The sequence below is a fragment of the Streptomyces sp. NPDC057702 genome, from assembly GCF_042799315.1.
Lineage (GTDB): Bacteria > Actinomycetota > Actinomycetes > Streptomycetales > Streptomycetaceae > Streptomyces.
This window is the reverse complement of record NZ_JBHVJC010000001.1, coordinates 184,804-242,474: the sequence shown is the minus strand read 5'-3', so window position 1 is coordinate 242,474 and position 57,671 is coordinate 184,804. Positions and strand designations below refer to the sequence as shown.

Sequence of the window (57,671 nt, the reverse complement as noted above, 5' to 3'; positions counted from 1 at the left end):
CCGGCGGTTCTGGGGGCGGTGCGGCCGAGGCCGCCGCCGGTCGGACCACCGTGCTCCGCCACGGGAGTGCCGGCACCGACGACATCCTGACCACTTCGGCCGGCCCGAGGCCCGGACCCGCGCGCCGTCGCCTTCGGCCCCCCTTCGTCCCCCGTCGCGAGGCGACCGCCCACCGCGCGGACGCGTAACCGCCCGCGTAAGGCGCCTCCCTCTACGCCCTCGTGCGGCGGTCCGGACGCCCCGCTGTCCGACGGGGGCGCACGCACCGCCCGGCGCGTCACGAGAACCGGCGGGCGACGTGGGCCGGCAGGCGCGGAAACCGACGGAACCGGCGCGTGGGGCAGTCCGCTGGTGCTGGGCCATGAGGGGCGGACGGAGTACGGGGACCGGAGAGATCCAGGGGGTCGAGTCGAGCGAGGGGTCGCGGGAGGACGGGGCCTTCGGGGAACAACGGGCCAAGGCCGGATGGCTGTTCGGCGGGCGAGCGGGTGAACGTCTCGGTGCGGGGCGATCCTTGCACGCTGCACAGGGGGCAGCGCAACCCCTGAGGCGGGGCGTTACCGATGTGACTCCCCATCTGGTATGGGGAGTTGACGTCGCTCGATGGCCGCCGCCATCACCTCGGGAAAGAGGTCGGGCGTACAGGCGAAGGCCGGCGCGCCGAGCGCCGCGAGCGCCCCCGCGTGCTCCCGGTCATACGAGGGCGCGCCCTCGTCGGACAGCGCGAGCAGGGCGACGAACTGCACGCCGGAGGCCTTCATCGCCGCGACCCGGCCGAGCATCTCGTCCCGGATGCCGCCCTCGTACAGATCGCTGATCAACACGACCACCGTGTCGGCGGGGCGGGTGATCTGTGACTGGCAGTACGCCAGCGCGCGGTTGATGTCCGTGCCGCCGCCCAGTTGCGTACCGAACAGCACGTCCACCGGGTCGTCGAGCTGGTCCGTCAGGTCCACCACGGAGGTGTCGAAGACGACCAGCCGGGTGGCGAGGGAACGCATCGAGGCCAGCACGGCGCCGAACACCGAGGCGTAGACGACGGAGGCCGCCATCGAACCCGACTGGTCGATGCAGAGGATGACGTCCTTCTTGGTCCCGCGCGCGGACCGGCCGTACCCGATCAGCCGCTCGGGGATCACCGTGCGGTACTCCGGCAGGTAGTTCTTGAGGTTGGCGCGGATGGTGCGGTTCCAGTCGATGTCCTGGTGGCGCGGGCGGCTGATCCGCGCCGAGCGGTCGAGCGCGCCGTTGAGCGTGGTGCGGGTGCGGGTGGCCAGTCGTCGTTCCAGGTCCTCCACCACCTTGCGCACCACGGCACGGGCGGTGTCCTTCGTGGTCTCGGGCATCGCCTTGTTGAGCGAGAGCAACGTCCCCACCAGATGGACGTCGGCCTCCACCGCCTCCAGCATCTCCGGCTCCAGCAGGAGCGCGGACAGGCCGAGCCGGTCGATCGCGTCGCGCTGCATGACCTGGACGACGGAGGTGGGGAAGTACGTACGGATGTCGCCGAGCCAGCGGGCCACGCGCGGCGCCGAGTCGCCGAGGCCGGCGGAGCGCTGCCCCGACGCGCCCGCCGTGCCGCGCCCGGCCGGCCCGTCGCCCCCGCTCCCCCCGCGCCGCCCGTACAGCGCCTCCAGGGTGCGGTCCATCGCGGCGTCGTGACCGTCGAGCGGGTGGCCCGTGCCGTCGACCCCCTCGCCCCCACCGAGCACCAGGCGCCAACGGCGCAGCCGTTCGGCGTCCGGCACACGCGGCGCCCTCGCCTCGGTGCCCGCGCCGGCCGGGCCTCCCACGGCGACCACAGCGGCCGGGCCGGCCGCGCCGGTCGTACGCGCCTCGTCGGGCGTGGCCGACGGCGCGTCGGCCGGGGACGCGACGGGCTGGTCGGCCTCGGCGGCCCGCTCCGGCTCGGCGGCCCGCTCCGGCTCGGTGGGCGCCGGGGTCGACGCGTCGAGGCCGAGCAGGGCCCACAGTGTCGGCAGGACGGCCCGCGCCCGCTCGTCGTCGCGCGTCGGACCGAAGCCCAGCGCCGACGCCCCGGTGGTCACGCTCGCGCGGGCGTGGCCGGGGCCACGGCGTACGAGCTCGCCGAGCGTGCGGCGTACCCCGTCCTCGTACGCGGCGAACGTGCGGCGCAGCAGCGGGAGGACGTCCGTGAACGCCTCGGGCGCCACGCCGCACAGCCACGTGTCGACGAGGGTGAGCAGCCGCTCGTCGTGGACGAGGAGCATGCCGCCGCCCGCGCCGCCGCCAACGAACCCCTCGATCCAGGCGGCTGCCGCCACCGGCGGCGTACCGGGCGACAGGGCGAGCCCCATCAGGCGGGCGGCCTCCCCGTCGGCCAGCCGGCCGTCGTCCAGGAGCAGTCGGGCGGCCCGGCCACGGATGAGTCCCGGGGTGCCGTCCCGCTCCGCGAGCAGCCGCAGCACGGCGGCCCACCGCCCGCGCAGCCCCGGCCCCGCCTGCGCGCGCGGGTCGGCCGCGCTCCCCGCCCCCGACCCGCCGGCCCCCGACCCGCTCTCGCTCTCGGCCAGGAGGCCGATGGCCCGGTGGGCCGCGTCCAGATGGCCGCGCATCTCCTCGGCGCCGTCCGCGTCCAGGCCCACGCAGGCGGGCGGCAGACCCACGCAGACCCGCTCGGCGAGGCCGACGGCGACCTCGCCGAGCGCCGCCGCGTCGGTGCCGCGCACGTCGCCGTAGCGGACGGAGCGCACCAGGGCGGGCAGGGCCTGGGCGAGGTGGCCGACGTCGGAGGCGAGCGCGGCACGGTCGGCGAGCACCCGCATGACCACCGGAAGCGCGTCGGGCAGGCCGGCGAGCAGGCAGCGCTCGGCCAGTTCCGTGACGTCCGGCAGGCCCGGGGCGTCGACGGCGCGGGCTTCGGCGCGCGCGGTGGCCGCCGAGAGGACGGTGGTGCCCCAGACACCGGCCTCGGCGACGCGCACCGCGAGTTCGGGCTCCCAACGCAGCCGCCAGGTCTCACGGAACGTGCCGGTGCCCGCGCGGGCGTGGCGGGACGGCTCGCCCCACGGGATGTCGAGCAGCCCCAGTCGGTACAGCAGCACGCTGCGCTCGACGTCCGTCTCCTTGCGCAGGTCGAGTTCCACCTCGCGGTCGGTCGCGGTGGGCTTCAGGCGCAGGGTGCGCTGGGCCCGGGCCAGGTCGCGTTGGAGCGGGGTGGCCGGGGCCGTGTCGGGGACCTCGCCGATGTCGTCGCCGACCACCAGCCGCTCGCGGACCAGGGCGAGCGGTACGTCCGACCCCTCGCAGAGCACCGAGCGGACGGCGTCGGTGGTCTCGGTGAGCCCGGCCAGCGGGCGGCCCCGCAGCACCGCCAGGGTGTCCGCGAGCCGCACCGCCTCGATGACGTGCGCGGTCGATACCGGGTAGTCCTCGTCGCGCAACAGGCCGGCGACCTTGGTCAACCACCGCTCCACGGGACGGTCCGGCGCGCCGAAGAGGTGTCCGTACCAGCCGGGCGAGGTGATGCCCGCGCCGTATCCGCTGCCACGGGCCAGCCGGCGGTGGGTCCAGGGCACCCAGCTCAGTTCCACCTTGGCCTTCGGCAGGCCGCGCAGCAGCCCACGGTCGGCGGCCACCGTCGTCTTCGCGGTCAGCGCGGGCACGTGCCAGGCGCCGCAGACGACGGCGACGTCGTCGCCGAACTCGCGCCGGGCCTCGCGCAGGCGCAGGCGCATGTGCGCCTCGCGCACCACGTCCCGTTCGTGGTCGGCCGGCCCGCCGGGCTCGTCCCGGTCGGTTCCCGGGGAGGGCTCGGCCAGGCCCTCCGGTCCGTACGCCGCGCGCAGGGCCGCCATGGCCTCGCCGATGGCCGCGAACGGGGCCAACACCCGGGCGCGGGCGGTCGCGTGGCCGTCGGGCCCGTCGTCGTGGCACATCGCCCGCGACGGGCCGTTGAGCCGGTCGGCGCCGCCCGCGGGGGCGGTGGCCGCACCACGGTGCTCCACGACGTCCTCCCACCACCGCTCGGGGTCGTCGTAGCCCGCCGCCTGGGCGAGCACCGCCAGCGGGTCGACGCGCACCGCCGTGGCCCGTGGGGGCCGGCCGTCCTCGTCGGGGGCGTCACCCTCGCCGCGCGGGGCCTCGGGCGACGGGTCGCCCGGCTCGTCGCCGCCGGCCCGGCCGGGCTCGTCGGCGAGGGCGAGCGTGTGGGTCGCGGGCAGGTCGATGAACCGCACCGGTACGTCGTGCTCCAGGGCCCAGCGGATCGCCACCCACTCCGGCGAGAACTCCGCGAGCGGCCAGAACGCGGCCCGGCCCGGCTCGTTCGCCACGTGCGCGAGCAGCGCGACCGGTGGCCGCATGCCCGGGTCGGCGGCCAGCGGGAGCAGTGCGTCGCCCTCCGGCGGGCCCTCGACCAACACGGCCTTGGGGGCGCACGCGTCGAGCGCCGCCCGCACGGCGCGGGCCGAGCCGGGCCCGTGGTGGCGTACGCCGAGCAGCAGTGGCCCCGAGGCGCCCCCGGCCGTCGCCGTCGGCCCGGCCGGGTCCGCGACCCGCGCGCCGATCGCCCGCGCGGCCCGCGCGAGGGCCCGCGCCCCGCCGGCGGCAAGCGCCCCGTCCGCGTCGCCCGGCCCCGTGGCCCCCGTGACCGCGCTCTCCCGTGCCGCGTCCACCGCGCTCTCCTCGTACGTCGTCGATCCCTGCCGGATCATCGCCACCCCCGCGGCCGTGAACGGCGCGCCGGGTGCGGTGGCGGCTCTCGCCGCGTCCGCGCCCGCTCGCGCACTCGATCGTGTGTCCGTGCCCGTCCGTACGCCTGCCCGCCCGCTCGCCACCGGGTCGGCGCCCGGCCCGGCGTCCGGGCTCTTACGCGCGCGCCCGCGCGCGAAGGCGGCCCCGGGGGGCGTTCGCGCCGCGTCGGGCGCGGACGCCTCCCGTTCGCGCGTCCGCGTCACGCGCCGACCTCGCGGCAGGCCCGGTAGAAGTCCTTCCAACCGTCGCGCTCGCGCACGACCGTCTCGACGTACTCCTGCCAGATCACCCGGTCGGCGGCCGGGTCGCGGACCACGGCGCCGAGGATGCCGGCGGCCACGTCGTCCGCCCGCAGGACGCCGTCGCCGAAGTGCGCCGCCAGCGCGAGGCCGCCGGTCACCACGGAGATCGCCTCGGCCGTGGACAGGGTGCCCGAGGGCGACTTGAGCTTGGTGCGGCCGTCGCTGGTCACCCCCTCGCGCAGTTCGCGGAAGACGGTGACCACCCGGCGGATCTCCGCTATCGCCTCGGGCGTGGCCGGCAGGTCGAGCGAGGTGCCGAGCTGGTCGACGCGGCGGGCGACGATGTCCACCTCGGCCTCGGGCGTGGCGGGCAGCGGCAGCACCACGGTATTGAACCGGCGGCGCAGGGCGCTGGAGAGCTCGTTGACGCCCCGGTCCCGGTCGTTGGCGGTGGCGATCAGGTTGAAGCCGCGCACCGCCTGCACCTCCGCGCCCAGCTCCGGGATGGGCAGCGTCTTCTCCGACAGCACGGTGATCAGCGTGTCCTGTACGTCGGCCGGGATGCGGGTCAGCTCCTCGACCCGCGCGGTCATGCCCTCGGCCATGGCCCGCATGACGGGGCTGGGCACCAGCGCGTCCCGGCTCGGGCCGTGCGCCAGGAGCTCGGCGTAGTTCCAGCCGTACCTGATGGCCTCCTCCGACGTCCCCGCCGTGCCCTGCACCAGCAGGGTCGAGTCACCGCTGACGGCCGCCGCCAGGTGCTCGGAGACCCACGTCTTGGCGGTGCCGGGCACGCCGAGCAGCAGCAGCGCGCGGTCGGTGGCCAGCGTCGTCACGGCGACCTCGACGATGCGGCGCGGCCCGACGTACTTCGGGGTGATCACGGTGCCGTCCGGCAACGTGCCGCCCAGCAGATAGGTGGCCACGGCCCAGGGCGAGAGCCGCCAGCGGGCCGGCCGCGGCCGGTCGTCGGCCGCGGCGAGCGCGGCCAGCTCCTCGGCGAACGCGTCCTCGGCGTGCGGTCGCAGCGCCTCGGACCGCTCGTCGGCACGCGCCTCGTCCTGTGGTGCGGTGTCGCTGGCCCCGGCGCTCCCCGGCGCGCTCGACACGGACTCCGACGTGGCCTTCTTGCTTCCAGACACGGTCACAAATCCCCCTCTTCACCTGCCCGTCCGACCGTCTCGGCCGGGGACGTTCACCACCATGCACCACCCCTCTGACAATGCCGGTCGGGCTGTGGAATCCGCAGGTCAGAGCGATTGTCAGAGGGGTGGCTTAGCGTCGTTGACATGAATTGGCAGGGGGAACGATGGACGGCGGAACAGGTGCTCGCGCTAGCTCCTGACGCCGCGTCACAAAAGGCGGGCGGCAAGCTGTCGACTCCCGCACCGTGGTCGGGCGGCGGCACCCGCGACGGCGCGCTGTGGGGGCTGTGCGCGGGCAGCGGCGGCAAGCCGTACCAGACCGTGGTCGACCTCTCGGGCCCGGCGTACCGGTGCAGTTGCCCGAGCCGCAAGTTTCCGTGCAAGCACGCGCTGGGCCTGCTGCTGCTCTGGGCCACGGGGGAGCCGGTGCCCGAGGCGGAGCCGCCGGCCTGGGCCGAGGAGTGGCTGAGCGGCCGGCGGCAGCGCGCGGCGGCCGGCGGTGGGCGGGGGGCCGCGGCCGCCGGCGGGGAGCGGGACGCGGCGGACGTCGAGGCGGCGGCGCGGCGGCGCGCGGACCGCGTGGAGCAGCGCGAGCGGCGCATCGCCGCGGGCACCACGGAGTTGGAGCGCCGACTGGCCGACCTCGTGCGGGACGGCCTGGCCGGGGCCGACCGGTCGGGGTACGCCCAGTGGGACGAGACGGCCGCCCGCATGGTCGACGCGCAGGCACCCGGACTCGCCGCACGGGTGCGGGAGTTGGGGGCGATCACCGCGTCCGGGGCGGACTGGCCGTCCCGGCTGCTGGAGGAGTGCGCCCTGGCGCACCTGCTCGGCGAGGGCTTCCGGCGCGTCGCCGACCTGCCCGCCCCGCTGGCCGCCACGACGCGCACCCGCGTCGGGCTGACCACGGACACGGCCGAACTGCTCGCGAGCGCCGAGCCGGTGCGCGACCACTGGCTGGTGCTCGCCCGGCAGGACACCGACGACGGCAAGCTGACGACCCGCCGTCTGTGGCTGCGCGGCTCGCGCACCGGCAGGCTGGCCCTGCTGCTCTCCTTCGGCGCCGCGGGCCGCGCACCCGAACTGGCCCTGCCCGTGGGCCTCACACTGGACGCGGACCTGGCGTTCTACCCGGCCGCCCGCCCGCTGCGCGCCGTGCTCGGCACGCGGTACGGCACCACGAACGACGACATGACCGGCGCGGCCGGTGCGCCACCGGCCGGGGCGGTCGGTGCCCCGCCCGGGGACGCGACCGGCGGGCCTCCCGGCGTGGGTGTGTCCGCCGCCCTGGCCGCGTACGGCACCGCGCTGCGAGACGACCCCTGGCTGGAGGCCTGGCCGGTGGTCCTCTCCCAGGTCGTGCCCGTCCCGGACGCGGCGGCGCTGGAGGCGCTCGCCACCTCCAGCGGCGCCCAGCATGGCGGGCGGCGGGACGGCGCGGCGGGAGCTGACGGCGGTGCGCGGCCACGCTCCGGCGCGGACGGTTGGCAGCTCGCCGACGCGGACGGCGTTCTCGCCCTGCCCGTCGACCCGCGCTGTGCGACCGACCTGTGGCAACTCGCCGCGATATCGGGCGGCGAGCCGCTGACCGTCTTCGGTGAGTGCGGACATCGCGGCTTCACCCCCCTCACGGCCTGGAACGGCACCCCGGTGGCCCTCGCCGCCCGCCGCCACCGCGCCACACCGTGACGGCGGCGGCCGGCCCCGCACCGGCCGTCCGGCCACCCCGCGCGGCCGCGACACCGCCCGCCCCACTCCGGCCCGACACACCCCGCCCGGCGAGCCCCGCCCCGACGGAGCCAGGCCCGGCCCCGCCCGACGGGACCGACCTGGCAGAGCCCCATCCGGACTCTGTCCCGGCGGAAACCGCTCGCATGGCGAGGCTCACCAGACCACGCCCCGCCACACACCACCTCGGCCGACACGGCACCCGCCCCGGCGGGGCCGACCCGGAGTTCCCTCGACAGAAGCCGCCCACACAGCGCGGCTCACCCGCGCACCCCCGTCACTCACCACCCCACCTGCCACGGAACCCACCCGACGGGGCCAGCCTGACGGAGCCTCACCCGGGCCCGCACCCGACACGGCCTCACCCGGCACGGCGCCCACCCGGCGAGGTCCGCCCCCACAGTGGGGCCCGCCCGGCACACACCGCCCCGCCCGGCACGGCACCCACCTGGCGGCGGGAGGACCCGGCGGGGCCCCACCCGGTAGGGCCCCGCGACGAGCCCACCGCGCCCGAGCCACCACCCGACCCCCACCCCCAACTCCCGTGCCCGTCTCCGACGCCAACCCCGAGCTCCGCCGCGTGCCCTCCCCGCCCCCGACCCCGAACTCCGGCGCGAACCCCGCGACACCCGGCCCCGCGACACCCATCGCCCCGGCGCGCGGGGGACGCGCGGCAGGCGGGGCGGACACAGCACAGCGTGGGCGCCGCCCCGCCGGCCCCGCCCGCCCGACGCACCGCCCCGCACCTCACACCCCGCACCCACGACCCGCCGCCCGACCAGCCATGGAGGCACCCCGTGACGTTGACCGACACCTCGGACACCGGGCCGGCCCACGCCGCCGCCCGCCCCGCGGCCAGCTGGGACGACCTGCTGGCCGCCGCGCTCCTCGGCACCGACCGGCGCACCCCCCCGGTGGACGTACGCCCCGGGCAGGACGCCGCGACGGCGCTTCTGGAGGCCGCCGCGATCAGCACCGTGCGGCGCCGCGCGGGGCTCCGGCCCGCCGCCGCCAGGCCCGGCCCCGACCCCGCGCCCAACGATCCGAGGCCGGGGTTGCCGCCGGCGGCCCGCGTCCGGCTCGCCCTGCTGCTCACCGAGCGCGCCGGCACCGGGGGCGGCGGCTCACGCACCACCCCCGACCTGGCCGAACTGCTGCCGCAGTGGTTGGCCACCGCCAACCGGTACGGCTATCGGGCGCCTTCGGCGCTGCTGCCCGCCCTGCTGGACGCCGCCCGCGCCCGGACGGACCTGCGCCCGGCCGCGCTCGCCCTCGCCGGCCCGCGCGCGCTGTGGCTGGCGCGGCTCAACCCGGACTGGAAGTTCGCCCTGCGTGGCGGGCCGACGAGCGGCGAGGCCGACCCCGCGACACCGGGCGCGACGCTCGACGAGGACGCGACGCGACGCGTCTGGGAGGAGGGCCTGTTCGCCGAGCGGGTGGCCGTGCTCGCCTCGCTGCGCCGCCGGGACCCGGCCGCCGCGCGGGCCCTCATCACGCGCACGTGGACCACCGAGCGTGCCGAGGACCGGTTGATGTTCCTCGACTCGCTGCGCGAGGGGCTCGCGCCCGCCGACGAGCCGTTCGTCGAGCAGGCGCTGTCCGACCGCAGCCGCAACGTGCGCTCCACCGCGGCCGAGCTGCTGTCGACCCTGCCCGGTTCGGCCCTGGCCGCGCGGATGGCGGCGCGTTCGACGGCCTGCGTCACCCTGGACGAGACGGGGGGCGCGGGCGGGCCGGACAGCCCGGCCGGGGTGGCCGTGACACCGCCCGTCGACTGCGACGGCGAGATGCAGCGCGATGGGATCGTGCCCAAACCGCCGTCGGGGCGCGGGGAACGCGCCTGGTGGCTGGCCCAGTTGGTGGAGGCGACACCGCTCGACGCCTGGGTCGAGCGGTTCGGTGGGCGGACACCCGCGCGGATACTGGCGCTGCCGGTCGCCGACGGCTGGCAGGCGGAGTTGCACGCGGCGTGGAGTCGGGCCGCGGTCCGGCAGCGGAACGCCGACTGGGCGCGCGCCCTGCTCAGCACCCCGGACGCGGAGGCGGCTCCCGCCGGCCCGGCCCGCCCGGCCACGACACCCCCGGGCGCGGCGCCTTCGACCACGGGGCTCCCGGGCCAGGCGCCCGCCGGCGGTGGCCCCGCGAACCGGGGTGGCGCGTCGGCGGCGCAGGCGGCACTCGGTGGGCACCTGACCCCGGCCGCCGCCGGCCCGTCCTGGCGCGACCCGGCCAAGCTGCTGACGGTACTGCCGGCGGAGGAGCGAGCCGCGTGGGTGGCGGAGTTCGTCTCCGCGCACGGCCTCTCGGACGCGTTCCGGCTGCTCGGGGTGTGCACGGTGCCGTGGGCCGAGCCACTGGGCCGGGCCGTGGTGGACGCGCTCGACATCGCCCGTGACGCGGGCAGTTACCCGTGGAGCTTCAGCGGGGTGATGGGCCTGGCCGAGCGGTGTCTCGACCCGGCGGTGGCCGACCGTCTCGAGGTGCTGACGGCGCTGGCCGAGGAACCCCGCGACAGCGCGCCGGGCGCGGTCGGGTACTGGTCGGAGGCGTTCCAACGGCTGGTCGGCACGCTGCGCCTACGCGCCACCATGCAGGCGGAGCTGGCTAACGCGGGGGCACCGGTCGGGGAGCGCTAGACCCACCGGGCGCCAGGCCACGCGAGAAGCGCCAGCCCGACGCGCCACGGGCCGCGCGCGTGAGCGGCCCGGCCAGGACGCGGGCACGGGCCGAGGCGCACCAGCGAGGTGACCGAGAGAGAAGAAGAAGGGGAAGGCGTACGCACGAGAGAGGGGCCCTGGCCCCGTGGCGGCTCCCGCCCGACTCGCGTGGCCGCCCACGCTCCCCGCGCGCAGCGCGCGGGGCACCGGCACCACCCACGGCCTCCGGCCGCGTCGCCGTGGGACATCCGCCGGCCGGGCGCGCGCCGCGCGCTGGCCCGGGCGCCGGCGGCGGGCCGTCGCCACCGGCCGCCGCGAGGCGCGGAGGCCGGTGGGCGGGAGGGGTTACGCCTCGGCGTGGTGGCGTACGTTGGCACGCACCCAGGCCACGACGTCGGTGGTCGGGGCGCCGGGGGTGAAGATCGCGGCCACGCCCTGTTCCTTCAGGGGGGCGATGTCCGCTTCGGGGATGATGCCGCCGCCGAACACCTTGATGTCCTCGGCCTCACGCTCGCGCAGCAGCTCGAGAACCTTGGCGAAGAGCGTCATGTGCGCGCCGGAGAGAATGGACAGGCCGATCGCGTCGGCGTCCTCCTGGATCGCGGTGTCCACGACCTGCTCCGGAGTCTGGTGCAGCCCGGTGTAGATGACCTCCATACCGGCGTCCCGCAGCGCACGCGCGATGACCTTCGCCCCGCGATCGTGGCCGTCGAGACCCGGCTTGGCCACCACCACGCGGATCGGACCGGTCACTCCCATCACTGCCTCCATGCCTTTACGGATTCTGACCGCCTGCACCGCAGGCGGTCGGCACGTGCCCCGCATGACTGCCGGCACCGGCCACAGGTGTGAACGAACGTTATCGCCAGCATCCCGTAAGCGGTCGTTTCCCGGTGAAGAGGGAGGGGGAAATCACACGTGGACACCACGAACGCTACGCGCCGCCCGCGCGGCGGGCGCGCGGAGCAGGACCGGTGTCCGAGACAGCCAGGGCGAAGTCCCCGTACTCTGCGCCGTCAGCCGCCCGGCGCAGAGTACGGCCCGCACCGCTCGCCCGAGCCGCGCGCGTGCCCCGCACCCCGACCCCGCACCCCGGCCCCCCACATCCGGCCCGCCCCCTCCAGGCGCCCACTCAGCGGCGCCATATCGGCACGAACACGGGCAACACGCCCCCTTCCTTTCGCGGCTCGGCACCGTGAGGGCCCACCGTGACGCGGCATCGTCGACGGCGGAGGGCGACGGCGACCGGAGCGCGGAGTGGAAACAAGGGGTCGCGTAGCGGGCCCCAGACGCTTGGAGGGCGGATTCGGTTGCGCTCCTGCCGGGGTTTTCATCGAACGAGAGTCGAACAAACAGCCAAGTAATGCCGATCGACGCGCCGAAAGGCAACCAAATGCCCGTTCTCGGCAGGCGAGAAACCTGTGGAAGATTGTCGGCGTCACGTACTGCCGGGTACAGTCGCCGCTAATTCTCCTGCTGTCGAGGCGAAAGAGAAGTTGGTGGTGAACAACCGTCACCCGTCGGGTAACCCAGACCCGGCGGCCCCCGCTCCCGATGCCTCATCAGCGCATTACGGGTCGTATGACCAGCAGAGCGCACAGCACGGCCATGCCGGGTACGACGGTTACGCCACCGGTACCTTCGACCAGCTCGCCACCGGATTCGACGAAGCCGACGGAAGCGGCGCCCCGTTGTACGGCGCGTACTCCGACGGTCAGGACGGCGGCCAGCAGCACCTCGCGCACGACCAGGGCTTCGCCTACGACGGCGGGTACGACGGACAGTCGACCGGTCAGTACGACGCCGGCCAGTGGAACTCCGCGTACGACGACCAGTCGACCGGCTACGACACCGGCAGCTACGACACCACGGGCGGGTGGGCCCAGACAACTGGTTATCCACAGCACGCGGGTAGCCCGTACGCCGGCGCGGACGCCGACTCCTCCGGTCAGTGGGACGCCAGCGCCTGGGGGGGCGCCGGCCAGACCGAGCCGGGGACGTTCGAGGCCAGCCCGTACGACACCGGGCAGTTCGCGGCCGGACAGTTCGTCGCGGGGCCCGCCGACACCGGACAGGTGGTCGGCGGACCGTTCGCCACCGGCACCTTCGACGCCGGGTCGTTCACGGACCAGACGTACGACACCGGGCAGTTCGACACCGGACAGTGGAACACCGGCACTCCGCTCGCCCCCGGCCACCACGAGGTCGGCCACCAGGACATCGGGCATCTCGACAGCGGGCGTCTCGACACCGGCGCGCACGACAGTGGGCAGTGGGACACACGCCAGTGGGACACCGGGCAGCACGCGTCCGGTCCGTACGGCAGCACCCAGTGGGACACCGGCTCCTTCCAGGTCCCGGGTGGCGCGGACCTCGCCGCGCCGGCGGACCAGCGGGACGAGGTGCCCGCCGGCGCACCGGGGACCTACGACGACGGTGTCTGGGACACCGGTTCGTTCGCGACGACCAGCGGCGCCGACGCGTCCGGCTACGAGCAGCCGTACCAGCAGGCGCGGCCGGACGAGGAACACACCGGGGCGCACGAGCAGGCGTACGACGCGGCGCCCGAGGCGGAACCTGAACGGACGGCCGCCATGCCGGTCCTGTCCGAGGCCGATCTCGACGCTCCGTACGACCCCGACGCCGTCCCCGGCGACACCTCCTCCCCCCTTCCCTCCGGCCACTCGGCCCCCGCTCCCGCTGAACCCGGCACCCGCGCGGCCCGCCGCCGGCAGCAGCCCGAGGCCGCGGTCGCCACCGCCCCGCCCGCCCGCCGCGACGGTGGTCGCGGTCGACGCCGGCCGGCCACGCGCTCCCGCCGCTCCGCGATCCTGACCGTCGCCGTGCCGTCCGTCGCCGTCATGGGTGTCGCGGCGGTCGCCGCCGCGTCCGTCAGCGGTGTGGGCGGCGACGGCGACAAGAAGGGCGACGCGACCGCGCAGGCCGCGCCCGACCGGGCCCCGGTGCAGCCCACCGCCGCCAACAGCAAGCTGGACACCCAGCTCGCCGGGCTCACCGAAGAGGCCGACAACTTCGCCAACCGCGCCAGCCGCACGCAGGAGCGCATCGACCTCAGGGAACGGCAGGCCGCCGAGAAGAAGCGCAAGATCGAGGAGGCGGCGCGCAAGGAGGCGATGCGGCCCAAGTTCGCGCTCCCGGTGGCCCAGCACGGGCTCAGCGCGGGGTACGGGCAGGCGGGCATCAACTGGATGTCGGTGCACACCGGCATCGACTTCCCCGTCGACTACGGCACGCCGGTCATGGCCGCCACGGACGGCACGGTGCGGACGCAGTTCAACGTCGCGTACGGGAACATGGCGATAGTGACCTCGCCCGATGGGACCGAGACCTGGTACTGCCACCTGGGGAGCACGAAGCTGCGCTCCGGCTCGGTGCAGGCGGGCGACACCATCGCGTACTCGGGCGACTCCGGCAACTCCACCGGCCCGCACCTGCACTTCGAGGTCCGGCCCGGCGGGGGCTCCGCCGTCGACCCGCTGACCTGGCTCCGCGGCCACGGGCTCGACCCCACCTGACGCGCCCGGCGCACCCGCGCCACCCCACACCTTTGCCACCCCGGCCGCTGCCCGGCCGCCCGACAGGCCCTCTCCGGACGCGCCCGCACCGACGCGTGACGCGCGACCGAGCACGCCCGCACACCGCGCCGCGCCCCTGGCATCCCGCCGCGCCCCGGCGCTCCGGCATCTCCAGCGGCTTCCGCGTATCCGCCGAAGGTCCGCGATCGGCCGGCCGGATCGCCCCCGTGTCGTCCCGGACCGCGTCACCGGCCCCGGCTCACCTCCCCGGCCTCCGCACTCCGCGCCACGGATTCGCCACTCCCCCGTACCTCCTGAGGGCTCGTACCCCCTGAAGTTCGTACGCCGGGAGCCGGCTGGCGGGCCGTGGCGGTACGGTCCGACGCGCGCGCCTCGGCCGTCGCGGCCGCCAGACCGGGCGGACCGTCCTCGCCCAACGCCCGTGCGCGCCCGCGCCAGTAAACCCCCGGCAGGCCGGGCCCCGCCCGGGCGACCGGGGCCCGGTCGCCCCCGAGAACGCGTGTGGGGCGGCTCGCCGAAGCGGGCGCCCCGGGTCCCACGCGCCGTAGGCGCTACAGCTTCTCCACCGGCGCGTACCGCAGCAGCAGTCGCTTGGGCTTCTCCTGGCCGAAGTCGACCGTCGCCTCGGCCGCGTCGCCGCTGCCCTTGACGCCCACGACGGTGCCCAGGCCGAAGGAGTCGTGCGTGACCCGGTCACCCACGGCCAGCGAGACCACCGGGCGGTCCTTGACGCGGCGGGTGGCGAAGGCGTTGCTGGCGCCCCGGCCGGCCGAACGCGCCGACGCGGACAGGGACGAGGACAGCGAGGTGGTCACCGAGTTCATCGACGCGGACGGCGTGGCGGCGCCGGTGCGCTTCCACGTGAGGAACTGGTCGGGGATCTCGTCGAGGAAGCGCGAGGGCGGGTTGTACGCGGGCTGGCCCCAGGCGCTGCGCATGGTGGAACGGGTGAGGTAGAGCCGCTCGCGGGCGCGCGTGATGCCCACGTACGCCAACCGCCGCTCCTCCTCCAGCTCCTTGGCCTGGCCGAGGGCCCGCATGTGCGGGAAGACGCCGTCCTCCAGGCCGGTCAGGAAGACCACGGGGAACTCCAGGCCCTTCGCCGTGTGCAGCGTCATCAACGTGATGACGCCGGTGCCCTCCGTGTCCTCGTCGGGGATCTGGTCGGAGTCGGCGACCAGGGCCACCTTCTCCAGGAAGTCGGCCAGCGTGCCGGTCAGCGCAGCGGCTGCCGCGTCGGCGGCGGCGCCCGCCGGGCCCGCGACGGGCTCGTCCTGGGGCACACCCCCGGCCGCCGGGCTCGCCTCGGCGGTCTCGGGCTCGGCGGCGCGCGGGCTCGCGACCCGGGCCGCCGCGGCGGCGGCCTCCTCCACGGCGGTCACCGTCGCCCCGCTCGCGCCGGCCTCGCCCGCGCCGGCGTCGGTGGCGTCCACGGGCTCGCCGGGGGCGACGCCGCGCTCCTGCTCGAACTCCAGCGCCACGGCGGCGAGTTCCTGGAGGTTCTCCACGCGGGTCTCGTCCTGCGGGTCGGTGGACGCCTGGAGCTCGGCGAGGTAGCCCGTGCGCTCCAAGACCGCCTCCAGGACCGTGGCCGGTCCGGCGCCGGACTCCACGATGGTCCGCAGATCCTCCAGGAGCACGTTGAACCGCCTGACGGCGTTGGCCGAGCGCGCGGCCATGCCGTACGCCTCGTCCACCCGGCGCAGCGCCTGCGCGAAGGAGATCCGCTCGCGCTGGGCCAGCGCGTCGATCATCGCCTCGGCGCGCTCGCCGATGCCGCGCTTGGGGACGTTGAGGATGCGCCGCAGGGGCACGGTGTCCTCGGGATTGGCGAGCACGCGCAGGTACGCGAGGATGTCGCGGACCTCCTTGCGCTCGTAGAAGCGGACGCCGCCGACGACCTTGTACGGCAGGCCGACGCGGATGAAGACCTCTTCGAAGACGCGGGACTGGGCGTTGGTCCGGTAGAAGACGGCCACGTCGCCGGCGCGGGCGTCGCCCGCGTCGGTCAGCCGGTCGATCTCGTCCGCGACGTACTGCGCCTCGTCGTGCTCGGTGTCGGCGACGTACCCGGTGATCGTGGCACCGGCGCCGGCGTCGGTCCACAGGTTCTTCGGGCGACGGTTCTCGTTGCGCTCGATGACGGCGTTGGCGGCGCTGAGGATGGTCTGGGTGGAGCGGTAGTTCTGCTCCAGCAGGATGGTCGTCGCGTTCGGGTAGTCCTCCTCGAACTGGAGGATGTTGCGGATGGTCGCGCCCCGGAAGGCGTAGATCGACTGGTCCGCGTCGCCCACCACGCACAGCTCGGCGGCGGACTCGGCCGGCCCGACCAGCTCGCGCACCAGCGTGTACTGGGCGTGGTTGGTGTCCTGGTACTCGTCGACCAGGACGTGCCGGAAGCGGCGGCGGTAGTGCTCGGAGACGTCGGGGAACGCCTGGAGCAGGTGCACCGTGGTCATGATGATGTCGTCAAAGTCGAGCGCGTTGGCCTCGCGCAGCCGCGCCTGGTACATCGTGTACGCCTCGGCCAGCGTCTTCTCGAAGCCGCCGCCCGACGTCGAGGACTCGCCGGAGACCTGCGCGGCGTACGCCTCCTCGTCGATCAGCTCGTTCTTCAGGTTGGAGATCTTCGCGCTGAAGGACTTGGGCGGGAAGCGCTTGGGGTCCAGATCCAGATCGCGGCAGACCAGGGCCATCAGCCGCTTGGAGTCGGCCGCGTCGTAGATCGAGAAGGAGGACGTGAAGCCGAGCCGCTTGGACTCGCGGCGCAGGATGCGCACGCAGGCGCTGTGGAAGGTGGAGACCCACATGGCGTTCGCGCGCGCGCCCACCAGCTCCGTCACGCGCTCCTTCATCTCGCCCGCGGCCTTGTTCGTGAACGTGATCGCGAGGATCTCGCCGGGGTGCGCGCGGCGGGCGCCGAGCAGGTGCGCTATGCGGTGCGTGAGCACCCGGGTCTTGCCGGAGCCGGCGCCCGCGACGATGAGCAGCGGCGAGCCCGCGTGCACGACCGCGGCACGCTGCTGGTCGTTCATCCCCTCCAGCAGCGCGGCCGGGTCCACGACGGGGCGGGGCGCGCCGTCGCGGTAGTAGGCGTCCCGCTCGCCGTACGCGTCGGGGTCGTCGCCGTCGCCGTACGCGTCGGAGGGCGCGTGGCCGGCGCGCTCGCCGAAGCCGGTGGCGGCCGGCGTCTGCCGGGGGGGCAGGTCCCAGCCGGCGAACAGGTCGTGCGGGACCGGCTCCGGTGCCGCGCCGGCGGGCGCGGCCACGTCGCTCGGGCCGTCCTCGGGGATCTCGTGCTCCTCGGGCGGGGGCTCCCCGCCCGCCCGCGCGAGGTCCGCCAGGAAGTCGTCGTCAAAGAGGCTGCTCATCGCGAACCGAGTCTAGGCGGCACCACTGACAACCCGCACCGCCCTTCCCCTCTCCTGTCCCGCGCCGGCCTTCCCCCGCGCCCCGACCTTGGCTACGGTGCCAGGTCAGGGTGGCCCGTGCCCTGGCCGGCGAGAGCGTCGGCAGCGGGCGGCCCGCGCCGAGTCCGGCCGCCGGGTGGCGGTCGGAGCCGGGGACCCACCGTCCCCCGCCCCACCTGGGAGTTCTCCCGGGGCGGGAAGTACCACCGGGGTGAATCGGTCCGCGCGCGGACCGTAGGGCAGACCTTCCCTCCCCGTGGCCCCGGCGACGCCCGTCGTCGGTCCGCGCGGAGCGCCCGAACCCGACAGTCAACCCGGTAGGCGGTCCACGGAAGGAGTCGCCTCCCTTGGCGTCACACCGCAGGTCGCGGCCTCGGTCGGGCACCTCGTCCGACCCTCGTACCGCCGTCGGTCTCACCACGGTCGTCCTCCTCTCGCTGAGCCTCCTCGCCCAGGTCGCGCCGTCGGCCGGCGCCGCGCCGGGCGCGCCCCGCCCCTCGGTGGAGGAGGTGCGGGAGCGGGTGGACGGGCTCTACCGCGAGGCCGGCAGCGCCACCCAGGCGTACAACAGGGCGAAGGAGCGCGTGGGCGCGCAGCGGGCCCGGGTGGACGGGTTGCTCGGGGACCTGGCCGAGCACACCGAGAAGGTCGACGAGGCCCGGCGCAGACTCGGCGTCCTCGCCGCCGCGCAGTACCGCGACGGAAGCGCCAACTCCACCGCCACACTGCTGCTGGCCGCCGACTCCCAGCGCTTCTTCGACCAGTCGCACCTGCTGGCCCGGATGACCACGCGCCAGCAGCGGGCGCTGGCGGACTACCGGGCCCAGCGGGTGGCGGCGGCCACGCGGCGTACGGAGGCGAAGCGGGGCCTGGCGGAGCTGACCGCCGCGCGGGACGACCTGGCGGCCAGGAGGAAGTCCGTACAGGCCAAGCTGATCGCGGCCCGCGAGCTGCTGTCCCGGCTGACGGCCGAGGAGCGGGCCCGCCTCGCCGAACTGGAGCGCAGGAAGCGGGTCGAGGCACAGCGCGAGGCCGACGAGCTGGCCCGCGAGCAGGCCGCGCGGGAACGGCGGGAACGGGAGGCGCGGGAGCGGCGGGAACGGGAGGCGCGCGAGGGCGAGCGGGCGGCGGACGGCGGGCAGGGAGCGGAGGCGGGCCAGGGCGGGGGCGGCGGCCTCGGAGATCCCGTGCCACCCGCCGACTCCGCCCGGGCGCAGCGGGTGATCGACTTCGCGCGGGCGCAACTCGGCAAGCCGTACATGTGGGGCGCCACCGGGCCCGCCGCGTACGACTGCTCCGGGCTGACGCAGGGGGCGTGGCGGGCCGGCGGGGTGCGGCTGCCGCGCACCACCTGGGATCAGGTGAAGGTGGGCCGACGCGTCGACACCCACGACCTCGCCCCCGGTGACCTGGTCTTCTTCTACGCCGACAGCAGTCACGTCGGTCTCTACGTCGGCGCGGGCAGGATGATCCACGCACCACGGCCGGGGGCGAACGTGCGGATCGAGTCGATCTTCACGATGCCGCTGTACGGGAGCGTACGGCCGGCGTGAGCGCCGGCGCGCGCCGGCGGCCGGGAACGACGGGGGCCGGGGGTGGCCGACGGTCGCCGGTGTGAGGTGGGCCCGCCCGGCCGGGGGCGGGCCGGGGCCGAAGCGGGGCCGGGGACGAGGACGGGCCGGGGGCAGGGGCACGCGCGGGCGGGCCGGGGACGAGGGCGGGCCGGGTTCGCGGGCACGCGCGGGCCGGCCGGGGCCGACCTGGTGCGGACGGGGCGGCCGGCCTCGCGTGACGGCCGCCCCGCCGGGCGTGACGGCTGACCCACCCCCAAAGACGAGTCTCAGATGTGCATTCAGTAGACTCGCGGTGTGCGACTGACCAAGGCCACCGACCTGGCACTCCGTGTCGCGATGCGCCTCGCGGTGCTCGACGCGGAGAGCGCGCCGACCACCCGCGAGGTGGCCGACGCCGTCGCCGTGCCGTACAGCCACGCCGCGAAGGTCGTCACGCGGCTGCGCCATCTCGGGGTCGTGGAGGCCCGGCGGGGCCGGGGCGGCGGCTTGGCCCTGACCGCGACCGGTCGGTCCGCCTCGCTCGGCTGGCTGGTGCGCGAGCTGGAGGGCACGGGCGACGTGGTGGGCTGCGAGGACGACCCGCCCTGTCCGCTGCGCACGGCGTGCCGACTACGGACGGCGCTGCGCCAGGCGCAGGAGGCGTTCTACGCCACGCTCGACCCGCTCACCATCGACCACCTCGTGTCCCCGCCGACCGGCCCCGTCCTGCTGGCTCTCACACCGCGCCCCACCTAACACTCACCCCCCTTTCACCACACACCTCACCCCCTCCTCGGCCACCTCCGTACGGCCGATGTCGCGCAGCGGGCCCACCCGCCCGCGCCCCGCCGCCGGCCGGTGCCCGGTCACGTCGCCACGCCCCCACCCGGGCCGACCTTCGCGTCGAGCCCCACGCCCTAAAAGACGAATCTCAGATACTCATTTGGAGGAGCTCATGCTGTCCCCGAAGTCGGCCGACACGGTTCGCGCCACGCTGCCCGCCGTCCGCGCGAGCCTGGACGACATCGCCACGCGCTTCTACGAGCGGCTGTTCGCCGCGCACCCCGAGCTGCTGCGCGACCTGTTCAACCGGGGCAACCAGGCCAACGGGACCCAGCGGCAGGCGCTGGCCGGCGCGCTCGCCGCGTACGCCGCGACGCTGGTCGAAGACCCGTCCGCCACCCCCGACGAACTGCTCGGCCGGATCGCCCACAAGCACACCTCGCTCGGCGTCACCCGCCCCCAGTACGCCATCGTGCACACCCACCTGTTCGCGGCCATCGTCGAGGTGCTGGGCGAGGCCGTCACCGCCGAGGTGGCCGCGGCCTGGGACGAGGTCTACTGGCTGATGGCCGAGTCGCTGCTGGCCGTCGAGGGGCGGCTGTACGCGGCGGCCGGTGTGCAGGAGGGCGACGTGTGGCGGGAGTACCGCGTGGTGAACCGCGTCGCCGAGGCCGAGGGTGTGGTGAGTTTCGTGGTGCGCCCCGCCGACGGCACCCCGCCGCCGCCCACCCGGCCCGGCCAGTACGTCTCCGTACAGGTCGAACTGGACGACGGGGCACACCAGATACGCCAGTACAGCGTGAGCGCCGCCCGGCCCGAGGGGCTGCGCCTGACGGTCAAGGCGGTCGCCGGCGAGGCCGGGGCCACACCCGACGGCGCGGTCTCCACCCACCTGCACGCCCGCGTGCGCGCCGGCGACCTCCTGCGGGTGAGCCTGCCGTTCGGGGACGTCACGCTCGACGCGGACGAGGGCGGCCCGCTGCTGCTGGTCTCCGCGGGCATCGGCTGCACCCCGTTGATCGGCATGCTCGACCACCTGCTGACCACGGGTTCGGCCCGGCCGGTGACCGTCGTCCACGGCGACCGCACCGAGGCCAGCCACGCCTTCCGCGAGGAACTCGACACCGCGATCCGCAAGTTGCCCGGCGCCGTCGCCCACCTGTGGTACGAGGAGCCCACCGGCCCCTGGCCCGCCGAGCGCACCGGGCGTGTCGACCTGACCGCCCTTCCGCTGCCCGACCTCACCCACACCACCGCCTACCTCTGCGGCCCCCTGCCCTTCCTGCGCACCACCCGCACCACGCTGCGCGCCCTGGGTCTGCCCGCCCACCGCGTCCACTACGAGGTCTTCGGCCCCGACCTGTGGCGCGGCGAGGACTGACCCGGCCACGGCGCAAGGGGGCTGGCGCCACCTTCCGCGTACCCGCCTAGCGCCACCCGTAGACGCCGCCGGGCCCTACTGCTTCCGCCCCTGGTCAGGCCGCACAGTCGGAGGGCAACGGATCGCGACCGCCCGCCACCCCGCGTGGGGTGGCGGGGGCGCGGCGAGGGCACCGACGAGGGGCGGGGACGAACATGGGTGAGCACAGCCGGCGCACGGTGATGCGCGGGGCCGCGGCGGTCGGCGCGTTGGCGGCGCTCGGCGGGCCGGCGGCGGGCGCGGCGCGGGCGGCGGGCGCGAAGGCGGCGCCGGGAACGGCGCCGGGGGCCGGGGGCCTCCCGCCCGAGGGGCCGGCCGGGGCGGGGCGGCGGCCCTTCCTCGAAGGGGCTCTCGCACCGGTGACGGAGGAGGTCACCGCGTACGACCTGCCCGTCGTCGGGCGCGTTCCGCGCGACCTGGACGGCCGTTACCTGCGCAACGGGCCCAACCCGCTGGGCCTGGAGGACCCTCGGGCGCACCACTGGATGCAGGGCGACGGCATGGTGCACGGGGTGCGGCTGCGGAACGGGCGGGCCGAGTGGTACCGCAACCGGTGGATCCGCTCGCGGTCGGTGGCCCGGAAGCTGGGCGAGCCCTACCCGTGGCCCGAGCCGCCCGCCGACTTCCCGGCCAACACGCACGTCATCAGCTTCCGTGGGCGGGCCCTCGCGCTCCAGGAGGGCGGGCCGCGCCCGTACGTGCTGGACGAGGAGTTGCGCACGGTGGGCACCTGCGACTTCCGGGGCACGCTGGACGGCGCCTTCACGGCGCACACCAAGTACGACGCGCTGGCACAGGAGTTGCACGCCGTGGCGTACGACCCGACCTGGAGCTTCGTGCGACACCTGGTGGTGGACCGGACCGGTCGGGTGGCGCGGACCACCGAGGTGCCGCTGCCGGGCGGCCCGATGGTGCACGACTTCGCGCTGACCGCGCGACACGTGGTGATCTTCGACGTGCCGCTGACGTTCGACGCCGACGCGGCGGCGCGCGGCGCGACCGTGCCCTACGTGTGGAACAAGCGGCGGCAGACCCGGATCGGCGTGCTGCCCCGGGCGGGCGGCCAGGCGCGCTGGTTCGACATCGACCCGCTCTACTACTCGCACACGCTCAACGCGTACGACGAGGGCGACACCGTCGTCGTGGACGTCACGTCGATGCCCGCGCCGTTCCACGCGGCGGGGCGCCTCGGCGGCCCCGCCGCCGCCGGCCCGCCGACGCTCAACCGCTGGACGATCGACCTGCGGCGCGGCCGGGTACGGGTGCGGCCGCTGGACGACCGGCCGCAGGAGTTCCCCCGGCTGCGCGAGGACCTGGTCTCCCGCCCGTACCGCTACGCGTACACCGCCTACGCCGCCGACATGTGGCGGGCCTACGGCGGCCTGGCGGGCGTACCGTCCGACCACGCCTTCACCAACACGCTGATCAAGCACGACGTGGTGCGCGGCACCAGCGAAGTCCACCGCTTCCCGCGCGGGGCGGCCGTCAGCGAGCCGGTGTTCGTGCCCCGCGCGAGCTCGTCGGGCGGGAGTGCCGCGCCAGAACCGGCCGGCGGGCGCGGCGAGGACGACGGTTACGTGCTGGCGTACGCCCACGACCCCGACCGGGGCGCGACGGACCTGATCGTCCTGGCCGCCCAGGACTTCTCGGGCGAACCCCTGGCCCGCGTCCAACTCCCGGTACGCGTGCCCCTGGGCTTCCACGGCGGATGGATGCCGAACGCGGCGTAGGGGCCCGCCGCCTTTCCTGGGGGGCGGCGGGGTCGGCGGGGCCGGGGCGGAGGCTCGGGGGCAGGTGGGGGTTCGGGCGCGCGGCGGGCGGCGGCTTCGGCGGGGCGGGGCGGGGGGCGCGCCTCGGTGGGGGCGGCGGCTTCGGCGGGGTGGGGCGGGGGGCGCGCCTCGGTGAGGGGCGAGCGTTCGCGGCGGGGCCGGTGTCACGGGGCGGCGGGAGTGGCGGCTTCGCCGGTACGGGCTGGGCCCCGGGGGGAGGCCGGGTGGCGCGGCGTGGGTTTCCGAGGGGGTGCGGCGTGCTTCGACTGGGCGCGAGCCCTGGGCGGGGCCCGGCCACGGGGCGGCGGGAGTGCGGCTTCGATGACGCGGGCGGGGCCTCGGGCGCGGCCGGGTGGCCAGGCGCGGGCTCCCCGGGGCGGCGGGGCGGCGGCCGGGGCGGGTCCAGGGCTCCTCAAGGGGCCGGGGTGTCGACCGGGTGGTGGGCGGGGGTTTCCGAGGGGGTGGCGGGGGTCAGCCGAAGCCGATCCGGTCCAGCCAGAAGTCCAGGAGTGCGGTGTCGCCGGTGATCTCGACGCTCGGGGACGGGGTCGGCGGGCGCCGCCGGTAGACGATCAGCAGCAGGTCCGTCAGCGGTGCCCGCACCGTCACCGCGGCCGGCTGGGCCGCACGCCGCCAGGTGATCGCCTCGCCCGTGAGGTCCACCAACCAGTCGGCGCCGGGGGCGGTGTCGGCCGGCAGGTCGCTCGCGTGCAGGCGCACCGTGCGGCCCGGCCCCAGCAGCTCGCGCTGGCGTGGGCGGACGTCGAGCGTCATCGGCAGCGAGCCCAGCTCAAGCCACTCGTCGAGGCCGTCGCCGGCGACCTCCGGGGCGAGTTCGTACGCGGCGCCGATCGCCAGTTCCGCGTCCGCGCGGTGGATGGCCGTCTCGTGGACGAAGCGGCGGGCGTAGAAGGCGGTGCCCTGCCCCGGGACGGGGGTCCACAACCGCGCGTCGGGCCCCGCCTCGCGGAGCGCGTCCGCGAGACCGGCCGCCGCGTCGGCCAGCCAGTCGTCGAGCTCGGCGGCGTCCTCGTCGGCGTACGGCGTCAGGTCGCGGAAGTCGTCGTCGGGCGGGGGCTCCGTCGCCCGGGTGCGGACGATCTGCTCGGCCCAGCGCTGGCCGCCACCGAGGTGGCGGAGCAACTGACCGACGTTCCAGCCCGGGCACGAGGGCACGGGGGCCGCCATGTCCGCCTCGGCGATGGCGGCCCGCAGCAGACCGGTCTGGACGACGATCTCCTCGCAGTAACGGTCGTGGCCCAACCGGCCTCGGCTCAGGGAGTACATGCGAGCACGCTAGGCGGTGGCACTGACAAGTGCGCCGCGACGCTCCCCCCACCCGCCACCGACGGGTGAGGAACACGCGGAGGGGGGTGTATGAACTTCATGTATACACAACTTGTACAGTGCTCGGCATGCCTTCTGAACCCGCCATACCCGGCACGCCCCCCACCCCTGCCCGTGCCTCCCTCGACGCCTCCGGCGCGTCCGTCCCCCGAGGGTGGCGATCTCGGTCCCGGGCGCGGCGGGCGTCGGGCACGGCGGCGGCCACGGTCGGCGCGCTCTCCCTCGCCCTCGTACTCGGCGGCTGCTCGTCGGCGACGAGCGACGCGACGTCGCCCGCGTCCGCCCGGTCGAAGGCCAGCGACGACGCCAAGGAGAAGGACGCCCTGGCGAAGCCGGGCTCGGTGGACTGCGCGAAGGCCAAGTGCATCGCGCTGACCTTCGACGCCGGCCCCGGCAAGGACACCGGGCAGCTCCTGGACACCCTGAAGGAGAAGAAGGTCCCCGCGACGTTCTTCCTGCTCGGCAAGAACCACGTGAAGAAGCACCCCGACCTCGTACGCCGCATCGCCAAGGAGGGGCACGAGGTGGCCAACCACACCTGGTCACACCCCCGACTGACCGATCTCGAACCCGACGAGGCCCGCAAGGAGCTGGCGCTCACCCAGGACGCGATAGAGGAGATAACGGGGCACAAGCCCACCCTCATGCGCCCGCCGCAGGGCCGTACGAACAAGGACGTCTCCAAGGTCAGCAAGGAACTCGGCCTCTCCCAGGTGCTGTGGAGCGTGACCGCCAAGGACTACTCCACGACGGACTCCGCGCTGATCAAGAAGCGGGTCCTGGACCAGGCCGACCGGGACGGGATCATCCTGCTGCACGACATCTACGACGGTACGGTGCCCGCCGTGCCCGGCATCATCGACGCCCTGCACCAACGCGGGTTCACGTTCGTGACAGTGCCCCAGCTCATGGCCCCCGCCGTACCCGAGCCCGGCGAGGTCTACCGCCCCTGAGGGGCGACGCCCACGCGGACCGGGGCCCGAGCCACGTCACGGAGGTACGTCCATCGCGGGGGGGCGCCCATCGCGAGGGCGCGTCCAGCGCGAGGGCGCGTCCAGCGCGAGGGCGCGTCCAGCGCGAGGGCGCGTCCGCCACGGGGGACAGGTCCGGCACGGGAAGGCGACGGCTGCGGGCCGGAGCGGGCCCGGGAGGCAGGCCCGCCGCCCCCGCGTCTGTCGGAACCCCGCCGTCCTCCGGCCCGGCTCACCCCTTGCCCGGTCGAGCAGTCCTCGGCCCCACCGCCCTGGACTGGCTGCCCTGGACTGGGCGCCCTGGGCTGGCCGCTGCCCTGGGCCGGCCTTCGCCCGGGCCGGCCCCGCTGCTCGGAGGCGCCCCGCACGTGGGTGCCTGGGCCCTGCCCCTCGGGGGCAGGCGCGGCACCGGGTGTGCGCGGGCCAGTGGTCGTTCAGACCAGGCGGCGCGCGGTGGCCCAGCGGGTCAGCTCGTGGCGGTTGGAGAGCTGGAGCTTGCGCAGCACGGCGGAGACGTGGGACTCGACCGTCTTCACGGAGATGAACAGCTGCTTGGCTATCTCCTTGTACGCGTAACCCCGCGCGATCAACCGCAGGACCTCGCGCTCACGCTGGGTCAGTCGGTCCAGGTCCTCGTCCACCGGCGGCGCGTCCGTGGAGGCGAAGGCGTCGAGCACGAAGCCCGCGAGCCGTGGCGAGAACACCGCGTCCCCGTCCCGCACCCGGAAGATCGCGTTCACCAGGTCGGTGCCGGTGATGGTCTTGGTGACGTAACCACGGGCGCCGCCCCTGATGACACCGATGACGTCCTCGGCCGCGTCGGAGACCGACAGGGCCAGAAAACGCACCGGGTTCGCCGCGTCCCCCATCATCGCGGCGCTGCGGCGCAGCACCTCGACGCCGCCGCCTCCGGGCAGGTGGACGTCGAGCAGGACCACCTCGGGGCGGGTGGCGGCGATGACGGTGACGGCCTGGTCCACGTCGGCCGCCTCGCCCACCACCTCCACGCCCGTACGGTCGGTCGCACCGATCTCGGCCTGCACGCCGGTGCGGAACATGCGGTGGTCGTCCACCAGCACGACCCTGACGTGGCGCTCGCCCCCGGTCGCGTCGCCGGTGCCGCCACTGCCGCCGGTGCCCGTCACGCCTTCGGTCATGTCGCGACCCTCTCCATCTCGAGTTCCACTTCGGTGCCCCCGTCCGGCGCGGAGCGCAGCCTCGCCGTCCCGCCGTTGCGCTGCATTCTGCCGATGATCGATTCGCGGACGCCCATCCGGTCGTCCGGCACCGCGTCCAGGTCGAAGCCGGGCCCTCGGTCTCGTACGGACACGAAGACCGTACGCCCCTCGACTTCGGCGAAGACCTGCACGGCGCCGCCCTCGCCACCGTACTTGGCCGCGTTGACCATCGCCTCGCGCGCGGCCTGCATCTGCGCCCCCAGCCGTTCGTCCAGCGGGCAGTCGCCGACGCACACCACCTCGACCGGCACGCCGTGGTAGTCCTCGACCTCCGCCGCCGCGCGCTTGACCGCGTCCGCCAGCGTCGCCGGCTCGTCGACCTCCTCCTTGCCCCGGCCCTCCGGCCGGTTGAGCCACGCGCGCAGCTCCCGCTCCTGAGCTCGGGCGAGCCGGGCGACCTCGCGCGCGTCCTCGGCGTTGCGCTGGATCAGGGTGAGGGTGTGCAGCACCGAGTCGTGTACGTGGGCGGCGACTTCGGCGCGCTCCTGGGCCCGAATGCGCATCAGCCGCTCCTCGGACAGGTCCTGCGCCATCCGCACCAGGTACGGGCCGGCGAGCAGGGCTATACCCACCAGGACGGCCAGCGCGGCCTGGAGCACCGCGCCCAGGTGCCGGGCCGAGCCCTGCATCACCACGATGCCGGTCACCCCGGCGCTGACCAGCACGACGCCCGCCGCGCCGCGCGCGATCGGCAACAGTCGCTTGCGGCGGCTGAGCTCCGCCCACTGGGCCCGCCGCGCGTTGTCCGCCTGCCGCCACACCAGCGCCACGCCCGCGCCGATCAGCAGCAGGGGCCAGACGTAGGCGTTGGCGCGGCCGAGTTGGAAGCTGCTGACGAAGATGGCCATCCCCGCCACGACCGCGATCAGGGCGAAGATCTGGCCCTTGTCCGGCTTGCGCGCCAGCAGTCTGCGCTTGCCGTCGCGGCCGGTGACGTGCGCGGGCCGGGGGGCCTCCACACCGCCGACGCCGAGCGGGACGACGAACCAGAACAGGGCGTACAGCAGGACGCCGAACCCCTCGGCCATCAGCATCACGGCGAACACGATGCGCACCCAGGAGACCGGCAGCCCGAGATGGCCGGCCAGGCCACGGGCGACGCCACCCAGCATCCGCCCCTCCGCGCTGCGATACAGCTTGCGCAGGGGTGGTTCGGTGGAGGATGCCGCGGCCGTCATGTACTGATCGTCACACGAGGGCCGTGGCCGGGACATCAGGGCTGTCCCTGATCCAGGGGCCCAGGAACCCGGAGGTCCTCCCAGGGGCGCTCACCCGAACCCCGTCGAGCGCCCCCGTCCGGCCTCGGGCACGGGCCTTGCGGCACCTGGCCCGGCGGGCCCGACGCCGCCCCCGGGCGACCCGGAGGGGTGGGTGGACGAAGGGCGGTGGGGTCGCGGACTACTCGGAGTCGCCGCCGCCCACGCCGCCCTCGCCCTTCGCGTTCTTCACGTCGTCGGCCGTGTGGAAGCTGTCCTTGATGACGTCGAAGATGGGCCGGTACTGCGACCACTCGGCGCTCGGCCCCGACACGTAGATGGCGTACTCCTCCTTGCCTTCCTCGCCGAAGCCGAGGTCGATGCCCCGGAACTCCCTGGCCGAGCCACGGAAGGAGAACTCCCAGATGGCGGCCTCCGAGCCACGGAAGGTCGTGCGCTGCATGCGCAGCCGCTTGAGCGAGGGTTCGCGCTCGCGCCACTGCGTCTCGACCTCCTCGAAGTGCTCCAGGTGGTCGTCGGTGGCGAAGTCCAGCACGTTGATCTTTATGCCGACCTTGCCGGTGGGGTCCACGTAGTCGACCTGTTCGCCGGTGCCCGACTTGCGGGTCCAGCCCTCCGGCACCGGGAACGCGACGCCCAGGTCCTCCTCGTGGACCAGCCGGTAGCCCTCCGGCACCGGGGCCGGTTTGGGGCGCGGCGCGGCGGTCGTGGACGGGCTCTTCCCGCCACCTGGGGTCTGGGGCGCGCTCTGCCCTCCGCCGGCGCGCACACCGTCCTTGCCGTCGTCCCGCACGGCCAGGTACACGACCACGGCACCGGCCACGGCCGCGACCAGGGCCACGGTCACCGCGCCCCACAGCGTCGCCCGTCCGCGTCGCTTCCCGTTCGGGGCGGGCGGCGCGCCAACGGCGGTGGGCGTGGTGGTCGCCGAATCCGAGCCGCTCCCCCCAGGGGCGGGATGGCCGCCCCGGTGTACGGGGGACTGCTGGTGCGACGCCTGAGCGGACTGCCCGTGAGGGGCCTGCGGCTGCTGGCGGGCCGGGGACTGGTGCTGGTACTGCGGCTGCTGCGGGTGCGACTGCTGCTGGGTGGCTGGGGCCTGCCGCTGGTGGGGCTGGTGGGGCTGCCGGGGGTCGGTGCGCCAGTGGGTGGGAGCGGTGCCGCCGTCGGTGTGGCCTGGCGCGGGGGTTGGCGTCGGCGTGTGGGCGGGGGCCGAGGCGGTGCCTGGTGAGGCCTCGGCGGCCGAACCACCTCCCGTGCCACGCGTCGCCCCAGCGGCCCGCACACCGCCGTTGACCTGGGTCGGAGCCGTGTCCGGCGCGGGGTCGATGGTCTCGGCCACGGCGGGGGGCGCGACAGCCTCGGGCGTGGCGCGCCCGGCGCCGCCCCGCTCGGGCAGCAGCGAGGACCGCATCAGCTCCGTCTCGGCGTCGGCGGCGGCGGCCCGCAGGGTCCACTCCACCGTCTCCGCCGTCGGCCGCGCCTCGGGGTCCTTGGCGAGCAGCGCCTCGACGAGCCTCCCGAGGACGCCGGCGTACCGCAGCGGGGGCAGCTCGTCGACGGCGATGGCGTACGCCGTCTCGAACGCCGTGTCCTTACGGAACGGAGGCCGCCCCTCCAACGCCTGGTAGAGCGTCGCGCCCAGCGCCCACAGGTCGGAGGCGGGACCCGGCTTGCCGCCCTTGACGCGCTCGGGGGCCACGTAGTCGATGGAGCCGACCAGTTCGCCGGTCTTGGTCAGGGTCGAGGTGCCGGAGGCGACGGCTATGCCGAAGTCGGTGAGCACCACGCGGCCGTCGCCGAGCGGGCCACCGCCGGTCGCCCGGGTGCCGGACCGACCGCCCGGCCAGGGGGTGGCGCCGGCCGCGTCACCGGTGGCGTCGGCGTGCCCCTGGTAGCCGCCGTCGTGGTGACCGCCGGTGCCCAGGAGCACGTTGCCCGGCTTGACGTCCCGGTGCAGGACGCCCGCCGCGTGCGCGGCCCGCAGGGCGGCGATCATGCCCCGGCCGATCCGGGCGGCCTCCTCGGGCTCGATACGGCCCTTGCGCTTGAGCACGTCGGCGAGCGTGGTGGAGGGCACGTACTCCATCACGATGCACGGCACGCCACGGTCGTCCACGACGTCGTGGACCACGACGACGTTGGGATGCGCGATACGGGCCGCGCTGCGCGCCTCGCGCCGCGTCCGCTCGTACATCGTGGCCAGCTCGTCATCGGCCAGGTGCGGGGAGATGTGCAACTGCTTGATGGCGACCTGACGGCCCAGCAGTTCGTCGGCGGCTCTCCACACGGTGCCCATACCGCCGCGGCCGATCCGCTCCGCCAGCCGGTACCGCTCGGCGACCAACCGCCCCTCGTCCGACACCGCACACCCCTCTGTTTCCCCCGGCACCGTTCGAACGGCCACGATAGCCGCCCTCATGCCGTATTCCCTCGTCGCGTCGCGCGTCGTGCCCTTTCGGCGGGGCCCACGGGCAGCCCGAGACAGCGTGGAATCGAATCCTCCGCATCGTGTGGGCGGCGCTCACGCCCCACGATCCCCGTCGATCGACGGGGGTACGCCCCGGGCGTGCGCCCCTTGGGGGACGGGGGTGGCGGGATCTCAGGGAACGGCCAGGGTTGTGGCCGGATGCCATCTCGGGGACGGGGTTGACACCATGGGGTCATGACCGACGCACCCACCGCCGAGGACGGCGCCGCGAAGCCCCGGGCCAGGCCCGGGGGCGCCACGGCCGCCGAGACCGGGCCGCCCGCGCGCGACCCCTTGCGGCGCAGCCGCGAGCACAAGGTCATCGCGGGGGTGTGCGGCGGCCTCGGCCGGTACTGCGACCTGGACCCGGTCATCTTCCGCGTGGTGCTCGCCGTGCTCAGCGCCGCGGGCGGCCTCGGCCTGGTCGCGTACGGATTCGCCTGGCTCCTCATCCCCTGGTACGGCGAGGAGGAGAACGAGGGTCGGCGGCTGCTGTCCGGCCGCGTGGAGGGCCCGGCGTTGACGGCGGTGCTCCTCGCCCTGGTGGGGTGCGGTCTGTTCCTGTCGATGCTCAACAACGGCAGCATCGTGGCGTTCGCCATGATGGTCTCGCTCGCCGCGGTCGGCGCGGGGTACTGGTCGCGGCACCGACGCCAGGCCGAGGGCGACGGGGCGGTGGACCCGGCGACGGCCCAGGCGGTGGCCGACGCGCCACCCGAGACGCGGGCACCACCCGCGCCCGGCGCCCCGTCCTGGTGGCGCGACCCGATCGTCAAGGACGGCACGACGGGGCTGCCGAGCATCACCCGCACCCCCACCCCCATCACGACCTATCTCTGGGGCCCCGACGACACCCCCTACGTGCACCGGGGCTCGTCCGTCACCCCGCCGCCCGCTCCGCGCGGCGAGGGCATCGGCGGCCGGACGTTCCTGCTCGCCGCGTGCGCCGCCATCATCGGCACGAGCACCACCTGGAGCGCCCAACCGCTCGGCACCAGCCTGGAGATCGGGCTGGCGTGCGCGCTGGCCGTGTTCGGCCTCGGGCTCGTGGTCAGCAGCCTGTACGGACGCACCAGCGGCGGCACCATGGTGTCGGTGGTGCTGACGGCCGCGATGCTCGCCGGTGCCGCGGCCCTGCCGAAGTCGGTCACGGCCGACTGGCGGGAGCGGACCTGGCAGGCGACCTCGGCGTCCGACCTGCGCGATCGGTACGAACTGGGCACGGGGTACGCCAGGCTCGACCTGACCGCCCTGCGCCCGGGACGCGGCCGTACGCTCGCGACACACGCCTCGGTCGGCGCGGGCAAACTGAAGGTGACGGTGCCGGCGGATGTGACGCTGCGCCTCGACGTGGCGGTGGGGCTGGGCGACATCCAGCTGCCGGGTGACCCGGGCAGCGACGTGGACGTGGCGCCCCGCCGCTCGCACGAGGCGACGCTCCACCCCCGGGCCGGCGGCAAGCCGCTGCCGGCCGCCAAGACGCGGGGCACGCTCGTGCTCGACCTCGATGTGGGTGTGGGACAGGTGGCGGTGGTGCGGGAATGAAACGGCACACCTTCGAACCGGGCCGGCTCGTCACCGGCGTCACGGCCCTCGCGGTGGGGCTGGGGTACGGGTTGGACGCGGCCGGCAGCTGGGACCCGCCCCCCTTCGCGCTGCTGGCGGCGCTCGGCGTGGGGTTGGTGCTGGCCGCGACCGTCACGGCGGTGACCCACGCGGCACGTCGCCGCAGCCGCCGTGCCCGACACACCGAGACCGCGGCGCCCCCGCCGGCGCCGCTCAACGACCTGCCCATGACCTGGTTCCTCGACAGCCACGAGGCGCTGCGCACCTCCCACCCGGAGCGACCTCCCACACAGGCCAGCGGAGAACCACACACGGGGCAGGCCCCACGCCCCCGAGCAACACGACGCCCGAAACCCCCAACGGAAGGAGCCACACCTGCCACACCCCCCGCCGACACCTCCACTACGGCCTCCGGCCCCACCACCCACACGACCTCCGGCGCCACGACATCCGCCCCAGACGCCCAGGCCGCGCCCGCCACCACCACGGCCCTCGCTCCCGACGCCACCACCACAGCCGGCGCTCCCACGAGCTCCGGTCCCGAGACCGCCTCGGGCAGCAGCCCCGGTACCGAGACGCCGACTCCGGCCGGACCCACCGTGCCCGCCGCCTCAGATGTTCGGTCCACACCGAACGCCGGCGCGACCAACGCCACCCCACCCGGCACCCAAGCCACCCCCAGCGCCAGGCCCACCACCGGGGCAACCGGGACCACCGCCAGCCCCGAGGCCATAACCGGCACGCCCGACGCCGAGGCCATACCCCGTGCCGCCGAAGCCGAGGACCACGGCGGTCCGGCCACCGCGCCCGCCACCGACGCCACACCCGACACGGGGCCGCGCACCGACTCCTCAGCCGGTCCCGGGGACTGACGGCCCGCAGCTCCGTCTGGGATGCGTGCCGGATTCACCCGGGCGAAGCCCGCCACGGTGATCGTCGTGGCCTGGGCCAGAGCCGGGGGCGGGGGCCGGCCCGGCCGCCAAAGCGAGGCGGGAGGCGCGAGGCGAGGCGGGACGCAGGGCGTCGGCCGCAACGGGGGCCAGGAGTGTCGGGAGGCGAAGAGCCGGCGAGGCGAGGGCTCAGCAAGACGGGGACTGCCAAGGCGAGGGGCTGCCACGGCGAGGCGCTCGCTAGGCGAGGAAGTGAAGAGGCGGCGAGGCGAGGAGGCGGCAAGGTCCAACGAGGTGATGGGCGGTGGGCGGTGGAGTGGCGGTCCGGGTTTCGGCCGGGCGAGGCGAGTCGGTTGGGGTGGGACAGGACAAGGCTGGCAGGCCAATCGCGGCGAGCAGGGCAGTGGGAGCCAGCTGGGGCGAGGGGGCCAGCCGGGATGGCAGGTGACCGGCGGGACAACCGGGATAGGCAAGGTGGTTGCTGTGGGGAGGAGCAGTGGGCGTGGGGTGGGCGGCCAGCTCGGTCGAGGGGTGGGCGGCGGGTCGGTCGGCGGTGACGGGGGTGGTGCAGCCCTCGCCCGGCTGCCCGGGGCGCGCTCGTGCTCGTGCTCGGGGGGGCGCTGGTGGTGGTCTCCCCCGCGATCAACGGCGGAGTCGAGCGCGGTACTCCCCCGGGGCCGTGCCTCGGGCACGTCTGAAGGCGCGGCTGAAGGCGTGCGGGGAGGCGTAGCCGACCGCGCTGGAGATCGACTCGACCGGCTCGTCGGTGTCGCGGAGTCGGACGGACGCGAGGTCGATGCGCCACCGCGTCACGTACGCGCCCGGCGTCTGTCCGAGGGCGGAGCGGAAGCGTCGGGACAGCGTCGCCCGGGAGACGTTCGTCGCGGCGGCCAGGGTCTCCGTGGTCCAGGGGTGTTCCGGTTGGGAGTGGACGCGTGCCAGGGCGTCGCGCACGACCGGGTCGCGCATCGCTCCCAGCCACGAGCCGGACCGCTCCTCCGGGTGGCGGGCCAGCCAGGCGCGTACGAACTGGACGAGCAGGAGGTCGACGATGCTGTTGACGGCGGCGGTGGTGCCGAGCTGCGGGTGTGCCAGCTCGGCGGCGAGGAGTTCGACGGTTCGTCTGAACTGCGCGTTCTGGCGGGCTGTGACGTGCATCGGCCGGGCGAGGGAGGTCAGCACCGGTGTCGTCACTTCCGGGTCCTGCTCGTAGCGCAGGACGATCACTTCCGTACGCACCGGTGCTGAGCCCATGCGCAGGGCACGGCCGTCGCCGAACGACCGTGCCGCCGCCTCGCGGTCGCAGGAACCCATCGTCACGCTGGCGCCGCCGGCTATCCCGTGGGCGGTGCCCGGCGGTGCCAGGACAGCGTCTCCGGCCCGCACGTGAAGAGGTTTCTCGCCCGCGACGTGGAGCCACAGCTCACCGCGCGAGACCACGTGCAGTACCGCTCCGGGAGAGGAGTCCAGCCACAGGCCCCAGGTTCCCCCGGCCTTCAACACGACCCCGAGCGCCCCACGCGCACCCGCGACACGCAGGACCTCCGCCAGCACGTCCATGGGTCCCTTCCTCCTTCACCACGCGAGCCGTCCACCGCCGCGAGCCACCTGCCGTCGCCAACAACCCAGCGCCACGAACCACCCACGGCCGCGAGCCGCCAGGAGCCGTCCACCATCGCGATCAGCCCACCGCCCCGAGCCAGCCACCGGAGCCGGCCACCGTCACGAACCACCCACCACCCCGAGCCACCCGCCACCCGCCCCCGCGAACCACCCCGGGCCGGACACCGTCGCGACCCCCCAGCACCGCGAACCACAGCACCGCGAACCATTCTCGGCCCACGAGCCGCCCAGCACCGCGAGCCACCCAGGTCGCGAACTACCCACCACCACCGCGAACCCGCCAGCACCACGGGCGCCGCCCGGCCCCCCGGACGGACGGACAGAGGGGCAGACGGACAGGCGGACAGAGGGGGCGCGGGGTCTCGGTCGGGGGCTCAGGCCACGTCGAGGACGACCTTTCCGTGCACCTCGCGCGCGAACAGCGCCCGGACGGCGGCGTCCACGTCCTGCCAGTCGCCGCGCAGTCCGACCGGGGCCGCGAGCCTTCCGGTGGCCATGAGGCCCAGCAGGTCCGTCAGCTCCCCGCCGGTCGGCGTCATATCGCCGTAGGTGGTGATGGCGCGGGGTTCGCCGAAGCCGAACAGGACTCCGGAGGGGAACGTCGTGTCCCGCCCCGAGGAGTATCCGACCACGTGAACGGTGCCGCCCTCGGCGAGGGAATCCCACGCCTGGGCCACCAGCGGCCCGCCGACCGTGTCCAGGACGAGGTCGAACCGGTCCTCGGCCTCGGCCAGGTCGGTCAGGACCTGGGTGGCGCCGAGTTCGCGGAGTCCGGCGGCTCGTTCCGGCGCGCCGACGAGGGCCGTTACCCGGGCGCCCGCCAGCGCCGCCAGTTGGACGGCGAAGTGCCCCACGCCGCCGCTGGCACCGGTGATCAGGACGTCGCGTGCCAGCAGGGAGCGTGTACGCAGTACCCGGAGCGCGGTGACGCCGGCGATGCCCAGCGTGGCGGCGTCGGCCAGGTCCACGCCGTCCGGGACGGTGCCGAGCGAGGCGGGATGTACCGCCACCCGTTCCGCCCACGCGTGGGGAGTCATGCCCAGTGCGACGCGGGTGCCTTCCGGCGGCCCCGAGCCGTCGGCCGTGGCGCGCACCACGACGCCGGCCGCGTCGTGACCGTGCACGGCGCCGGCCGGCCACTGGTGCACGTAGTTCAGCTCTCCGAAGTTGAGACCGATGTGCCGTATCTCCACCAACACCTCGCTGGTGGACGGTACGGGCTCCTCGACATCGGCGAACCGGACGGGACGCCCGGCTTCCTCATGAGCGACCACAAGGGCGCGCAAGGTGTGCCTCCCTCTCTCGTCATACGCCTCGGAGCGGCAGCGAATCGAAGGCGCGAAGGCCGTGCTGCCACCCCTCCTGAAACCCTACGCAGGGCCGGGACAGCGACCAGCCCCGTGCGGATCAATCAGTTGACGATCCGTGTCAGTACGACGCGCGGCACGCCAACACGACGGACCGGTGCGGTGCGGTGCGTGGTGCGTCACCGCGTAGAGCGAGGTCAGAGCGGCGTACGACAGGGCACGGCCCGCGCCCGTCCGGGACGGGGCGGGGTGAGGCGGGGCGAAGGCAGGGAGCGGTGACGGGCGAGTGCCTGCCCGGCGGTGTGCCCTCCCCGAGGTGGCGCCACTTCCGTCGGCGGGCGGCGGGGCCGCGCGGCCGGCGACGCACTGGGCGACCGCGATGCCGCCGCGCCGGGCGGCGCACTCGCCTCGGGGGACGGACGGAGGCGCCGGCAGGGTCAGTTCGCGACCGTCGAGGGCGGAGCTGCCGCCCTCGACGGTCGCGCACACAGGGGCGGAGGAACGCCCCTCGACATCGCGTACCAACACGGGGAGGCCCCCCTCGACGTCACGCGTCGTGGAAGAGGCGCGAATCCGGTGGAGCGCCCAGCCAGCCGTGAAGCGCCGCTCCCCCACGTCGGCCAGCGGAAGAGGCCACCTCCCGCACAGTGCCCGACGGCTCCACGAGCTCGGGCGTCCCGGGCGTGGGCCGCACCACGGATTCGGCACGCGGCCCGCCCCAGGGGCCGCGCGGGCATGCCCAACCCGAGGTTCAACACGCGGCCCCGCCCCAGGAGGCCAGCGCGAGGCGCCGAGCGATACGGAACAACGTGGTGAAGCCCACCACCGACACCGGCGCGGAGACATCCGCCGCAGGCACCGGCGCGGAGACGCTCACCGCAGGAAACAGCACACGGGCCCTCAGCCCGAGGTCCAACACGGGCCCCGCCTCATGGGCCACGCGGGCACACCCGGCCCGGGTTCGACACGAAGCTCGCCGCAGAGACCGGCGCCAGGAGTGACAGGCCAACAGACCAGCGCGGGGAAGACCGCCGCAGGCGCCAGCACGGCGACGAGCGCCGCAGAGAGCCGCATGGTGGCGCTCCTACGCAGAGAACCGCGTGACGAAGCTCGCCGCAGGCACAACGCCGGGATACCCGACCCCCGACACCAGCGCGCAGACACCCACCGCAGGAAACAACACACGGACACCCAGCCCGAGGTTCAACACAGAGCCCACCCCACGGGCCGGGCAGCGGCGCCCAACCTGAGGCTCGACGCGAGGCCCGCTGCAGAGGCCAGCGCCAGGGCGCCAGGCGTACGGAACGGCGCGGCGAAGCCTGCTGCGGAAACCGGCCCGGAGGTACCCGACCCCCGACACCAGCACGGAGACAGCGCCGCAGGCAACAGCATGGTGACGCGCGCCGCAGGCAACAACGTGGTGGCGCTCAACGCGGTGAAGAGCATGGTGCAGCCCGGCGCAGACACCGGCGCGGAGACACCCCACCGCAGGAAACAGCGCGGAGACACTCAACCTCAGGAAACAACACCAGAGACACCCAACCCGAGGCTCAACACAGAGCCCGCCCCGGGGGCTACGCGGGCATGCCCAACCCGAGGTTCAACACGCGGCCCCGCCACAGGAGGCCAGCGCGAGGCGCCGAGCGATACGGAACGGGCGTGGTGAAGCCCACCACCGACACCAGCACGGAGGCACCCGCCCCCGACACCAGCACGGAGACAGCGCCGCAGGCACCAACATGGTGAAGCTCGCCGCAGGCGCCAGCGCGGAGACACCCAGCACAGGCAACCACGTGGTGCAGCCCGCCGCAGGCGACCGCGCGGAGATGTCTGGCCCAGGCACCGGCGCGGAGACACCCGCCGCAGGCACCAGCGTGGTGAAGCTCGCCGCAGGCGCCAGCGCGGAGACACCCAGCACAGGCAACCGCGTGGTGCAGCCCGCCGCAGGCGACCGCGCGGGGCCGCGTTCGGGTGCGGGGAGGGGGGTGGGTCAGTCCGCTGTGCCGGGCTTCGTGCCCCACACGTAGAGACGGTCCTTGAGGTGCAGGAGGTCCCACAGCGTGGCCGCGTTCTCGACGGTCAGGTTCACGCATCCGGCCGAGCCGCCGCCGTCGAAGAGGTCGCCGGGGTGGCCGTGCAGGGCCTGGCCGCCGTCGAAGAACTGGGCGTACGGCATGGGGGCGTTGTCGTAGATCGTGGAGACGTGGTCGCGGCTGCGCTGGTAGATCTCGTGCCAGCCGGGGCGGGTCTCCTGGGCGTCGCGGCCGGTGCGGATCGGTACGGGGCCGAAGTCCAGCCGGTTGTCGGTCTGCACCCAGAGGAGTTGCCGGTCCATGTCCACACAGGTGACGCGGAAGGCGCGGACCGGGCAGTGGCCGGCGGCGTTGGGGTCGCGCGCCGCCTGGACGGCGACCAGTGTGCGGTAGGTGCCGAGGTCGGCGTAGCCGTCCGTCCGTGTGGTGCCGTGCTCGCCCTGGAAGGCGCGGATGGCCCGGCAGTCAGCGGTGGACTGCCGGCCGTCCACCGGTCGGCCCAGGTGCTTCTCCAGCGCGCGCTGGTAGGGGCCGGTGGGTGCGGTGCACGCGGCGTCGGCGGCCGGGACCGCGCCGGCACCGGCCGCCGCCGGTGTGGCGCAGAGCGGCACGGCACAGAGAAGCGCCGTGGCCGCTGCTGCGGCCACGGCGCGGGGAAGACGGACAGGGCGCACGTCACAACCTCCTGGGAGAACGTTCCGGAGCCCTGTCAGTCCACCACCGGGCCGGTCCGGCCGCCCAGTCCTGAGCGGCCGAACCGGTGAGTGGGTCAGGCGTGCGAGTCGGCGTGCGGCTGGCGCTTGTGGTGCTCGTCGCCCTTGCCGTGCGCGCTGTCCTTGTGGTGCTCGCCTTCCTTGTTCTTCTCGTGGTGCTTGTCGTTGTCGTGCTTGTCGTGCTTGTTGCTCTCGTGGTTCTTGCCGTGCTCGTGGTGCTTGTCGTTCTTGTGGTGCTCGTTCTCGCCGTGCTCGTGGTCCTTGTTGTGGTGGCCGTCCTTGTTGTGGTGGCCGCCGTCCTTGTGGTGGCCGCCGTCCTTGTGGTGACCGTCCTTGTCGTGGTGGCCGCCGTTGTTGTGCTCGCCGTCGTGGCAGTGCTTGCTGCCGTGCTCACCGTGGTGACCGTGGTCGCACGGGGGTTGGGGCTTGCAGTGCTTGCCCTTGCACGGCTCGCCGCGCTGGTTGGTGAGCTTGACGGTGACGCCCTCGGAGCTGTTCTCCCTGGTCACCTCGTACGGACCGGAGACCGGGTGCTCCGGCGGCTCGTACCCCTCGGGGACGTCCGTCTCGCGGAGGTAGTACTCCCCGACCGGAAGGTCGTCGAAGGTGCACACGCCGGCCTCGTCGGTGGAGCAGCCCGAGCCCTGACGGGTGTCGGGGTCGTCGCCGTGGGTCTGCAGACCCTTGACGCCGTTGGTCTCCCGCCACAGCTCGAAGACGGCGCCCGCGAGCGGCTTCCCGTCCTTGTGGTCCGTCTTCAGGAGCTTGATCGAGCCCTTGCCACCAGGCGTGGTGCGGCGGGTGTTGTCAGCCTCGACGCGTACGCCGGCGGCGGCGGTGTCCTCGGTCAGCTCCAGCGGCCCGAAGACCGGGTCGGCGGGCAGCTCGTACCCCTCGGGGGCCTCGTCCTCCACCCAGTAGTACGTACCGAGACTGGTCGTGTCGGCACACACACCACTCGCGGGAGTGGTGCAGGTGGAGACCCGGGTGTCCGGGTCGGTCCCTACGGTCTGCAGACCGTCGACGCCGTTGCTCTCACGCCACAGCGTGAAGTCCGCGCCCGCCAGTCGCCGGCCCGACTCGGCGTCGGTCTTGACGACGCTGACCTCACCGGTGGTGGGCTCGGGCTCGGACGAACGGTGGTTGGCCGCCTCGACCTGTACTCCGGTGTCGGCGTTGTCCGCGTTGAGCCGCAGCGGGCCGAAGACGCGGGGAGTGGGCAGGTCGTACCCGGCGGGTGCGGCCGTCTCCTCCCAGTAGTACGTCCCCAACTCCGTGGTCTCCGCGCACACACCGCTCGCCGGCGTCGTGCACTCCGCGACCCGGGTGTCCGGATCGGCACCACCGGTCTGCAACCCGGCCGTGCCGTTGGACTCGCGCCACAGCGTGAACTCCGCACCGGCCAGCGGGGCACCGGACTCCGCGTCCGACTTCAGCACCGCGACCTCGCCGGTGGTCGGCTCCGGCCCGGTCGAGGCGGTGTTCTCCGCCCTGACGCGTACGCCGGCCTCGGCGTTGTCCTCGGTCAGCGTCAGCGGCCCGAAGATCGGGTCGTCCGGCAACTCGTAACCGGTGGGCGCCTCGTCCTCCACCCAGTAGTACGTACCGAGACTCGTGGTGTCGGCACACACACCGCTCGCGGGAGTGGTGCAGGTGGAGACCCGGGTGTCCGGGTCGGCTCCCACGGTCTGCAGACCGTCGACGCCGTTGCTCTCACGCCACAGCGAGAAGTCCGCGCCCGCGAGCGGGTCACCGGTCTCCGCGTCGGTCTTCAGAACACTGACCTCACCGGTCGTCGGCTCCGGCTCGGACGACGCGTTGTTCGCCGCCTCGACCCGCACACCGGTGTCCGCGTTGTCCGCGTTGAGCCGCAGCGGCCCGAAGACGTTCGGATCGGGCAGGTCGTACCCGTCGGGTGCGGCCGTCTCCTCCCAGTAGTACGTCCCCAACTCCGTGGTCTCCGCGCACACACCGCTCGCCGGCGTCGTGCACTCCGCGACCCGGGTGTCCGCGTCGGCGCCGTCGGTCTGCAACCCGGCGGTGCCGTTGGACTCGCGCCACAGCGTGAACTCCGCACCGGCCAGTGGATCACCGGACTCGGAGTCGGACTTCAGCACGCTGACCTCGCCGGTGGTCGGCTCCGGCCCGGTCGAGGCGGTGTTCTCCGCCTCGACGCGTACGCCGGCCTCGGCGTTGTCCTCGGTCAGCGTCAGCGGCCCGAAGATCGGGTCGTCCGGCAACTCGTAACCGGTGGGCGCCTCGTCCTCCACCCAGTAGTACGTACCGAGACTGGTCGTGTCGGCACACACACCACTCGCGGGAGTGGTGCAGGTGGAGACCCGGGTGTCCGGGTCACCGCCGGTGGTCTGGAGACCGTCGGTCCCGTTGGTCTCACGCCACAGCGAGAACTCGGCGCCGGCCAGCGGGTCACCGGTCTCCGCGTCGGTCTTCAGAACGCTGACCTCACCGGTGGTCGGCTCCGGCTCGGAGGTGCGGGTGTTCGCCGCCTCGATCCGGACGCCCGTGTCGGCGTTGTCCTCGGTCAGCTCCAGCGGGCCGAAGACGTTCGGGTCGGGCAGGTCGTACCCGGCGGGTGCGGCCGTCTCCTCCCAGTAGTACGTCCCCAGGCTGGTGGTGTCGGCACAGACGCCGCTCGCCGGCGTCGTGCAGGCGGAGACCCGGGTGTCCGGGTCGGCGCCACCGGTCTGCAGGCCGTCGGTCCCGTTGGTCTCGCGCCAGAGCACGAACTCGGCGCCGGCCAGCGGGTCACCGGACTCGGAGTCCGACTTCAGCACGCTGACCTCACCGGTGGTCGGCGGCACGACCGAGGCGGTGTTCTCCGCCTCGACACGTACGCCGGCCTCGGCGTTGTCCTCGGTCAGCACCAGCGGCCCGAAGATCGGGTCGTCCGGCAACTCGTAACCGGTGGGCGCCTCGTCCTCCACCCAGTAGTACGTACCGAGACTGGTCGTGTCGGCACACACACCACTCGCGGGAGTGGTGCAGGTGGAGACCTCGGTGTCCGGGTCACCGCCGGTGGTCTGGAGACCGTCGGTCCCGTTGGTCTCACGCCACAGCGTGAAGTCCGCGCCCGCGAGCGGGTCACCGGTCTCCGCGTCCGTCTTCCGAACACTGACCTCACCGGTCGTCGGTTCCGGCTCGGAGGTGGCGGTGTTCGCCGCCTCGATCCGGACGCCGGTGTCGGCGTTGTCCGCGTTGAGCGTGAGCGGCCCGAAGACGTTGGGGTCGGGCAGGTCGTACCCGGCGGGTGCGGCCGTCTCCTCCCAGTAGTACGTCCCCAACTCCGTGGTCTCGGCACACACACCGCTCGCCGGCGTCGTGCACTCCGCGACCCGGGTGTCGGGGTCGCCGCCACCGGTCTGCAACCCGGCCGTGCCGTTGGACTCGCGCCAGAGCACGAACTCGGCCCCGGCCAGCGGGTCGCCCGTCTCGGAGTCGGACTTCAGCACGCTGACCTCACCGGTGGTCGGCGGCACGACCGAGGCGGAGTTGGACGCCTCGACGCGTACGCCGGCGCCGGCGTTCTCCTCGGTCAGGGTGATCGGGCCGAAGACGTTGGGGTCGGGCAGGTCGTACCCGGCGGGTGCGGCTGTCTCCTCCCAGTAGTACGTTCCGAGCCCGGTGGTGTCGGCACACACGCCACTCGCCGGCGTCGTGCAGTCCGACACGCGCGTGTCGGGGTCGTCGCCGGTGGTCTGGAGCCCGGTCACGCCGTTGGTCTCGCGCCAGAGCGTGAACTCGGCGCCGGCCAGCGGGTCACCGGTCTCGGTGTCCGTCTTCAGGACGCTGACGTCACCGGTGATCGGCGGCTCGGGTGAGGCGGTGTTCTCCGCCGTGACCCGGACGCCGGTGTCCGCGTTGTCCTCGGTCAGCTCCAGCGGGCCGAAGACGGGGTCGGCGGGCAGCTCGTAGCCGTCCGGCGCGACCGTCTCCTCCCAGTAGTACGTCCCCAGGCTGGTGGTGTCGGCACAGATGCCGGTGGCGGGGGTGGTGCAGGTGGAGACCTCGGTGTCCGGGTCGGCCCCGCCGGTCTGGAGGCCGTCGGTGCCGTTGGTCTCGCGCCACAGCGAGAACTCGGCCCCGGCCAGCGCGTCGCCGGTGGCCGCGTCCGTCTTGGAGACGCTGACCTCACCGGTCGTCGGCGGCACCGGGGTGGAGCTGTTGGCCGCCTCGACGCGGACGCCCTCCGCCGCGTTCTCCTCGGTGAGCGTCAGCGGGCCGAAGACGTTCGGGGTGGGCAGGTCGTACCCGTCAGGTGCGGCCGTCTCCTCCCAGTAGTACGTCCCGAGGCCGGTGGTGTCGGCACACACGCCGCTCGCCGGCGTCGTGCAGTCCAACACGTGGGTGTCCGGGTCGCCGCCCTCGGTCTGCAACCCGTCGACGCCGTTGCTCTCACGCCACAGCGTGAACTCGGCCCCGGCCAGCGGGTCGCCCGAAGCGGCGTCGGTCTTGAGGACACTGACGTCACCGGTGACCGGCGGCTCGGGCGAGGCGGTGTTCTCCGCCGTGACCCGGACGCCGGTGTCCGCGTTGTCCTCGGTCAGCGTCAGCGGGCCGAAGACGGGGTCGGCGGGCAGCTCGTAGCCGTCCGGTGGCGCGGTCTCCTCCCAGTAGTACGTGCCGAGGCTGGTGACGTCGGAGCAGACACCGCTGGTGGGAGTGGTGCAGGTGGAGACCCGGGTGTCCGGGTCGGCCCCGTCCGTCTGCAGTCCGGCCGTACCGTTCGTCTCACGCCACAGCGTGAACTCGGCGCCCGCCAGCGCGTCGCCGGTGGCCGCGTCCGTCTTCAGAACGCTGACGGCACCGGTCGTCGGCTCCGGGGCGGTGCCACAGTCGGGCAGGTCACCGTTGAACGGGTACGCGTGGAACTCCCCGCCACCGCCGCCCGTCGCCGAGCTGGTGTGCGTGAGCGAACCGGTGGTGAAGACACGGCCGTTGACGCCCGGGAGCGTCACCGTGGTCTCCGAGGTCTGCTCGCCCATCAGGACGCTGCCCTGGAACTGTCCGGTGCCGTTCAGGCCCACCGAGGTGGCGTCCGGGAAGTTCCACAGCAGCCGCTCGCGGTAGGCGTTCAGCGGGTCGTCGTCGGTGATGCCGCCGCTGTACGTGTTGATCACGCGGTCGGCGCCGACGATGTTGACCAGGATCGTGGCGTCGGCCGGGATGCCCGCGAAGGCGATGCCCTGCGCGCCGCCGCCCGCGCCCGCGATGTCGAAGTCCACGTTGAAGACCTGGAGCGAAGAGGTCCCGTCGCCGGTGAACAGGGTCTGGTAGCCCTGGTTGACGGCGGTGCCGGTGGCGGGGCGCGGCGCGCCGTCCACCCGCGCGTAGCACCGGCTGGCCGCCGTGAGCTGGTCCCGCAGGGCCGTGTACGGGGCCGCCGCGTCGTCGTCCTGGACGGTCGTTCCCGTGACGGTGCCGGAGAGCGCCCCGGCGTACCGTACGGTACCCACTTCGCCCGCGACGCCGCCCGTGGTGTCGAGGCTCTGGCCCGGCGCGATCGTCACGTCCCCGCCGGTGGTCAGGAAGTCCGAGTCGACCGGTGGGGGCACGCGCGAGCCGACCCCGACGATGCCGAGGTTGTAGATGCTGCTCCGCCCCGGCCCCTTGGCCTGGTCGAAGTCGTCGAGCACGACCACGCGACCCTCGGCCTCGGCGGCCCCCTCCCGTACCCGGAAGTCGTCGCCGACGAAGATGTTGATCGCGTCGTCCCGCCCGTGAAAGGCGTCGTTGTTGATCGGCGGGAACGGGTCGGGGCAGGACCCCGGCACACACGGGCCGAGGCCGCCCGGCAGGGGCGCCGCCGCGGCGGGTGACGCGCTCAGGCCGAACGTCAGGATGGGCACGGCCGTGGCGATCACGGCACATGCCACGCCGGCGGCGCCGGCGCGTGATCTGAGCGCGGCTAGGCGCTCGGAGATGGGTCTCATGGGCCGCATCGTCGTGAGCCGGCCGCTCCCTACGAGCCAGTGACACGGACCCTTGGGCCGGTCACCTGGCCTATCCCACCCATACGGGCTGACTAATGGCTGACGCCGCTAGGCCGTTCGGGACCCCCCTCCCCCACCCCCGCGTCACGGCCGCGACAAGCACGCGGGACGGGCACGCCGGACGCGCGGGGCGGGCAGGAGGCCGGGCGGTGCGGGGCGGGCAGGGGGCCGGGCGATCCCGGCGGGCCGGGATGGGTGGGGGCGCGGCCGTCCCGCCACGGGCACAGCGCGCCCCGGCCCCGCGCCCCGCCCCGCCCCGCCTGACGGCGCCTCCCGACCGCCCCGGGCCACGCGGTCCGGGATCGTACGGTCGGCGCCCCGGGCCCGCGCGGCGAGCGTGCGCCACGGCCGCTCCCGCGTGGCGCCCACGAGCGGGCCGTGGTACGCCCCGCCTCGCGACCCACCCGAAGCGCCGCACCGCCCGCCGGCGACACGGCACCGACCGGCCCCGGGCCCCCAGCCAGCGACGAAGCCACCCCAGGGCGAAGCACCCCCAGGGCAAAGCACCCCCACGGCGAAGCGCCCCCAGGGTCAGGCCACCACCCGAGGCGGCTCAGCCCCCCAGGGCGAAGCGCCGCCCAGGGCGACACGGCCGGCCCGAGCCCGACCAGGACGGGGCCCCGGGCCGTCGTCGGGGCCGTGCCCGTCACCCGTGCGACACGCACGGGCCCCACCCCAGCCCCCGCCCCCGGCCCCGCTCGACCGGTCAGCCGAAGACGCGGCGGCCCCGTCGCCAGCGGCGGCGTCCGCGCCGCCAGTGGCTCCCGGCGAGCGCCGCGTCCACGGACAGGTACGGCGCGCCGGCCAGCACCAACGGCAACCAGGCCATCAGGTAGATCAGGTCGTTCCCGTAGTAGTACGGCTCCGTCGACCAGCTCACCGTCAGCCACAGGCTCAGCGAGATCAGCGCGCCGCCGAGCGCCGCGAGCCGGGCCAGTACGCCGAACAACGTGCCGAGGCCGACCGCGAGCTCTCCGACGGCGATGGCGTAACCGAATCCGGTGGGTGCCTTCAGGGCCAGGTCGACGAGGTCGGGGAAGGCGGCGGAGGAGCGCGCGAAGCGCATCGTGTCGCCGATCGAGCCCGGCCCGCTGGCGGAGAGGAACGTCGCGTCGGTCAGCTTGTCGAGGCTGGCGTAGACGAAGGTCACCCCGAGGAAGACGCGCAGGGGCAGCAGGGCGTACGGGGCCAGCGCGGAGCGCCAGCCGCGCCGTCGTGCGCCCGCCGGGCCGCCGGTCGCGCCGCCTGTCGTCCACCGTCCCTGTGCCATGGTCGTCGCCTTTCGCTCGCCGGGCCCCCAGTGTCCCCGCGCGTCCGCCGACGTGCCCGCGCTGGCGTGCTCAGTCCAGGTCGGTGCGGCCGTCGAGGTTGTCCACGACCCGTCGCAGCAGGTTGATGAGCTGCACGTACTCGGCGTCGGAGAAGCCGGCCCGGACGCGGGCCAGCGTCTGGGGCACCAGTTCCCACAGCCTGGCCAGCGCCGCGCTCCCCTCCGCCGTCAGCCGGAGCCGCTCGTCCTCGCCCGCGACGAGCCAGCCCCGTCCGACGAGCTCGTCGGCGACCCCGCCGACGACGGAGTCGTCCACGTGGTGCCGCAGGCCGGCGGGGAGCTCCGCGCGGGTCAGCCCGGCCGCGGACCGGTCGACCAGGTTCAGCACCCACCAGTGCGGCTGCCGGATGCCCTGGGTGCCCAGGGTCGTGTTGATGGCGCCGACGACCAGTTCCTGGGCGACGCCGGTCCAGTAGCCGACCGGCTGCCGGAGCAGTTCCTCGTCGGTGTACGTCTTGAGCACGGTCCCTCTCCTCACGTTCGCGGCCACCGCGTACCGGTCTTTCACGGGGGCGACCCGGCCCGCGACCCCGTACGGGGGAACAGGCGGTGACCTGCGGCGATGGAGGCGCCTCCGCGATGCGGCGGGCCTCGACGACGCACTCAACGTAAAAGTTGAACAATGCTTCAGGTCAAGCGTTCGTCGCGGGAACCCGGCCCGGCACGCGAAACGGCCGCGCCGTCCCCGGACTGGTCGGGGGCGGCGCGGCCGGCTGCGGAAGGGGGGAGGTCACTCCCACTCGATGGTGCCCGGCGGCTTGCTCGTGATGTCCAGGACCACGCGGTTGACCTCGTCGACCTCGTTGGTGATGCGGGTGGAGATGCGCGCCAGCACGTCGTACGGCAGGCGCGACCAGTCCGCCGTCATCGCGTCCTCGGAGGAGACCGGGCGCAGCACGATCGGGTGGCCGTAGGTGCGGCCGTCGCCCTGGACGCCGACCGAACGGACGTCGGCCAGCAGCACGACGGGGCACTGCCAGATCTCCCGGTCGAGGCCGGCGGCGGTCAGTTCCGCGCGGGCGATGGCGTCGGCCTCGCGCAGCAGGTCGAGCCGTTCCTTGGTGACCTCACCGACGATACGGATGCCGAGCCCGGGGCCCGGGAAGGGCTGCCGCTGGACGATCTCCTCGGGCAGGCCGAGCTCCTGGCCGACCATGCGGACCTCGTCCTTGAACAGCCGGCGCAGCGGCTCCACCAGGGCGAACTCGATGTCGTCGGGAAGCCCGCCGACGTTGTGGTGGGACTTGATGTTGGCGGTGCCGGTGCCGCCGCCGGACTCGACGACGTCGGGGTACAGGGTGCCCTGGACCAGGAACGCGACGTCCTCGCCGGCCTCGCCGGCCTCGGCCACCAGCTCGGCCTGGGCCTGCTCGAAGACCCGGATGAACTCCCGGCCGATGATCTTGCGCTTCTGCTCCGGGTCGGACACGCCGGCCAGCGCGGCCAGGAACCGCTCCTCGGCGTCGACGACCTTCAGCTGGACGCCGGTGGCGGCGACGAAGTCCTTCTCGACCTGCTCCGACTCGCCCTTGCGCATCAGGCCGTGGTCCACGTACACACAGGTGAGCTGGGTGCCGATGGCCTTGTGGACGAGGGCGGCGGCGACGGCGGAGTCCACGCCACCGGACAGGCCGCAGATGGCGCGCTTGGTGCCGACCTGCTCGCGGATGGCGGCGACGGACTCCTCGACCACGTTGCTGGTGGTCCAGGTCGGCTCGATGCCGGCGCCCCGGTACAGGAAGTGCTCCAGGACCTGCTGGCCGTGCGTGGTGTGCATGACCTCGGGGTGGTACTGCACGCCGTAGAGCTTGCGCTCGTCGTTCTCGAAGGCGGCGACCGGCACCACGTCGGTGGAGGCGGTGACGGTGAAGCCGTCGGGCGCGGCCGAGCACGCGTCGCCGTGCGACATCCACACGCTCTGCTGGTCCGGGGTGCCCTCGAAGAGCGTGGAGCCGGACTTGGAGACGGCCAGCGGCGTACGCCCGTACTCCCGGGCGCCGTTGTCGTCGACGGTGCCACCCAGGATCTGGGCCATCAGCTGGAATCCGTAGCACATGCCGAAGACCGGGACCCCGGCCTCGAACAGGGCGCGCTCGACGCGCGGCGCCCCCTCCTCGTACACCGACGACGGGCCGCCGGAGAGGATGATCGCCCTCGGGTTCTTCGCGAGCATCTCGGCGACCGGCATGGTGGACGGCACGATCTCGCTGTACACCCGCGCCTCGCGCACGCGACGGGCGATGAGCTGTGCGTACTGGGCACCGAAGTCCACGACGAGGACCGGGTCCGGCGCGTGCGCTTCGGTGACGGAGGGGGACGCTGATGGCACTGGGACGGCCTTCCGGCGGTGGTACGGGGGGTTGGACTTTCCATCCTAACGGCCCCATACTCTGACCCATGTCCAAGCACGTGACCTTCGTCTTTACCTATGGCACCGGCCCGTCCGGCTGCCATGGTCGTGCTGCTTGATCAGCTGAGCGACTTTCCAGGCGCCCCGGGCCAGCCAAGGCCCGGGGCGTCGTGCGTTGTGCCGGGTCGGTGGTCGGCCTCGGGGTCCGGTAACCCCAACCAGGAGACAGGCCCACCCATGAGCACCCCCAGCGCCACGCCGACCACCCCCGCCCCGGCGACCGCCGCCGGCCCGACCGCCACGAGCCCGACCGCGACCGCCCCCACCGGCTCCCCGACCGCCCCCGCCGTGACCGCCCCCGCCACCGGGGCCCGTACGGACGCGGCGGCCGGCGTCATCCGCGACGCGCGGCAGCGCATCGACGACCTGGACGGCCGGATCATCGGCCTGGTCCAGGAGCGCGCCGCCGTGTCGGCCGCCATCCAGCGCGAGCGGATCACCTCCGGCGGGCGCCGGGTGAACCTCGCCCGCGAACTGGAGGTCCTCAACCACTACCGGGGCCAGCTCGGCAAGCCCGGCACCGCGCTGGCCATGACCCTCCTCGAACTGTGCCGAGGCCGCGTCTGAACCTTCCGCCGTACGCCGGGGCCCGGCGGGTGCCTGGCCGGGCCCCGACGGGTGCCGGGACGGGGGCCTGGGGGGCGTGTGGCGGCGGGTGCGGAATCGTTTGGTCGCCTGCCACGTCGAGCCGTCACCCGTACGGCGCGTGACCGGCGCGCGCGGCCTGTCGTTGGGCCACGTGTCCGCGCCAGCCAGGGGCGGAACGTTCCACGCGTGGCTTCCGTACCTGTTCATCGGGCGCCCAGCAGCGGCAGGACGGATCGACCGAAGCGATGAGACGTGCTCCTCGTGGTGACGCGACCGGAGCACGTCGTGGGACCTCGCTGCGGTCAGGCGACCGGACGGCAGGGGACAGCGGCCTGGTCGTCGCACCAGCGGCCGGTCCCGGGGACGCCTGGGACCGACCGCATCCGGTCGAAACGGTTGCGCCGGATGTGGCATATCCACCACGATGCAGAGCAAGGCCCCCGCACCGCGTTCCGTTCGGGTGGCGTTCCCGCCGCCGACGGTGCGACCCACCGCGAGCGGCGGCCTCAGCGTCGGTGCGCGCGCCGCACCACACGAAGACCTTCCCGACCAGCGGCGTCACCCCCCGGCGCCGCTTCCCAGCACCGGCGCCGCCCTGACGCCGATGCTGACCGCCGAGAGCCCCGTGGACGCCACTCCCCCGCGGCCTCCACGGGGTTCTCGCGCCTCGCGCCCGCCCGCGCCTCCCCCCGGCCGGGCGGGCGCCCCCTCGGCCGCCCGGCGCTCACCACCCCGGGCCGACCCCGCGTCCGCCCGCCGCCCGCGCGGCCCACCGGTCGTGCGCGCGCGGGCCCGCAGCCGCCGCCGGACACTCCACGGGGCGACGTGTCCGCCCGCCGGCACCACCGCCGACGGCTCGACTTCGCAGGTCATCGCGTACGACCCCAGCGCGCCGTGAGGCAGATCACTTCACGATGTGATGATTGTGTGTGCAACCTTTGGCCAGCGTTATCGGTCATGTTCGTGCAACGCACGGCCATGACGCGGCGCCACCGCGACGGCCTGCCCCGCGGACGCCGCCGCTCCGGCGGCTCCATCGGACCCCGAACGAAGAGGTCTCCATGAAGCTTCGCCGCGCCCTGTCGGTCGCCGCGGCCACAGCGGCCCTCCTGCCCGCGACGCTGCTCGCGGCCCCCGGCGCGTTCGCCAGCGACGAGACGCAGTCGCCCACCAGCACGCCCACCGAGACGCTGAGCCCGTCGCCGACGGACACGCCCCCGCCCACCGGCGAGCCCACCAAGGACCCCACCGGCCAGCCCACGGGCGAGCCGACCAAGGACCCCACCGGCCAGCCGACGAAGGACCCCACGGGCGAGCCGACGAAGGAACCGACCAAGGAACCGACGAAGGAACCGACCGGCCAGCCGACGGGCGAGCCGACCAAGGACCCCACCGGCGAGCCCACCAAGGACCCCTCGGGCGAGCCGAGCACCACCCCGAGCCCGACGGCCTCCGAGACGGAGCAGCCCGCCCCGTGCGAGGACGGCGACGACTACGCCGAGGACGCCGACCTCAGCACCACGCTGATCGGCATGCCCTCCAAGGTCGTGGCGGGCAGCGGCTACCACGGCTTCACCTTCCGCGTGAAGAACACCTCGGACCGCGCCTTCCAACGCGTCGACCTGGGCGTTCTGGCGGGCACCGCGCACCTGGAGCACCTGGAGGGCACCGGGAAGTTCCTGACGCTCCAGTTCAGGAACCCCGACACCGGCGCGTGGGAGGGCATCTCCACCGACGCGGACGACGACGCCCACGGCTATGTCGGCTACACCTCCGTACGCGCGCACGAGACGATCAACCTGCCGCTGCGGCTGAGCGTCGCCAAGAACGCCCCGGAGGGCTTCGGTTACGCCATCTCCATCGGCGTCTACGCGGACGCCGAGGGCAACTGCGTCTTCTCCAGCGGTGACTACTACGACTTCGAGGTCGTGGAGTCCGCCGCGCAGCTGCCGGGTGGCAACGAGTCGCAGGTGCCCGACGCCAAGCCGCAGGGCGGCAAGAAGCCGCTGCCGCTGCCCAAGCGTCCCACCGTCGGCAAGGAGATCCACCCCGAGGGAGAGCTCGCGGCCACCGGCTCCGACTCCGCGCTGCCCACCATCGCGATGATCGGCGGCGTGGCGATGATCGCCGGCGCCGGCGCCGTCTACGTGGTGCGTCGCCGCAAGGCCGGCGCCGCCGCGTAACGCGCACGGTCACCCGCGCACCGGAGCGCACGAGGGCCGGGCGGGCTGGTTCACCACCAGCGCGCCCGGCCCTCCCGCGTTCGCTACGCCTCGGCGACCGGCTCCCGCCCGGCCTCGGACGCCCGCCCGGCCTTGGACTCCCGCCCGGGCGCGGGTTCGCGCGCGGCGGGGGGCTCGGGCGCCGGGTCGGCCTTCGGCGGGAGCGTCGGGATCGGGAGGAAGGGCAGGTCCAGGGCGCCGAACGCGTCGGCGGGCACCGCCGGTCGGCGCGGGGCGACGGGCGCCAGGCGCTGGTAGGGCTGGCCCTGGGCGGGGCGTGGGTCGGCCTCGCCCCGGTTGGGCCACAGCGACATGGCACGCTCGGCCTGCGCGGTGATGGTCAGCGACGGGTTGACGCCCAGGTTGGCGGTGATCGCCGCGCCGTCCACGACGTGGATGCCGGGGTGGCCGAAGAGCCGGTGGTAGGGGTCGATGACGCCGTGCTCGGCGCTGGTGCCGATCGGGCAGCCGCCGAGGAAGTGCGCGGTGAGCGGGGTGCCCATCAGTTCGCCGACGTTGGTGCCGGTGAAGCCGTTGATGGACTCGGCGACCAGGCGTGCCGCCTCCTCGCCCTCGGGGATGCGGTCCGGGTTGGGCGCGCCGTGCCCCTGCCGCGCGGTGAGCAGGCCCTTGCCCAGGCCCTTGGTCCTGCGGTAGGTGGTCAGCGAGTTGTCGTGGGTCTGCATGACCAGGCCGATGATGGTCTTCTCGGACCAGCGGTGGTTGGAGAGCGCGCGGCCGGCGAGCACCGGGTGGCGCAGGTTGGCGGCGAGGAAGCTGATCCAGTTGGGCACGCGTTCGTGGTGGCGGAACTGGAGGATGGACAGCGCGCCCATCGCGTTGGAGCCCTTGCCGTAGCGCACCGGTTCGACGTGGGTGGTGGCGTTGGGGTGCATGGACGAGGTGATGGCCACGCCCTTGGTGAAGTCGGCCCGCCGCTCACCGCTGACCTTCCGGTAGCGCCGGTCGGTGGTCTGGGAGCCCAGGATGGCCTCGGAGTTGGTGCGGGTGAGCGAGCCGAGCCGGGGCGAGAGGCGCGGTAGTTCGCCCCGGTCGCGCATGGTGTGCAGCAGGGTCTGGGTGCCGTAGGTGCCGGCGGCGACCACCACCTGGGGGGCGCGGAGCGTGCGCGGGCGGGCGGTGCGGCGGTGGTCGGTGGGGACGGTGGCGACTCGGTAGCCGCCGTCCGGGTGTTCGCCCAGGCCCACGACGGTGGTCATGGGGTGGATGGTGGCTCCGGCGCGTTCGGCCAGGTGCAGGTAGTTCTCGTTCAGGGTGTTCTTGGCGCCGTGCCGGCAGCCGGTCATGCACTCGCCGCACTCGGTGCAGGCCCGCCGCTCGGGGCCCGCGCCACCGAAGTACGGGTCGGCCACCGTCTCTCCGGGCCCAGCGCGTACGCCCGTGCCGTCGTCGCTGGCGTCGTCGCCGTCGCCGAAGAAGACGCCGACCGGTGCCATGTGGAAGGTCTCCCCCACGCCCATCTTCTCGGCCGCGTCCCGTAGGTGCACGTCGGAGGGGGTGAGTGTGGTGTTCAGGCGGACGCCGAGCATGCGCTGGGCCTGGTCGTAGTAGGGGCGCAACTCCTGTTGCCAGTCGGTGATGTGACCCCACTGCTCGTCCTGGAAGAAGGCGGGCGGGGGCACGTAGAGCGTGTTGGCGTAGTTGAGCGAGCCGCCGCCGACGCCGGCGCCCGCCAGGACCATCACCTTGCCCAGCACGTGGATGCGCTGGATGCCGTAGAGGCCGAGGGCGGGCGCCCACAGGTAGTTGCGCACGTCCCAGGAGTTCCTGGGCAGTTCGGCGCGGGCGAAGCGGCGCCCGGCCTCCAGGACGCCGACCCGGTAGCCCTTCTCGCTCAGCCGCAGCGCGCTGACCGCCCCGCCGAAGCCGGAGCCGACGACGATCACGTCGTAGTCGTACGCGGCGTCGCCGGGCTCCGCGCGCGGCGGGCCCGGGGCGGGCGCGGGGGCCGGCGGGGGCACGGCCCGGGGGGCGTGTGCCGGGCCGTGGTGGACAGAGTCGTCCCGTGACACTGGGGTACCTCCGGGGGTGCGGGCGGGTCAGCGGAGCCCGACGGCCTTCATGACGCGCAGGCCACGGGTCATGAGCTGGGCGTACTGCTCGTCCGTCAGGCCGAAGGCGGGGGCGATGGGCAGCAGGCGCTGCTGGGCGACGGTCTGGGCCTCGGTGTACTTCAGGATGCCCTCGCTGCCGTGCCGGCGGCCGAGCCCGGAGTCGCCCATGCCGCCCATCGGTGCCTGGGCGCTGCCGTACGCGGCGCCGTAGCTCTCGTTGACGTTGACGGTGCCGGCGCGCAGCCGGGCGGCGACGGCCCGGCCGCGCGCGCCGTCGCGCGTCCAGACGCTGGCGTTGAGGCCGTAGGCGGTGGCGTTGGCCCGTGCGACGGCGTCGTCCTCGTCGGTGAAGCGGTAGAGGGAGACGACCGGTCCGAAGGTCTCCTCCTCGCAGACGGCCATGGAGGGGCGCACGCCGTCCAGGATGGTCGGCTCGTAGAAGTAGGGGCCGATGTCGGGGCGGGCCCGGCCGCCGGTGACGACCTCGGCGCCCTGGGCCACGGCCTCCTCCACGTGCCGTCGTACGGTGGCGAGTTGGCGTTCGGAGACCAGCGAGCCCATGTCGGCCCCGTAGGCGAGGTCGGCGCCCAGGCGCATGGCGCGGGTGCGGGCGGCGAAGCGCTCGACGAACGCGTCGGCCACCGACTCGTGCACCAGCAACCGCTCGATGGAGATGCACAGTTGGCCGGCCGAGGAGAAGGAGCCGCGCACCGCGCCGGCGGCGGCCTTGTCGATGTCGGCGTCCCGCAGCACCAGCATGGCGTTCTTGCCACCGAGCTCCAGGGAGCAGCCGACGAGTCGGGCGGCGGCGCCCTGGGCGACCTCGCGTCCGGTGCGGGTGGAGCCGGTGAAGGACACGAAGTCGGCGTGCTCGACGACGGCCGGCCCGATCACCGGGCCCTCGCCCAGCACCACCTGCCACACGCCGGCCGGCAGCCCGGCCTCGATCAGCGTCTCGCGCGCCCACAGGGCGGTCAGGGCGGTCTCGGTGTCGGGCTTCATGACCACGGCGTTGCCCGCGACCAGGGCGGGCAACGCGTCGCCGACGGACAGCTCCAGCGGGTAGTTCCAGGGGGAGATCTGGCCGACGACGCCGCGCGGCTGGCGCAGTTCGGTGACCCTGGTCAGGGTCGGCAGCACGCCGGTGTGTCGCTTGGGGCCCAGGTAGCTGGGCGCCTTGCGGCCGTAGTGCCGGGCGGCGACGCTGACGGCCTGCACCTCCTCGTGGGCGTGCAGCCGGGCCTTGCCGGTCTCCGCCTGGATGAGGTCGAGCACCTCGGCCTGCCGGCGCAGCACCAGGTCATGGAAGCGCAGCAGGACCCGGGCCCGCTCGCGGACCGGGGTCTGGGCCCACAGGCGCTGGGCCGCGCGGGCCCGCTCGAAGGCGGTGGCCACGTCCTGGGGCGTGGACTCGGGCAGGTCGGCGAGCTGGTGCCCGGTCTGCGGGGCGTGGCTGCGGGTCTCGCCGGAGCCGACCACGTCCCGGGTGAGCCGGGCCACGAGCTCGGGGGTGACCACGTCGGCAGCCGTGCGGGTGCCGGCGGGGGCGGCGAAGACCGGGTTGTCCCCGGTGGCGGGGAGGGTGGTGACTGTGGCCTGCGTGGTGCCCTGCGCGTCCGTCATGCCGGTGAGCGTATTCCCGCCGGAGCCGTTTGGGTACCCGACGGTAACCCGTTTTCACCTCACGTCCACGCCCGTTTCACCGCGCCAGTGAACGCTGGCGGCATCCGCCCTGGTCAGGGGCGTTACGCCGACGGGTCAGCGGTCGAGCCGCCGTGCGACCCGCCTCCCGAACGCGCGTGCCAGCCGGCCCGCCCGCCCCCGTGGGCCACCGTCGCGCCGCGCGGGGCGGGGCGCCCCGGGGTCGGGTCGGGTCCGGAGCGGGGCCGGGTCGGGGCTACAGGTCCTTGATCCGCAGGTGCTCGACCACGTCCCTGAAGAGCCGCTCGCCCTCGGTGCGGGGCTTGCCCCTGGCGGGCATCTCGACGATGAGCTGCCACTGCACCTTGGAGTCGTTCATGTAGTGCAGCTCGCGGCGGCGCAGCTCCACCGGGTTGGTCGAGTCGTTGGTGGTGTAGGTGGCGGTCAGCTCCGCGGCGCTGTTGCCCTGGTACGTCGTGGCGCGCACCGTGCCGCTGATCGTGCCCTGTTTCCAGCCGTACTCGTAGTAGTCGTCCCGGTAGTCGTCCAGGTGCGAGTTGGCCTCCTGGAGCGCGGTGGGCTTGTCGTTCTCGTCGGTGACCGGGTCCCGGCGCAGGGTGACGGTGAAGACCTTGCCCGGGTCGAGGAGCTTGATCTCGTCGTCGTTCTCGCTGAGCGTGTAGTCCTCGGGGGCCGCGAGCTCGGCCCGTACGCGCTGCTCGGCGTCGACCGTCCTCCATCCGGCGGGCGCGTCGTCCGCGGAGCCGCCGAACGGGTTGACCACCACCAGCACCAGCGCCACGGCCGCCGCCAACACCACGCCACCCAGGCCGAGTTGGGCCTTGCGGCCGGCCAGCCAGCGGGGCCGGCGGGAGGGGGCGGAGCCGTCGGGGGCCGGGGGCCCGCCGGCGGGGGCGATCATCGTCGGGAGCTGCGGGGCCGGGCGGGCCACCGACTCCAGGGTCTGACGGGCCTCGGCCGCCGTGGGCCGGGCCGCCGGCTCCTTGCGCAGCAACTGCATGATCAGGGTGCCCAGGGCGCCGGAGCCCCGGGCGGGCGTCTGCGGTTCGGCCGACAGCACGGCCTGCAGGGTGGCGGGGTGGTTGGTGCGGCGGAACGGGGACATGCCCTCGACCGCCGCGTACAGCACCACACCCAGCGACCACAGGTCCGACTCGGGGCCCGGCCGCTGGCCGAGGACCCGCTCGGGGGCGATGAACTCGGGCGAGCCGATGAACGCGCCGGTCTCGGTGAGCCCCTGCTCGCCCTCGACCTGGGCGATACCGAAGTCGGTGAGCACCACCCGCTCGCCGCCGAGCCCCTCGCCCTGGCCGGCGCCGGTGCGGCCCAGGAGCACGTTGTCGGGCTTGACGTCGCGGTGCAGGACGCCCGCCTCGTGCGCCGCGGCCAGCGCGCCGAGCACCTCGACGCCGATCCGGGCCGCCTCGCGCGGGTCCAGGGTGCCGTCGGCGAGCACGTCGCCCAGCGACCGGCCGCGCACCAGCTCCATGACGATCCACGGGCGGCCCTCCTCGACCACCACGTCGTGCACGGTGACCACGGCCGGGTGGTCGATGCGGGCCGCCGCCCGCGCCTCGCGCCGCATCCGCTGGTAGACGGTCTGCCGCTCGCGCTCGGGCAGCGAGTCGGGCACGCGCGGCTCCTTGACGGCCACATCGCGCTCCACGACCTGGTCGTGGGCCTTCCACACGGTGCCCATGCCGCCGTGCCCGAGCCGGGAGACCAGCCGGTAGCGACCGCCGATCAGGCGTCCCGCGTCCGGGTCGGCCGCCGCCGCCCAGGCCGCCGCCGCCCCGGTCGGGGCCGGGGCCCCGGGCCCGACCCCGGGCCGGTCACCGGTCTGCGTCGGGTCGTACGGGCGCGGCTGGTCGCCGGCCCGCCGGTGCTGGCCATCCTGACCGGGACCGCCCTGGCTCTGCCGCCGCTCCTGCCACCCCTGGTGGTGGCCGGGGTGCTGGCCGGCGTCCGGGGCGTACGCCCGCTGGTCCTGGCCGTGGGACTGGGCCGGGAGCTGGCCGGCATCGGCCGGGCGCCGCTGGTCATCGCCGTCGCCGGGTGCGGGGGCCGGTACCGGGGCGGCCGGGGTCTGCGCGCCGCGCGGTGGTTGGAGCCCGTAACTCGTGGGCTCGCTCGCCCGTCCCCCATGGTTGTTCATGACCTCATCATTACCTCGCGCCCCCGGTCCGTCGCCACCGGCCTCCGGCGCTCGCGCCCGATGGTGACAAAGACGTTGCCGCCGAGGTCAGTGCGCGGCACCCGGCCGGGCGAAGGTGTCCACAACGGTGTCGAAATGTCGCCTTCCCTGGCTTTCTTCCGCTACGGGGGCCGATACCCACACGTCATACATCTGGCCACCCTCGTCCCAACTGAGGTCGTACGTCCGCCTGGCCCCACCGTCGTCCCGCGACCCGTTCCATGTGAACTCCCACAGCGCGGCCGGCTGCCCGTTGTGGGTGGTCTCGGTGACCCGACCGTCGCGGTAGCCCTCGTAGCGCTGGGAGCCTTCGGCGTGCGCCTCGCGCATCACGCGCCGAGCCCCGCGCGGGTCGAGCGACTGCGGGTGGATGCCGATCCGGAACGCCTTGCCGGGCGAGTGGTAGTACACGCGCGGCGCCTCGTACGAGCGGATGTACCCCTGGGGCACCGCCACGCGGAACCCGGCCGGGTCGGTGACCAGCTCGTACCCCTCGGGCGCGGCGGTGGGCACCGTGGTGGGGCCGGTCGGCTCCCGGTCGGCGGGCGGGCCGCTCGCGTCCCCGCCGCCGCCCTGGTCCTCGTCCCGTCCCGTGGCCTGGTCCCGGTCGTCCCCGGTCCGCTCGCCCTGGTCGTCGCGGTCCCCGGCGTCGGCCGACGAGCCGCCGGCCCGCTTGTCGAGCACCACCACGGTGCCGGCGGTCAGCCCGCCGAGCGCGACGACGACGGTCGCCGCCAGCGCCACCGTCCGCCCCCGCGACCGGCGCCCGGCCCGCCCCCACCCCCACCCCCCCGGCCCCGCGCGGGGGGCGGGGGGGCGGGGGG

31 protein-coding genes and 1 pseudogene are annotated in these 57,671 nt (G+C 74.6%); 12 read left to right on the top strand and 20 right to left on the bottom strand.

From position 1 onward, the window contains the following. Nucleotides 1-557: 557 nt before the first annotated feature. The 3 genes and pseudogenes from ACFVFR_RS00935 to ACFVFR_RS00925 form a co-directional block, all read right to left on the bottom strand. Nucleotides 558-1,346 carry a VWA domain-containing protein gene (locus ACFVFR_RS00935; protein WP_383696810.1) on the bottom strand — a complete coding sequence of 263 codons (789 nt, stop codon included), beginning with the start codon at nucleotides 1,344-1,346 and terminating at the stop codon, nucleotides 558-560. A 603-nt stretch (nucleotides 1,347-1,949) separates the two neighbouring features. Next, nucleotides 1,950-4,466 (bottom strand): annotated as a pseudogene (locus ACFVFR_RS00930) (DUF5682 family protein); the annotation flags it as partial. 449 nt (nucleotides 4,467-4,915) lie between these two features. After that, nucleotides 4,916-6,100 (bottom strand): AAA family ATPase, encoded by a 1,185-nt coding sequence (locus ACFVFR_RS00925; protein ID WP_383696808.1) that lies wholly within the window; start codon nucleotides 6,098-6,100, stop codon nucleotides 4,916-4,918. A 147-nt stretch (nucleotides 6,101-6,247) separates the two neighbouring features. On the opposite strand from ACFVFR_RS00925, the gene ACFVFR_RS00920 reads away from it, so the two are divergent. Continuing rightward, on the top strand, nucleotides 6,248-7,792 hold the full coding sequence (locus ACFVFR_RS00920) for an SWIM zinc finger family protein (protein WP_383696578.1): 1,545 nt from the start codon (nucleotides 6,248-6,250) through the stop codon (nucleotides 7,790-7,792). A gap of 842 nt (nucleotides 7,793-8,634) precedes the next feature. Then, entirely contained in the window at nucleotides 8,635-10,467 is a 1,833-nt protein-coding gene (locus ACFVFR_RS00915) for a DUF5691 domain-containing protein (protein WP_383696805.1), read from the top strand. Between the two features lie 366 nt (nucleotides 10,468-10,833). Here the strand turns inward: ACFVFR_RS00915 and ACFVFR_RS00910 are convergent, their stop codons facing one another. Beyond that, nucleotides 10,834-11,247: a cobalamin B12-binding domain-containing protein gene (locus ACFVFR_RS00910; RefSeq protein ID WP_383696803.1), complete on the bottom strand. Its 414-nt coding sequence runs from the start codon at nucleotides 11,245-11,247 to the stop codon at nucleotides 10,834-10,836. A 743-nt stretch (nucleotides 11,248-11,990) separates the two neighbouring features. Here ACFVFR_RS00910 and ACFVFR_RS00905 point away from each other — a divergent pair. After that, on the top strand, nucleotides 11,991-14,024 hold the full coding sequence (locus ACFVFR_RS00905; RefSeq protein WP_383696801.1) for a peptidoglycan DD-metalloendopeptidase family protein: 2,034 nt from the start codon (nucleotides 11,991-11,993) through the stop codon (nucleotides 14,022-14,024). Nucleotides 14,025-14,596: 572 nt separating this feature from the next. On the opposite strand, the gene ACFVFR_RS00900 is transcribed toward ACFVFR_RS00905, so the two are convergent. Next, the gene (locus tag ACFVFR_RS00900) at nucleotides 14,597-17,416 is read right to left on the bottom strand and encodes an ATP-dependent DNA helicase (RefSeq protein WP_383696575.1); all 2,820 of its coding nucleotides are present in this window, start codon (nucleotides 17,414-17,416) and stop codon (nucleotides 14,597-14,599) included. A 386-nt stretch (nucleotides 17,417-17,802) separates the two neighbouring features. Here ACFVFR_RS00900 and ACFVFR_RS00895 point away from each other — a divergent pair, with 386 nt between their 5' ends. The 4 genes from ACFVFR_RS00895 to ACFVFR_RS00880 all read left to right on the top strand — a co-directional run bounded on the left by ACFVFR_RS00895 (nucleotide 17,803) and on the right by ACFVFR_RS00880 (nucleotide 22,941). Further along, on the top strand, nucleotides 17,803-19,008 hold the full coding sequence (locus ACFVFR_RS00895) for an NlpC/P60 family protein (protein WP_383696572.1): 1,206 nt from the start codon (nucleotides 17,803-17,805) through the stop codon (nucleotides 19,006-19,008). 315 nt (nucleotides 19,009-19,323) lie between these two features. Beyond that, nucleotides 19,324-19,764: an RrF2 family transcriptional regulator gene (locus tag ACFVFR_RS00890; protein WP_383696571.1), complete on the top strand. Its 441-nt coding sequence runs from the start codon at nucleotides 19,324-19,326 to the stop codon at nucleotides 19,762-19,764. Between the two features lie 199 nt (nucleotides 19,765-19,963). After that, on the top strand, nucleotides 19,964-21,172 hold the full coding sequence (locus ACFVFR_RS00885) for a globin domain-containing protein (protein ID WP_383696569.1): 1,209 nt from the start codon (nucleotides 19,964-19,966) through the stop codon (nucleotides 21,170-21,172). A 194-nt stretch (nucleotides 21,173-21,366) separates the two neighbouring features. Then, nucleotides 21,367-22,941, top strand: coding sequence for a carotenoid oxygenase family protein (locus ACFVFR_RS00880; RefSeq protein ID WP_383696566.1), 1,575 nt, complete (start codon nucleotides 21,367-21,369; stop codon nucleotides 22,939-22,941). Between the two features lie 510 nt (nucleotides 22,942-23,451). Here the strand turns inward: ACFVFR_RS00880 and ACFVFR_RS00875 are convergent. Beyond that, nucleotides 23,452-24,267, bottom strand: a complete 816-nt coding sequence (locus ACFVFR_RS00875; protein WP_383696563.1) for a maleylpyruvate isomerase family mycothiol-dependent enzyme — start codon at nucleotides 24,265-24,267, stop codon at nucleotides 23,452-23,454. Between the two features lie 128 nt (nucleotides 24,268-24,395). On the opposite strand from ACFVFR_RS00875, the gene ACFVFR_RS00870 reads away from it, so the two are divergent. Next, the gene (locus ACFVFR_RS00870) at nucleotides 24,396-25,280 is read left to right on the top strand and encodes a polysaccharide deacetylase family protein (protein WP_383696561.1); all 885 of its coding nucleotides are present in this window, start codon (nucleotides 24,396-24,398) and stop codon (nucleotides 25,278-25,280) included. 452 nt (nucleotides 25,281-25,732) lie between these two features. Here ACFVFR_RS00870 and ACFVFR_RS00865 read toward each other — a convergent pair whose 3' ends face one another. The 3 genes from ACFVFR_RS00865 to ACFVFR_RS00855 form a co-directional block, all read right to left on the bottom strand. Next, nucleotides 25,733-26,455, bottom strand: a complete 723-nt coding sequence (locus tag ACFVFR_RS00865; RefSeq protein ID WP_383696559.1) for a LuxR C-terminal-related transcriptional regulator — start codon at nucleotides 26,453-26,455, stop codon at nucleotides 25,733-25,735. Continuing rightward, nucleotides 26,452-27,714: a PspC domain-containing protein gene (locus tag ACFVFR_RS00860; protein ID WP_383696556.1), complete on the bottom strand. Its 1,263-nt coding sequence runs from the start codon at nucleotides 27,712-27,714 to the stop codon at nucleotides 26,452-26,454. The genes ACFVFR_RS00865 and ACFVFR_RS00860 overlap by 4 nt, the downstream gene beginning before the upstream one ends. A gap of 220 nt (nucleotides 27,715-27,934) precedes the next feature. Then, nucleotides 27,935-30,118: a protein kinase gene (locus tag ACFVFR_RS00855; protein WP_383696554.1), complete on the bottom strand. Its 2,184-nt coding sequence runs from the start codon at nucleotides 30,116-30,118 to the stop codon at nucleotides 27,935-27,937. A 300-nt stretch (nucleotides 30,119-30,418) separates the two neighbouring features. On the opposite strand from ACFVFR_RS00855, the gene ACFVFR_RS00850 reads away from it, so the two are divergent. Both ACFVFR_RS00850 and ACFVFR_RS00845 read left to right on the top strand, forming a co-directional pair. Further along, nucleotides 30,419-31,768, top strand: a complete 1,350-nt coding sequence (locus tag ACFVFR_RS00850) for a PspC domain-containing protein (protein ID WP_383696552.1) — start codon at nucleotides 30,419-30,421, stop codon at nucleotides 31,766-31,768. Continuing rightward, entirely contained in the window at nucleotides 31,765-32,661 is an 897-nt protein-coding gene (locus ACFVFR_RS00845; protein ID WP_383696550.1) for a hypothetical protein, read from the top strand. The genes ACFVFR_RS00850 and ACFVFR_RS00845 overlap by 4 nt, the downstream gene beginning before the upstream one ends. Nucleotides 32,662-33,321: 660 nt before the next feature. Here ACFVFR_RS00845 and ACFVFR_RS00840 read toward each other — a convergent pair. The 7 genes from ACFVFR_RS00840 to guaA form a co-directional block, all read right to left on the bottom strand. Further along, on the bottom strand, nucleotides 33,322-34,239 hold the full coding sequence (locus ACFVFR_RS00840; RefSeq protein WP_383696549.1) for a cupin domain-containing protein: 918 nt from the start codon (nucleotides 34,237-34,239) through the stop codon (nucleotides 33,322-33,324). A gap of 437 nt (nucleotides 34,240-34,676) precedes the next feature. After that, a complete protein-coding gene (locus ACFVFR_RS00835) occupies nucleotides 34,677-35,588 on the bottom strand; it encodes a zinc-binding dehydrogenase (RefSeq protein WP_383696546.1) in 912 nt (303 codons plus the stop codon). A 2,011-nt stretch (nucleotides 35,589-37,599) separates the two neighbouring features. Then, nucleotides 37,600-38,289 (bottom strand): L,D-transpeptidase, encoded by a 690-nt coding sequence (locus tag ACFVFR_RS00830; protein ID WP_383696544.1) that lies wholly within the window; start codon nucleotides 38,287-38,289, stop codon nucleotides 37,600-37,602. Nucleotides 38,290-38,411: 122 nt separating this feature from the next. After that, nucleotides 38,412-44,222 (bottom strand): SpaA isopeptide-forming pilin-related protein, encoded by a 5,811-nt coding sequence (locus ACFVFR_RS00825; protein ID WP_383696541.1) that lies wholly within the window; start codon nucleotides 44,220-44,222, stop codon nucleotides 38,412-38,414. Between the two features lie 850 nt (nucleotides 44,223-45,072). Next, nucleotides 45,073-45,636 (bottom strand): DoxX family protein, encoded by a 564-nt coding sequence (locus ACFVFR_RS00820; protein ID WP_383696539.1) that lies wholly within the window; start codon nucleotides 45,634-45,636, stop codon nucleotides 45,073-45,075. A gap of 70 nt (nucleotides 45,637-45,706) precedes the next feature. Then, nucleotides 45,707-46,159 carry a MarR family winged helix-turn-helix transcriptional regulator gene (locus tag ACFVFR_RS00815; RefSeq protein ID WP_383696536.1) on the bottom strand — a complete coding sequence of 151 codons (453 nt, stop codon included), beginning with the start codon at nucleotides 46,157-46,159 and terminating at the stop codon, nucleotides 45,707-45,709. A 267-nt stretch (nucleotides 46,160-46,426) separates the two neighbouring features. Then, complete coding sequence (gene guaA / locus ACFVFR_RS00810) at nucleotides 46,427-48,025, bottom strand: glutamine-hydrolyzing GMP synthase (protein WP_383696534.1); 1,599 nt, start codon at nucleotides 48,023-48,025, stop codon at nucleotides 46,427-46,429. 258 nt (nucleotides 48,026-48,283) lie between these two features. On the opposite strand from guaA, the gene ACFVFR_RS00805 reads away from it, so the two are divergent. Together ACFVFR_RS00805 and ACFVFR_RS00800 are read left to right on the top strand one after the other, a co-directional pair. Continuing rightward, complete coding sequence (locus tag ACFVFR_RS00805) at nucleotides 48,284-48,673, top strand: chorismate mutase (RefSeq protein ID WP_383696532.1); 390 nt, start codon at nucleotides 48,284-48,286, stop codon at nucleotides 48,671-48,673. 1,082 nt (nucleotides 48,674-49,755) lie between these two features. Continuing rightward, a complete protein-coding gene (locus tag ACFVFR_RS00800; protein ID WP_383696529.1) occupies nucleotides 49,756-50,877 on the top strand; it encodes a PT domain-containing protein in 1,122 nt (373 codons plus the stop codon). Between the two features lie 83 nt (nucleotides 50,878-50,960). Here the strand turns inward: ACFVFR_RS00800 and ACFVFR_RS00795 are convergent, their stop codons facing one another. From ACFVFR_RS00795 to ACFVFR_RS00780, 4 genes are all read right to left on the bottom strand, one after another. Further along, nucleotides 50,961-52,898, bottom strand: a complete 1,938-nt coding sequence (locus ACFVFR_RS00795) for a GMC oxidoreductase (RefSeq protein ID WP_383696800.1) — start codon at nucleotides 52,896-52,898, stop codon at nucleotides 50,961-50,963. A 78-nt stretch (nucleotides 52,899-52,976) separates the two neighbouring features. Further along, entirely contained in the window at nucleotides 52,977-54,614 is a 1,638-nt protein-coding gene (locus ACFVFR_RS00790) for a succinic semialdehyde dehydrogenase (RefSeq protein ID WP_383696527.1), read from the bottom strand. Between the two features lie 274 nt (nucleotides 54,615-54,888). Further along, the gene (locus tag ACFVFR_RS00785) at nucleotides 54,889-56,808 is read right to left on the bottom strand and encodes a serine/threonine-protein kinase (protein WP_383696524.1); all 1,920 of its coding nucleotides are present in this window, start codon (nucleotides 56,806-56,808) and stop codon (nucleotides 54,889-54,891) included. Between the two features lie 87 nt (nucleotides 56,809-56,895). Beyond that, nucleotides 56,896-57,591, bottom strand: coding sequence for a hypothetical protein (locus ACFVFR_RS00780; protein WP_383696521.1), 696 nt, complete (start codon nucleotides 57,589-57,591; stop codon nucleotides 56,896-56,898). Between the last annotated feature and the right edge of the window lie 80 nt (nucleotides 57,592-57,671).

Bases quoted from the DNA above. Each gene is read 5' to 3' on its own strand.
- ACFVFR_RS00840 (WP_383696549.1), bottom strand. From the start codon at position 34,239: ATGGACGTGCTGGCGGAGGTCCTGCGTGTCGCGGGTGCGCGTGGGGCG.
- ACFVFR_RS00870 (WP_383696561.1), top strand. From the start codon at position 24,396: ATGCCTTCTGAACCCGCCATACCCGGCACGCCCCCCACCCCTGCCCGT.
- ACFVFR_RS00805 (WP_383696532.1), top strand. From the start codon at position 48,284: ATGAGCACCCCCAGCGCCACGCCGACCACCCCCGCCCCGGCGACCGCC.
- ACFVFR_RS00920 (WP_383696578.1), top strand. From the start codon at position 6,248: ATGAATTGGCAGGGGGAACGATGGACGGCGGAACAGGTGCTCGCGCTA.
- ACFVFR_RS00865 (WP_383696559.1), bottom strand. From the start codon at position 26,455: ATGACCGAAGGCGTGACGGGCACCGGCGGCAGTGGCGGCACCGGCGAC.
- ACFVFR_RS00880 (WP_383696566.1), top strand. From the start codon at position 21,367: ATGGGTGAGCACAGCCGGCGCACGGTGATGCGCGGGGCCGCGGCGGTC.
- ACFVFR_RS00820 (WP_383696539.1), bottom strand. From the start codon at position 45,636: ATGGCACAGGGACGGTGGACGACAGGCGGCGCGACCGGCGGCCCGGCG.
- ACFVFR_RS00790 (WP_383696527.1), bottom strand. From the start codon at position 54,614: ATGACGGACGCGCAGGGCACCACGCAGGCCACAGTCACCACCCTCCCC.
- ACFVFR_RS00800 (WP_383696529.1), top strand. From the start codon at position 49,756: ATGAAGCTTCGCCGCGCCCTGTCGGTCGCCGCGGCCACAGCGGCCCTC.
- ACFVFR_RS00900 (WP_383696575.1), bottom strand. From the start codon at position 17,416: ATGAGCAGCCTCTTTGACGACGACTTCCTGGCGGACCTCGCGCGGGCG.
- ACFVFR_RS00785 (WP_383696524.1), bottom strand. From the start codon at position 56,808: ATGAACAACCATGGGGGACGGGCGAGCGAGCCCACGAGTTACGGGCTC.
- ACFVFR_RS00885 (WP_383696569.1), top strand. From the start codon at position 19,964: ATGCTGTCCCCGAAGTCGGCCGACACGGTTCGCGCCACGCTGCCCGCC.
- ACFVFR_RS00935 (WP_383696810.1), bottom strand. From the start codon at position 1,346: ATGCCCGAGACCACGAAGGACACCGCCCGTGCCGTGGTGCGCAAGGTG.
- ACFVFR_RS00850 (WP_383696552.1), top strand. From the start codon at position 30,419: ATGACCGACGCACCCACCGCCGAGGACGGCGCCGCGAAGCCCCGGGCC.
- ACFVFR_RS00845 (WP_383696550.1), top strand. From the start codon at position 31,765: ATGAAACGGCACACCTTCGAACCGGGCCGGCTCGTCACCGGCGTCACG.
- ACFVFR_RS00860 (WP_383696556.1), bottom strand. From the start codon at position 27,714: ATGACGGCCGCGGCATCCTCCACCGAACCACCCCTGCGCAAGCTGTAT.
- ACFVFR_RS00875 (WP_383696563.1), bottom strand. From the start codon at position 24,267: ATGTACTCCCTGAGCCGAGGCCGGTTGGGCCACGACCGTTACTGCGAG.
- ACFVFR_RS00910 (WP_383696803.1), bottom strand. From the start codon at position 11,247: ATGGGAGTGACCGGTCCGATCCGCGTGGTGGTGGCCAAGCCGGGTCTC.